Annotated in this window: 43 protein-coding genes and 1 riboswitch (1 of these 44 running past the window's edge); of the genes, 9 read left to right on the forward strand and 34 right to left on the reverse strand. The window is 38.7% G+C overall.

Annotated features, from left to right (window positions below):
• The 5 genes from DAHG_RS20000 to purD all read right to left on the reverse strand — a co-directional run.
• The coding region (locus DAHG_RS20000) for an Ig-like domain-containing protein (protein WP_034457441.1) at positions 1 to 13132 on the reverse strand (13132 nt) is incomplete at its 3' end.
• A gap of 105 nt (positions 13133 to 13237) precedes the next feature.
• On the reverse strand, positions 13238 to 13672 hold the full coding sequence (locus DAHG_RS20005; RefSeq protein ID WP_022939328.1) for a hypothetical protein: 435 nt from the start codon (positions 13670 to 13672) through the stop codon (positions 13238 to 13240).
• A gap of 348 nt (positions 13673 to 14020) precedes the next feature.
• Positions 14021 to 15691 (reverse strand): formate--tetrahydrofolate ligase, encoded by a 1671-nt coding sequence (locus DAHG_RS15855; RefSeq protein WP_022939329.1) that lies wholly within the window; start codon positions 15689 to 15691, stop codon positions 14021 to 14023.
• Between the two features lie 23 nt (positions 15692 to 15714).
• Entirely contained in the window at positions 15715 to 17010 is a 1296-nt protein-coding gene (gene purB, locus DAHG_RS15860; RefSeq protein ID WP_022939330.1) for an adenylosuccinate lyase, read from the reverse strand.
• Positions 17011 to 18249 carry a phosphoribosylamine--glycine ligase gene (purD, locus tag DAHG_RS15865; protein ID WP_022939331.1) on the reverse strand — a complete coding sequence of 413 codons (1239 nt, stop codon included), beginning with the start codon at positions 18247 to 18249 and terminating at the stop codon, positions 17011 to 17013.
• A gap of 335 nt (positions 18250 to 18584) precedes the next feature.
• Here purD and DAHG_RS15870 point away from each other — a divergent pair, with 335 nt between their 5' ends.
• Complete coding sequence (locus DAHG_RS15870) at positions 18585 to 18854, forward strand: DUF1905 domain-containing protein (RefSeq protein WP_022939332.1); 270 nt, start codon at positions 18585 to 18587, stop codon at positions 18852 to 18854.
• Positions 18855 to 18868: 14 nt separating this feature from the next.
• Here the strand turns inward: DAHG_RS15870 and DAHG_RS20010 are convergent, their stop codons facing one another.
• From DAHG_RS20010 to DAHG_RS15900, 6 genes are all read right to left on the reverse strand, one after another.
• Positions 18869 to 19414, reverse strand: a complete 546-nt coding sequence (locus DAHG_RS20010) for a GNAT family N-acetyltransferase (protein ID WP_022939333.1) — start codon at positions 19412 to 19414, stop codon at positions 18869 to 18871.
• A gap of 68 nt (positions 19415 to 19482) precedes the next feature.
• Positions 19483 to 20040 carry a hypothetical protein gene (locus DAHG_RS15880; RefSeq protein ID WP_022939334.1) on the reverse strand — a complete coding sequence of 186 codons (558 nt, stop codon included), beginning with the start codon at positions 20038 to 20040 and terminating at the stop codon, positions 19483 to 19485.
• Positions 20041 to 20093: 53 nt separating this feature from the next.
• Positions 20094 to 20780: a 2,3,4,5-tetrahydropyridine-2,6-dicarboxylate N-acetyltransferase gene (gene dapD, locus DAHG_RS15885; RefSeq protein WP_022939335.1), complete on the reverse strand. Its 687-nt coding sequence runs from the start codon at positions 20778 to 20780 to the stop codon at positions 20094 to 20096.
• Positions 20749 to 21498, reverse strand: coding sequence for a 4-hydroxy-tetrahydrodipicolinate reductase (gene dapB / locus DAHG_RS15890; protein WP_022939336.1), 750 nt, complete (start codon positions 21496 to 21498; stop codon positions 20749 to 20751). Before dapB ends, dapD begins: the two co-directional genes overlap by 32 nt.
• 44 nt (positions 21499 to 21542) lie before the next feature.
• Positions 21543 to 22349: a diaminopimelate epimerase gene (gene dapF, locus DAHG_RS15895; RefSeq protein WP_022939337.1), complete on the reverse strand. Its 807-nt coding sequence runs from the start codon at positions 22347 to 22349 to the stop codon at positions 21543 to 21545.
• 78 nt (positions 22350 to 22427) lie between these two features.
• Positions 22428 to 23168 (reverse strand): MerR family transcriptional regulator, encoded by a 741-nt coding sequence (locus DAHG_RS15900; protein WP_022939338.1) that lies wholly within the window; start codon positions 23166 to 23168, stop codon positions 22428 to 22430.
• A gap of 83 nt (positions 23169 to 23251) precedes the next feature.
• On the opposite strand from DAHG_RS15900, the gene DAHG_RS15905 reads away from it, so the two are divergent.
• On the forward strand, positions 23252 to 24544 hold the full coding sequence (locus tag DAHG_RS15905; protein WP_022939339.1) for an MATE family efflux transporter: 1293 nt from the start codon (positions 23252 to 23254) through the stop codon (positions 24542 to 24544).
• Here DAHG_RS15905 and DAHG_RS15910 read toward each other — a convergent pair.
• On the reverse strand, positions 24539 to 25696 hold the full coding sequence (locus DAHG_RS15910) for a pyridoxal phosphate-dependent aminotransferase (protein ID WP_022939340.1): 1158 nt from the start codon (positions 25694 to 25696) through the stop codon (positions 24539 to 24541). The genes DAHG_RS15905 and DAHG_RS15910 overlap by 6 nt on opposite strands.
• Before the next feature lie 102 nt (positions 25697 to 25798).
• On the opposite strand from DAHG_RS15910, the gene DAHG_RS15915 reads away from it, so the two are divergent.
• Positions 25799 to 26239 (forward strand): GNAT family N-acetyltransferase, encoded by a 441-nt coding sequence (locus tag DAHG_RS15915; protein WP_022939341.1) that lies wholly within the window; start codon positions 25799 to 25801, stop codon positions 26237 to 26239.
• Between the two features lies 1 nt (position 26240).
• Complete coding sequence (locus DAHG_RS15920; RefSeq protein WP_022939342.1) at positions 26241 to 26702, forward strand: GNAT family N-acetyltransferase; 462 nt, start codon at positions 26241 to 26243, stop codon at positions 26700 to 26702.
• A 35-nt stretch (positions 26703 to 26737) separates the two neighbouring features.
• Here DAHG_RS15920 and DAHG_RS15925 read toward each other — a convergent pair whose 3' ends face one another.
• The 18 genes from DAHG_RS15925 to DAHG_RS16010 form a co-directional block, all read right to left on the reverse strand.
• Positions 26738 to 28993 carry a M56 family metallopeptidase gene (locus DAHG_RS15925; RefSeq protein ID WP_022939343.1) on the reverse strand — a complete coding sequence of 752 codons (2256 nt, stop codon included), beginning with the start codon at positions 28991 to 28993 and terminating at the stop codon, positions 26738 to 26740.
• 2 nt (positions 28994 to 28995) lie between these two features.
• Positions 28996 to 29385: a BlaI/MecI/CopY family transcriptional regulator gene (locus tag DAHG_RS15930; protein ID WP_022939344.1), complete on the reverse strand. Its 390-nt coding sequence runs from the start codon at positions 29383 to 29385 to the stop codon at positions 28996 to 28998.
• A gap of 182 nt (positions 29386 to 29567) precedes the next feature.
• Positions 29568 to 30572: a type II toxin-antitoxin system antitoxin SocA domain-containing protein gene (locus DAHG_RS15935; RefSeq protein ID WP_235696048.1), complete on the reverse strand. Its 1005-nt coding sequence runs from the start codon at positions 30570 to 30572 to the stop codon at positions 29568 to 29570.
• Positions 30569 to 30973, reverse strand: coding sequence for a hypothetical protein (locus DAHG_RS15940; protein ID WP_022939346.1), 405 nt, complete (start codon positions 30971 to 30973; stop codon positions 30569 to 30571). Before DAHG_RS15940 ends, DAHG_RS15935 begins: the two co-directional genes overlap by 4 nt.
• A gap of 309 nt (positions 30974 to 31282) precedes the next feature.
• Positions 31283 to 32815 carry a bifunctional phosphoribosylaminoimidazolecarboxamide formyltransferase/IMP cyclohydrolase gene (gene purH / locus DAHG_RS15945; RefSeq protein WP_022939347.1) on the reverse strand — a complete coding sequence of 511 codons (1533 nt, stop codon included), beginning with the start codon at positions 32813 to 32815 and terminating at the stop codon, positions 31283 to 31285.
• 1 nt (position 32816) lies between these two features.
• Positions 32817 to 33404 (reverse strand): phosphoribosylglycinamide formyltransferase, encoded by a 588-nt coding sequence (gene purN / locus DAHG_RS15950; protein WP_022939348.1) that lies wholly within the window; start codon positions 33402 to 33404, stop codon positions 32817 to 32819.
• Positions 33398 to 34426: a phosphoribosylformylglycinamidine cyclo-ligase gene (gene purM / locus DAHG_RS15955; RefSeq protein ID WP_022939349.1), complete on the reverse strand. Its 1029-nt coding sequence runs from the start codon at positions 34424 to 34426 to the stop codon at positions 33398 to 33400. The genes purN and purM overlap by 7 nt, the downstream gene beginning before the upstream one ends.
• Positions 34427 to 35134 (reverse strand): phosphoribosylaminoimidazolesuccinocarboxamide synthase, encoded by a 708-nt coding sequence (purC, locus tag DAHG_RS15960; RefSeq protein ID WP_022939350.1) that lies wholly within the window; start codon positions 35132 to 35134, stop codon positions 34427 to 34429.
• Between the two features lie 11 nt (positions 35135 to 35145).
• Positions 35146 to 38853 carry a phosphoribosylformylglycinamidine synthase gene (locus tag DAHG_RS15965; RefSeq protein ID WP_022939351.1) on the reverse strand — a complete coding sequence of 1236 codons (3708 nt, stop codon included), beginning with the start codon at positions 38851 to 38853 and terminating at the stop codon, positions 35146 to 35148.
• A 12-nt stretch (positions 38854 to 38865) separates the two neighbouring features.
• The gene (gene purK / locus DAHG_RS15970) at positions 38866 to 39936 is read right to left on the reverse strand and encodes a 5-(carboxyamino)imidazole ribonucleotide synthase (RefSeq protein ID WP_022939352.1); all 1071 of its coding nucleotides are present in this window, start codon (positions 39934 to 39936) and stop codon (positions 38866 to 38868) included.
• Positions 39927 to 40418, reverse strand: coding sequence for a 5-(carboxyamino)imidazole ribonucleotide mutase (purE, locus tag DAHG_RS15975; RefSeq protein WP_022939353.1), 492 nt, complete (start codon positions 40416 to 40418; stop codon positions 39927 to 39929). Before purE ends, purK begins: the two co-directional genes overlap by 10 nt.
• A gap of 160 nt (positions 40419 to 40578) precedes the next feature.
• Positions 40579 to 40678: riboswitch (purine riboswitch) on the reverse strand.
• Between the two features lie 164 nt (positions 40679 to 40842).
• Positions 40843 to 41385 carry an SOS response-associated peptidase gene (locus DAHG_RS15980; protein WP_022939354.1) on the reverse strand — a complete coding sequence of 181 codons (543 nt, stop codon included), beginning with the start codon at positions 41383 to 41385 and terminating at the stop codon, positions 40843 to 40845.
• Between the two features lie 94 nt (positions 41386 to 41479).
• The gene (locus tag DAHG_RS15985) at positions 41480 to 42973 is read right to left on the reverse strand and encodes an IMP dehydrogenase (protein WP_022939355.1); all 1494 of its coding nucleotides are present in this window, start codon (positions 42971 to 42973) and stop codon (positions 41480 to 41482) included.
• A 109-nt stretch (positions 42974 to 43082) separates the two neighbouring features.
• Entirely contained in the window at positions 43083 to 44525 is a 1443-nt protein-coding gene (locus tag DAHG_RS15990; protein WP_022939356.1) for a S41 family peptidase, read from the reverse strand.
• 160 nt (positions 44526 to 44685) lie between these two features.
• A complete protein-coding gene (gene rbr / locus DAHG_RS15995; RefSeq protein WP_022939357.1) occupies positions 44686 to 45225 on the reverse strand; it encodes a rubrerythrin in 540 nt (179 codons plus the stop codon).
• A 16-nt stretch (positions 45226 to 45241) separates the two neighbouring features.
• On the reverse strand, positions 45242 to 45622 hold the full coding sequence (locus DAHG_RS16000) for a Fur family transcriptional regulator (RefSeq protein ID WP_022939358.1): 381 nt from the start codon (positions 45620 to 45622) through the stop codon (positions 45242 to 45244).
• A gap of 66 nt (positions 45623 to 45688) precedes the next feature.
• Positions 45689 to 46207 (reverse strand): RNA polymerase sigma factor, encoded by a 519-nt coding sequence (locus tag DAHG_RS20015; protein ID WP_022939359.1) that lies wholly within the window; start codon positions 46205 to 46207, stop codon positions 45689 to 45691.
• 146 nt (positions 46208 to 46353) lie between these two features.
• On the reverse strand, positions 46354 to 48360 hold the full coding sequence (locus tag DAHG_RS16010) for a cytidylate kinase family protein (protein ID WP_022939360.1): 2007 nt from the start codon (positions 48358 to 48360) through the stop codon (positions 46354 to 46356).
• A gap of 375 nt (positions 48361 to 48735) precedes the next feature.
• On the opposite strand from DAHG_RS16010, the gene DAHG_RS21595 reads away from it, so the two are divergent.
• Positions 48736 to 48882, forward strand: coding sequence for a hypothetical protein (locus DAHG_RS21595; protein WP_022939361.1), 147 nt, complete (start codon positions 48736 to 48738; stop codon positions 48880 to 48882).
• Positions 48883 to 48957: 75 nt separating this feature from the next.
• Positions 48958 to 49200 carry a hypothetical protein gene (locus tag DAHG_RS16020; RefSeq protein ID WP_022939362.1) on the forward strand — a complete coding sequence of 81 codons (243 nt, stop codon included), beginning with the start codon at positions 48958 to 48960 and terminating at the stop codon, positions 49198 to 49200.
• A 114-nt stretch (positions 49201 to 49314) separates the two neighbouring features.
• Here the strand turns inward: DAHG_RS16020 and DAHG_RS20025 are convergent, their stop codons facing one another.
• The 4 genes from DAHG_RS20025 to DAHG_RS16040 form a co-directional block, all read right to left on the reverse strand.
• Positions 49315 to 49632: a hypothetical protein gene (locus tag DAHG_RS20025; RefSeq protein ID WP_022939363.1), complete on the reverse strand. Its 318-nt coding sequence runs from the start codon at positions 49630 to 49632 to the stop codon at positions 49315 to 49317.
• A 122-nt stretch (positions 49633 to 49754) separates the two neighbouring features.
• A complete protein-coding gene (locus DAHG_RS16030; RefSeq protein ID WP_022939364.1) occupies positions 49755 to 51461 on the reverse strand; it encodes an FAD-binding protein in 1707 nt (568 codons plus the stop codon).
• Between the two features lie 310 nt (positions 51462 to 51771).
• A complete protein-coding gene (gene galT, locus DAHG_RS16035; protein ID WP_022939365.1) occupies positions 51772 to 53259 on the reverse strand; it encodes a UDP-glucose--hexose-1-phosphate uridylyltransferase in 1488 nt (495 codons plus the stop codon).
• 48 nt (positions 53260 to 53307) lie between these two features.
• Positions 53308 to 54174 carry a LysR family transcriptional regulator gene (locus tag DAHG_RS16040; protein ID WP_022939366.1) on the reverse strand — a complete coding sequence of 289 codons (867 nt, stop codon included), beginning with the start codon at positions 54172 to 54174 and terminating at the stop codon, positions 53308 to 53310.
• Positions 54175 to 54398: 224 nt separating this feature from the next.
• On the opposite strand from DAHG_RS16040, the gene DAHG_RS16045 reads away from it, so the two are divergent.
• The 3 genes in view from DAHG_RS16045 to DAHG_RS16055 are tightly spaced (each overlapping or abutting the next) and all read left to right on the forward strand, a layout consistent with a single transcriptional unit that may run on beyond the window.
• A complete protein-coding gene (locus DAHG_RS16045) occupies positions 54399 to 55358 on the forward strand; it encodes an ABC transporter ATP-binding protein (protein WP_022939367.1) in 960 nt (319 codons plus the stop codon).
• Entirely contained in the window at positions 55355 to 56392 is a 1038-nt protein-coding gene (locus DAHG_RS16050) for an ABC transporter substrate-binding protein (RefSeq protein WP_022939368.1), read from the forward strand. Before DAHG_RS16045 ends, DAHG_RS16050 begins: the two co-directional genes overlap by 4 nt.
• A protein-coding gene (locus DAHG_RS16055; RefSeq protein WP_022939369.1) for an ABC transporter permease crosses the window boundary here: on the forward strand, positions 56392 to 57671 show its 5' portion. Its footprint extends 373 nt past the window's final position; 1280 of the gene's 1653 nt are visible here — the first part of the coding sequence; its start codon is at positions 56392 to 56394; the stop codon falls past the right edge of the window. The genes DAHG_RS16050 and DAHG_RS16055 overlap by 1 nt, the downstream gene beginning before the upstream one ends.

Genomic DNA, 57671 nt, shown 5'->3' on the forward strand with positions numbered 1-57671 from the left:
CCGTCCGTGTGAACTGATCCGCATAGATGAACTGAACGCTCTGCATTTCATTCAGGTTCAGCTTCAATGAACCGCTGTGAGTCAGAGTATCCGGAGTCCATTCCAGAATGAATGGCTGATCATAATCGATCTGAACAAGGGCTGGAACGGTAAACACATAGCATTCCCGTTCGATATCCCATTGTCCTTCCAGACTGTTTTCTCCCTGTTTCAGTTTGATGCTTGTCAGCTCAGGGCCGGTATCTACCTTCACCGTGTAGCTTACAATATGACCATTTTTACCGGAAAGCATATACACAACCTGACCTGTACTAAAATCAACTTGCGTCTTCCCACTTATCTGTACCTGATTCTGTGCAGTTACTGCTATTTCATTACTAACTGTGAAAATAGGCGTTATCTTTGTTAAATTCACTGTCTCAGGCAACATAATTGAAATTTCATATGATTCATCATTAATGATGCCAAGATAATCATTATCACCATCTATAATTTTAAACTCAGTAATTCTGGCATCTTCTTCAGGAACACTTTCATTTAATGCCCAAACTGTATAAGTTGTAACATTTTCAACATTTTTTGAATCAATAATGCTGTATGTAAGTGAGTTTGTAAAGTTATTAACCGTTTCCTTACTTATTTGAATAACATCTCCGACTCTCACTTCCGCATCGTTTACTTCAGTTCCTTTCTGACTTAAACTGAATTCAGCTATCAGTGATGCTTTGCTAACAAAAGTTGGCAGTAAAACAGTTATCGTATGATTATCATTATCAATATTTCCTATATAAGTATTATTATTTTTATCTGTGAGTATAAACTTTTCCATTAATATTGGTGTAGGAATTTGCTTGCTGACATTGACCATAAAGACTTTATATTTACTTGGATCTGTTTCTGACATAACAGTAATCATTGCGATTCCTTCACTTATGCCGCTGACTTTACCAGTATTGTCAACAACTGCAACTTTCTCATTGCTTGAAGTAAACCTCAGTTTATCAGCCTCTATTGCTGATTGATCCAACGGGTCTGTTTCAAGCGTACAGTTAATTTGTGTTTCTTCACCAATTTCAATATTGCTCTTTACAATTTCTGCATCCAAAGTAATAACAGAAACATTGCGGATTTCAACATGAATGCTGTCTTCACCAATACCTTTTACTGCTTTTACATTTATTGCTGCATTGCCACTGCGTTTTGCAGTCAATACAACACCTGCTTCATGCTGTTGTATTGTAAGCAGATCGGATGGTACGCTTGTCCAGTTTAGATATGGATTACCGAGTCCGTTTACTTCAAGTTCAGTATTTAAAGTTGCTTGATCTTTACCTTCTATTAGATAAAGTATTATTGATTTATTATTATCTTCATCAACAAGTACTGAATCACCCTTAATATTAATTGCTGTAACTTCTTGGACAGCTTTTAATACTTTTACAAGACAAATGCTTTCAATCGTTTTTATACCATCTATGCCATCTCCGCTGATGTCAGCTTTTACTTTTAACGTAAAATCTTCATCGCTATCAATAACACCCGCTTTCAGTTGTATTTTTGACTGATCCACAGTATCAGTTGTAAACCTTAATTTATCTCCATCATAACTATTACCCTTTGAATCATACAAAGACCATGTATATTGCACATTTTGTCCTTCTGTAATCAATGGATGCAGCTGAACTTGCAAGTTTCCACTCATGCCGCTTTCCAATTGTATGTTTTCTTGGCTTAAATTAAGTTCATATTCCGGAATATTTAAAACATTAACTACAATTGTTTTAGTAACAGAACTTGAAGAATCTACAGGTCTTATAGTGATAACCGCTAAGCCCTGTGCTAATGCGCTTATTATTCCATCTTCATCAATAGTAGCCACTGCTTCATTATCACTTATCAAGCTTAAAGTTGGATTAGATGCTGCTGAATCTGCTGCTGCAACTATTTTCTTAGCTGAGCCAGCATATAACTCGAGTCTTGATCCTATATCATTACCCTCTTCATCTCTGACTGTAATATCAGTGACGGGTGTTTTTGCTTCTGCACTCACCTTAATATTAACAAAAGCATTCACACCATTAATGTTAAGAATTATCAGAGCTGTACCTGCTTTATCAAATGTATTGACTACCGCTTTTAATGGATCATTTTGATTTTGAGTAACAGTCGCAATTGTTTCATCAGTGCTTGACCAAGTAAAGGTTAAATCATTTATATCGCCAGTATAAACAGCTGTAGCATTCAGTACCTGACTTTTTCTAAAGCTTAGTTCTGTGGAAGATGGTGAAATTTCTAATGATTTAACAAGACCATTTGGTTCCTTTACTGTAACTGCAAACGTTGCTTTTACGGCTGAAGCTATATCTTGATCTAATTCATCATCATGAATAATAATTGTATGATTGCTGATCGCATGTAAATTTGCAGTGCCAGCTGATACTGCAGTAACTATACCCGTTACTTGATCTACCTTTAAAACTGCTTCATTATCACTTTGCCATCTTATTTCTGTATTTAATGGAGTAATTTCATTATGAGAAGTATCATAAAACTTAACCTTACCCAAAGCTATCTCACCCATAGTAAGAGTCTCTGGAATGTTGATTACTTCAATTTCAGTTACTGCCACTGGCTCAGGAACTTCTTGTATTGTCTCTAGCACAGAAATTGTTATTGTATCACTAATACCATTGGCTGCTATTACTTGAACTTCTGCTGTACCTACAGCTACAGCTGTAATTTTGCCTGTATCATCTATCTTTATAATATTATCACGGATAATTTCATTGCCATCACCGTCAGTTGTACTGATAATTTCTTGATTATTTGAATCAAACTCTCTGATCACCTGCCAAGTAAGTTTACCCGTCATTGCATCTAAAGGAGTAGGCATTACGCTTAATTGTATGCTGCTAGTTGTACTGCTGTTTTTTACTAAAACTTTCCCGCCTACAATCTTAAGTGAAGTTAATGTCCCTTTCTTCACAGTTACATTTAATTCATTACTTATAATTGAACTATCTGCCTTTGCCTTTGCCCTCAAACGGTAAGTTTCAGAATTACCGTTTAGCAATTTTTTTGCTTGTAAGGTATATCCTGAACTTGTTTTAACAATCTCGACACCATCACTCTCACTTAATTCCTTAAATTTTGTTAAAGACTGATCATATATTTCCCAGATCAATTCTGTGTTTGAAGTATTATCAGGAAGAACCTTTACTGGTAATAATGCACTGTATCCTTCTATTAATTCTATGGAGGATTGTGCAATTTGTACTGATTCAATTTTAATTTCTGAAATTAAAATTACACATTGTGCTTCTTTACCATTAATAGATGCTGTAACAATCACACTTTCACCTGGCACAACACCTGATACTGGCTTAATTCTGATTTTTGTCAAATCGCCGCCAATAGTTTCATAAGTCACAATTCCTGTTTTGCTAAGCTTCCACTGAACTTCTTTATTCTGAAGATCGCTTGGTAGAATACTGGCATTTAATTCAACACCTGTCGTGTCTTTAGAACCTAAAGTTATTACTTTTTTATCAAGTGTTATGTTCTGAGCGCTGGCATCCTTAGTCGATATAATAATTTCTGAAACTACATCGGAACCATCACATGCAGCAGCTGTTATTTTGACATTTCCGCCTTTTTTTATAACTTTGATTCTGCCGATGGAAGCTTCTTCTTCCATGATTCTGACACTATCTGGGTCTGAACTAGTCCAACGTAAGATTTTATTACTAGCATCTTTTCCATCAACCCCAATCACTTCTGCAGTTATCAATGCTTCGTTGCCAGGTTCCAATGAAGTTTCTGGACCATGTAATAAAATGCTTTCTACTAGTACTTCATCCAGGACTACCCTGATAACACATTCAGCATAAACACCGTTTTTCTCTGCTTTTAATATTGTGCTACCGCTTTTTAAAGCTGTTAATGTGACTTGATTACCATTTTCTTCTATTGATAAAATTGAAGAATTACTAAGCGTCCAAGTTGGATTCTCAAGCTGACTGCCTGCATTTCCGCTTGCTGTTACCTCTATCTGTTCACCCTTCACCAATAATACTTCACTTTGATCTAATATTATTTGTGTCAAATCTGCTGATGTAGAGGTAACGGTACATGTTTTCTTAATTCTTTCATCAGCAGTACTGATTGCTGTTATAACTGCTGTTCCTGCCTTTAAAGCAGTCATTAAACCTGCTTCATTAATTGCTATGATAGATGGATCACTGCTTTCCCACTTTATACGCTGATCAGTAGCTTTTAAACGGACCCCATTAATTGTTTCTCCCCAGACGACTGCACTCAGTTCTTTACTTTGGCCCGCTATTAAAGATGATGTTTCTGCTAAACTAATCAATTTCGGCTCAATGTAGGCTATTGTTCCTGAAAGCTGGGCAGTACAATGAATACCTTGCGCATTAACAGCCATAGATTCTGCGGTTATAATAATTTGTTTTCCTGCTGTAGCTTCATTTCCTACCTTAATGTATACCATTCCTTCAATATACTCATCATTGCTTATTGTCTGTCCTGAAGCATTTAGGAAAGTTACGCTTGTATCATTACTTGACCATTTAACCTTTTGTGAAACTCTGTCTGAAGGGTCTACAATCGCCTTAATTTGTGCATTATCCGTTCCTGGTTTTAAAATAAGTGCTGATTTACTAAAAGATATACTTTGAGCTGTTGGCTCTTCGATATGAATTTTTTGCTTATATTCAATATCTTTATTATTTTCACCTTTAATTTTAACTGTGAGAATAACATCACCTGAACTAAGTGCTTTGAAGCTTCCCGTGGCTGTAATTTCTGCATGTACATCTTCATCTTCAGCATCAGCATTATTTAACGACCATAGAAATTCGCTAGCTGAAACCGTAGCATTTCCCGGTTCATATATTGCTGATAATTGCAGCTGATCTTTAGCGGTGACAGCCATACCTTCAATGGCACTGCCATCTTCTTTTATACCCTTAAGGATTGCGCCAGCTGCTGTACGGATACCATTTATTTCTGTAACATAAATCTTTTTATCTGTAACCTGTACTTCAATGATTAAAGGATCTGCTTGATAGCCGCTTAGTTCATTTATTTCGGGTGTTACAGTAATAATTGTTTCACCAATTTTCCCCTTAAATGTCAGTTTGCCTGATGAATCAACTGTTGCTATACTTTCATCACTAGAAGTGAAGTGCAAACCACGATTCGTTGTTGATTCTGGTTCAAATCCAATATTCAATTGAAGACTAGACATTCCAACATTAACGCTAATTTGATTTCCTTCATTAGCGTATATCTTTTCTGGATATATTTCGATAATATCGATATCTGCCTCTGCTTTAATTGAACCATCTTCTTTACTAGTTGCAGTTACCTTAACTTTACCTGGTTTAAGTGCTGTTAAATAACCGTTTTCATCTATAACCGCTAATGGATCTGATACAGTATCCAGATTTTGAACCGACCAAACTACGCTAGGATTCGCAGCAGATAATGGTGTTGGTTCTGCCTTTAGTTTTAATGTTGTACCCTTGCCAAGTGAATAAAAATTATCTATTGGTAATGGTTTTCCTGTATCACGATCAATAATTTCTAAACTCTCAACTTTTGTCCATTCAATCATGATCCAAACGGTATCCATTATTTCATTGCCTAATGGTGAAGTAACTGTAATTTGTGCTGTATCACCTAATTTAGCCTGTTGACTTATCTTAACAATTGGCTTATTATCCAAATCCTTATCGATTATAAATATAGATGGCATAGAACTAGTATAAATAAGTTCAGCTTCTTCTTCACTAACTGAAGCCGGTTCTATTTTTGTATGAAGTTCAACAGATTTACCGATCTCACCGCTTAAGAAAGTTTTACCTTCAGGTAATATGATTTGCAGATTATCAATTGTGGCTTCTATGACATGAATTTCAAATTGTGTTTTAATTCCGCTGCCATCTAATGCCTCTGCTGTTACAACATAATAAACATCAAATGCTGTATCTACAATTGTTACCTTACCATTTTGATCAATAAGGGCTCCATTTGTTTCAACTAATTCATCATTCACTTTTTTCTGAATTGACCACCTTATATCCTTAATTGTCGCATCGTCATTCATCTTAGCTTCTAGTATTTGCTCAGTATGACTTAGATCCATAACATGGCTGCCTATTATCTTTAGTTCGGTAACCGGATTATTAACTATGAAATCGATACTTGCTACAACTTTAGATTCAGACTCAGCAGTAATTGTTGCCTGTCCATGCCTTAATGCATAAATTTCAATATGTTTGTTATTTTCTGAATCCTCAATAATACTCAAGACTTCAGGATTGCTGCTAATCCACGTTAGCTGTTCATCAATAGGCTGCATTTCTGCAGTTATTGTACGATTGTCATTAACGCATAATTCAGTATCCTTGTCTTCACCTTCAATCATTAAAATGATGCTTGTAGTTACTGCTTCTACCTTAACCTTGCACACAGCAATCTGACCGTCTTTGGACATAGCTTTTATGATAGTAGTGCCTGGTGTTTTACCCGTAATTTTCCCTGATTGATCGACTGCTGCGATAGTTGTATTTTCTGATTCCCAATATAAATCAGTACCCATACTTATTGGATTCACTCTTGCAGATAACGATGTCGTTTCTCCGCTCTTCATAGTTATTGAATTTTGATTCAGCGTCACTGTTGACGGATCACCTAACTCAGGATAAAGACCATTTAGACGCCATGTGCGATAAGTAATACCATCAAGTTCGGGGAGTTCTTTTATACCTTCATTTAATTGCCGTACAACTGATGAAGGATCAGATATTGGAGCTGTTGCTTGTGCAAAGTCTGCATGAATTTCATCCTTTCTATCTGTTGACTCTACCTCTGCCCCATTTATAGTTCCATTAAAAAATACATTTTCTTGTCTGAAAACACCTGGAGAAGTGTGTTCAACCACAGTCCAATAACTTCCATAGGTTGGATAAGTATAATCAAAGTGTGCAAATACATTTTTATTGAGAATATAGTCACTGCGGCTAGTAGCAATTCGTCCGATTATTGAACCAATATATGCCGAAATATTAGTTTGTATGGTGATATCTGTATAACAGTTAAATAAATTTTGTGATGTAGAATGGAAACTTTCATTAGCAATTAATCCACTAATCATTGCTGTTGCGGAACCACCTGCATTCACTACATTGATTTTGCCAGTTACCGATGAATTTACAATAAGTCGTAAAGCATCTGGTACATTTGAAGCTAAACCTGAAATTTGCTTTACTCCGCTGGAATGAGTGCGATAGTTAATTATCATATTATTGACGTCTACATTAATAATCGTTGATCCTTCATTCATTCCACATCCTGCAATTAATACTGCAGTTTGATTATTAACGGCTACTGAATCGTCGATATCTAATAATGGATTATTTATACTAATGTTGCGGAACTCAACCGCCTCACCTACTCCTGTTACTATTGCAATATTATTCGCTTTTGTCGTGCTTCCTCTAATTATTGGGGATTCAAAGGTTAAATCATGAATTACAGAATTTTTCATTCTACCAAATAATCCAACTAATCTATATTCAAGATTTGAAATCAAAAAGTTATTGATCGTTTTTCCATTACCATTGAAATTACCGCCAAAATAATAATCAGAATCATAAGCGATAGGTGTCCAATTTCGACCGCCAAAATCTAAATCATTATCTAAAATAACTTCAATACCATCATAGTGATTTAAATTTGCATTAACCTGATTAGCAATATAAGCAAGCTGAGATGGTCTTTGGATATGAATTACATTTTCAACAGGTGTTACCATTTCTACTGAGCCATCCCATGCGTCTGAGATATTTTTATCCTTTATTTGAATAATTACTTCATCATAAATTTCTGGATTAATTGATGATGATGCTCTGACTGTGACAGTACCGCTGTTATCTCCTGTTAATAAAGTACCTTTAGAAGATATTGAAGCATTTGTATTTTCATCATTAATTAAACTCCAATTCAGTAATGAAGCATCAGCATCACCCGGTTTTAGATAAGCATTTACTTTTTCTATACTGTTCACATAAACAGTATCCAAAGCTTCAAGCTGAATCTCACTAATATCTAAAGGTTTAGGTGTTACCATCAAAAGGCAGGTAGATTTAGGATATCGATTATCTGATGGTGTCATTGTTATCACGGCGGCAAATGTAGGCACCGCAGTGTCCTTAACTTTTACTAACCCGTTATTATCAACCGTGACATCAGGGTGACTGCTCGTGTATGTAACTTTGACATCCTGAGCTGTAAAAGGTACAATCACTTTTTCTAATTGCAATGTTTCACCTGGTACAACCACTTTAGAGGTTGGATTCACAGTAATACTTGTGATATTAGGACTAGCAAAACCTGGAGGTTCATTACCTGAGGTATACCATGAATTATAGTTGTATTTATTATCCATCTTAATGATATGTCCATTTAACAAATTAACAAGCGAATCTGTTATCTTATCTGAAGCAATTATTTTATCATCAGCTATTTCTATTGCACCCGTTAAATCTTCAACTGGGGTTAGCTTACCAAAATGTTCACTATGAATATAAACATTATCACACGTTACTCTTGATGTATTTCTTACAATCGGATCAAAAGTTAATGGTTCCGAAAAATCAGTATCAATATCGAAATACGAATTACTTATTTCTACTAGTGTTGAACCCATATTAGTATTAGAGTAAAAACCACCTGTAATAAAAGAAGCTGAACCTTTGCTGTTATCAATAGTGATTTTTCCGGTTAATGCAACATTATATGTAATACCGTCTGGCATTACAATATGCGGAGAAATACCAGAGATTTGTTTTATTCCCCGATTGTTTGTTACATATTTAAGATCAATATTTTTAGCATCTATATTTATTAGTGTAAAACCATAGCCAGCATGTCCAAAAAGGAATGCTGCAGTACTATTTCCTTCTCGATAATCATCAATCATTAACTTACCATTACTAATAACGACATCACTGACTGAAAAAGTATCGATTGATCCACATAATAAGCCCATGTATGTAGCTGAATTTAAAGTAAGCTGAATATCAATTACAGGATTGATAAATTTAAAGTTTTTTATCACAACTGGATTATCAGCCGATCCAAACGCATTACCAAATAAACCTAAATCTTGCTGTGCAAATATTTTGTCATTAATCAGCATATTACTTATTGTTTTTCCATTACCATTAAATGTGCCTCTAAATGGATTGTATTGATTACCAATTGGTATCCAATTGTGGCCGCCAAGATTTATATCATTCATCAATAGGATTTCTTTATTTTTAAAGCCTTGATATAAACCAGCATTTGTTTGATCAGCAACCCAAGCTAATTCGCTCGGCTTTGTAATATAATACCTTACTCCATCATTATCTGGTTCTTCAATACTGCCATCCCATATGTTTCCTGAATGAATAGTAATCAGCTTTTCTACAATGATGCCACCTGCTTCTGCACGAACAGTAATTGCTCCTGCCTTATAGGCAGTAAGCAGACCTGAAGAGCTTACTGAAGCAATCTCACTCACAGTTTTAACACTCCATCTTACATTTTGCTCTGCTGATGTTGGTAATACTACAGCTTTCAGCTGAACTGTATCGCCTGCTTTTATCAACCCAGAATCCTGGATAATAATTGATTCTGCAGCAGTTTCATCAGGAAGTACAATAATTTCAGCCTGATCACTTGAAATCATCTGATTATTTTCAAATGCCTGCATTTCAATAACGGCACCTTGATGGGCAATTGCATTTCCACTGATTGACACTAAACCGTTATCATTAACACTGATTGAATCGCTGCCACTGATTTTAGAAAACTTTATATCGATGTTTTTACCAGCTATAAAAGGTATTAACTGGGTTTCAAGCTGTGCTGTTTCATTCTTATGAAGCTGAAGATAAGTATCTTTCAACACTACTTTATATGTATCACTGTCAGAAAAATAAGGAGAACTGCCTTCCTGATTGCTCCATGATAATGCTGGATAATTAGATACTGATGGTTTACCTAAATTCAGTTGATTAACCAATGCATTTTCAATGCTGCAGTCCGCTCTAAATAATTCACTGTTTAATTTTGTTGTCTTGTTACCCAGCGTTGTATCATTGATTACAGTATCTTGTCCGCTTCCAAACGCACGCATGTTTTCTTTACTGATTCTGCCGTTTGCATCATTGAAAACAGCATCGAGATGCCAATATACATTCGTTATTTCTGTATAAAACACCGAAGAAGTGGAAGCATAACCTCCAATTGCACCTGGTGGATTACTATTAAATACATTAGTTAGTGAATTATCTGCATATACATTATTCAAAGCAATATAAGAATTGATAGATCCTATCAAACCACCTACATATATTGGTTTAGACGGATTTGTAATTTCTTTATTTTCAATTCTCATTGATGAATAAGAATTATAAATTTTAAATGCAGTTTCTGCTGTAGAAGGAAGTGAAGCATTATCTGATCCCACTATAATACCGACAAGTCCTCCTAAATTTACAGTTGAAGCATTATTGATTAATGTTACTGTTCCCTCCGTGTATGAGTTAATTATCATGCCATTATATGCAATAGCTTTACCGATTAATCCGCCTGCAGTTGAAGCCTTGGCTGATAAATTTTGCGTCGTACTATTAGCAATAATGGTATTGTATTGAGCATAGCCAATTAACCCGCCAGTTAGTCCTTCAGATACTATGGCAGCATTTTTTGAACTAGTATTGGTAATAATAGAATCCTGTGCTTGACCTGCCAATGCTCCAGCAAAACTATCAGAAGTACCATTGATGATTACTGAATTATTTAATGTTAGATTGCTGATGGATGCATTATTCAGCCAGCCAAACAAACCATATAGTGTACTATCATGATCACTATACTTGGAGCCATCAATGTAAAGATTACTAATTGTATTTCCTTGACCATCGAAGTTTCCTGCGAAATAAGTACCCGGCTGCGAGCCTATCGGTATCCAGCTTATGTTATTGTTGCCATTTAAATCAATATTTTTATCTAAAACAATTGATTGATTCTCAAAGGTATTGCCTTTGTTTGTACTATCAGCTATCCATTTCAATTCACTAGCTGTTCTAATATGATACACGCCAGATATTAATTCTGGCTGTTTGCTGGAGATTCCATCCCATACTGTATCTTCAATATTAATCAAATAATCATCACGGATCAAAGTACCTTCAGCAATAGCTACAACTTTAACTTTGCCATGTCCCTTGGCTAGAAGCAGGCCGGTCATCTCATTAATTTCAGCTATTTGATTTTCACTGACAAGCTCTTCTTTGCCATCAGGATTATTATCTATATACCATCTTATATTGGATCGATCAGCATAAGTTGGATGCGCAGTAACAGTTAAAAGTTTTGAATTACCTGTTAGCAATTCTCCTGGGTAATTGATTTTTATTTTATCTGCTGAATCATCACTAATAACTATAAGCTTTACTGTTTCACTAATTGAACCGCATGTAACAATTAACTGAGCTGTCGTTCCAACTGCTGCATGATTGCCATTTATAATACCATTATTTACTGTAATTCCTGTAGTATTATCACTGCCATCATCATTTTTAATAACCCATGAGATGCTGTCTGTTCGAAACGCATCATATGGGAACAGCGATGTCTTAATTTCGTTTTCTTTACTGCTATGCAAATAATATACATAACTTCCATCTTCTGCCTTATATACAGGATATAAATCTATTCCTGTAACCGGATCAATCGCAAAATCAGCAAAAGCTGATATATGATATTGCCAATCTTTCAAGATGTAATCAGGATACTTCTTACGATTTTCATTTAGATTATTTACCATCATTGTAGATTGCAAGTCACTCGTATTACTACCTGGTATATCAATATTCACATTACTTTTATCACCAAGACCTATAGCTTTTTGGTTTTCAATTGAGATCGTAGCATCGCCATTAACCCACCCATTATCGCTGCGCTGCCAAAAAACACTTAATCTTGAACCAATAGTAATCGATGAATCAGAATCTATTTGCCCAATCAAGCCGCCTAAATTAGACTTAGATGCAGCTGCTATGTCACCAATTGCATATACGTTATCCAAGGTTGAAGAAGGCAAATAAGTATCATTGGGCAATTTAACTGCTCGACCAATTAATAACCCTAAATTATATGTAAAATTTTCTTCATTGCTTTGTATATTTGTTTGACTATAGCAATTCAAAATTTTTGAATTATAAATGGAACCAGTTAAACCACCCGCTGCTGAATCAGCGTATTCAGTTGCCAAGCCATTATTCAATACAATAACTGCACCACTCACAAAACTATTAAGGATTGTTGAATCTGCAACTCGACCAAATATACCGCCAATCTGATCATAACCAGAAATTGTTCCTGATACTGAAATACTAGAAACAATTGTATTATCAGCTTGTGCAATTAAACCAGCTGTTGTTGAATTAGCTGAGCTGCTTATTGCTTTATTTGTTACTGATGCATTTTTAACACAAAGGTTTTCAATGCGGCTATTTTTTGAATATGCTGCTATAACTGCAGCAGATACAGCATCATCACTTACTTTTTTATCAATGAATATCTCTGGCTCAATAATTTTGAAATCCTTTATAATTGCTGAATCAATGTATCCAAATAATGAGGCTAATTGTGTATTGGCCTTTTTTCCACTGGACATTAAACCATGGATGTTCTTACCTGCACCATCAAATATACCTTTAAAAGGGATATCTGCAGTTCCTATGGGCATCCATTCCTGCCCATTTAAATTTATATCATCTTCCAGCAATATCGTTTTGCCTTCGAAACTGATACCCTCACGTGTCTGTTGAGCAACCCATGCAAGCTCCTCGCCAGTATAAATATGATATGTATTTCCATCATTTTTTGGCGGTGTTGCACTTATGGTTCCGCTCCACTTCTCTTCTGCGCTGGCTGTTACTTCCGTTGCCTTTACTTCCTGTATGCCTATTTCTGGTATATAAGCTGATAAGCTCACTGCCATACATAGAGCCATTCCATATTTAAGCGCTTTCATCATTCCCTTTAACATCTCTCTCTTCTCCTTTCTCGCCTTTTTCTTTCTTGTTTCTTTTGTGCCATATTTCCCTTCCTCTTTCCTCACAAAAAATCTGAACCGTCTAATGTTCAGCTATTTTTACTTATTACTTCGGCTTTGTCTTTCCTCAATCCTTCTGCGGGTTGACTCTGCCCATTCATAGCCATACATATAATCATCTTTGTATGGATAGGCTTCTGTGTTTCCTTTTATAAATTCATAATAATCACAGGTTATGCGATTGCGATTGATCTTCACTACCCCATAACCTACATCAAATAGATCATCAATTCCTTCTGCGTTAAAAGCGTCTCTTAACAGACGCAGCGTATACCTGAAGGATCGTTTAAGACTCACATCATTGATACGGTTCTTCCATAATGTAGTGATGATGTCCTTGTTGCTTACAAAGTCTCCTTCATTATCGATGAGATAGGCCAAGAGTTCTTTTGCTTTAAGGTTCTTAAAAAGCAAAGGCTGACCGTCGATAAAAACAGCGAAACGACCAAAGGTTTCGATATAAATAGATTTCATTTTACACCCCTTAATTCTCACCGTCTCAAAATGTATACTTTATAAGACAGCCAGAAAACGACCATAAAATGAGTAAAAAAGATGATAAAACGCAAAAATATGTTTACAAATGACAAAAAACGACCTATAATGAGCATAAACGCACTGTCTCATAAAGTATACTTTATGAGACAGTTCTCATATTGTTCCAATGTTTGCATGATCGAACATGCATTTATAAAAAATAAATGGTGTATCTATTTAATTAAGAATGATGAAAATTTAACCAAACACAATAAAAAAAGACTATCTCTCATTGTCTGATTACGACAACTAAAGATAGTCTCAATTTTTGTATCCTTCTATGAATTAGAACAAGCCAACAATATGGCCATCCTCATCAATATCCATATCCAATGCCGCTGGATGTTTTGGCAGACCCGGCATCGTCATCACATTACCGGTTAAAGCGACAATGAAGCCCGCTCCAATTGATGGACGCAGCTCGCGAACCGTGATTCTAAAGCCCTTAGGCGCTCCGTAAATCTTCGCGTTATCAGTCAGCGATGTCTGACATTTAGCCATACAAATTGGTGTTTTATTCCAACCCAGCTCATTATAAATTTTAATCTGTTCAGCCGCCTCTTCAGTAAAATCAACACCATCAGCACCATAAACACACTTTGCAATGCGTTCAATCTTCGCCTCAATGGATTCATTTACATCATACAGCGGTGCAAATTCATTTTCTTGTTCACAGATGCCCACAAGCTGTTGCGCCAGATCCAGTGCACCCTCGCCGCCTTTAGCCCAAACTTGAGATAATGACATAGGATGCCCCTGTTCGCGGCACCATGCCTGCAGTGCCTCAACTTCTGCCTGTGTATCTGTCGCAAATTCATTGATCGCAACAATATACGGAAGCTTAAACTGTTTCACTGTATCAATATGCTTCGCTAGATTCGCACAGCCATCAAGCATCGCCTGTACATTTTCTTCTTTCAAATTCTCAAATTCAATACCGCCATGCTGCTTCAATGCACGAATCGTTGCGACAATAACAACCGCGCTTGGTTTCAGATTACCAAACCTGCATTTGATATCCAAGAACTTCTCGGCCCCTAAATCAGCACCGAATCCTGCCTCTGTCACAACATAATCACCCAGCTTTAATGCCAGCTTTGTCGCTAAGATCGAATTGCAGCCATGAGCAATATTCGCAAAAGGACCGCCATGGACAATCGCCGGATTGTTTTCCAGCGTCTGCACCAGATTAGGCTTGATGGCATCCTTCATAATCATTGCCAGTGCGCCCTCAATCTTCAGATCCTTTACAAAAACCGGTTTCCCTTCTAAATTATATCCAATCAGCATATTAGACAGCCGCTCTTTTAAATCCATTAAAGAAGTAGACAGACATAAAACCGCCATTACTTCTGAAGCAACCGTAATATTGAAACCATCTTTGCGCTCAACACCGTTGGCCTTTGGTCCCAAGCCTACCTCGATTTGACGCAGCGTACGATCATTCATATCCAGACAGCGTTTCCATGTAATCCGCTCAATATCCAGATTCAGCTCATTCCCTTGATGGATATGATTATCAATACATGCACTGATCAGATTATTCGCCGTTGTGATTGCATGCATATCGCCGGTAAAATGAAGATTCAAATCCTCCATTGGCACTACCTGAGCATAACCGCCGCCGGCCGCACCGCCCTTTAAACCAAACACGGGTCCCAAAGAAGGTTCACGAAGAGCAATTACTGTTTTCTTACCTAACCGATTCAAGCCATCACCCAAGCCTACCGTTGTCGTTGACTTACCTTCGCCAGCCTTTGTCGGATTAATTGCCGTTACCAAAATCAGCTTTCCGTCTTTTTTATCCTGATTCTTTTTTAATAAATCAAGATTTAACTTTGCTTTATATTTACCATAATACTCCAGATCATCTTCCTCAATACCAATCTTCTCTGCAACCTTATCAATCTTCAGCAGCTTTGCTTCCTGAGCAATTTCCAAATCTGTCTTGTACATAGTTTCGCCTCTTTTTCTCTCTATTATAAAAGACCTACACGTTTAAAGATAACATCTACATTCTTCACATGATGAGCCGGATTGAAGCAGTCATCGATTTCTTCCTGACTCAGCACTGCTGTAACCTGTTCATTGTTTTCCATCAATTCTTTAAAGTTTACCTTTTCTTCCCATGCCTTCATCGCGTTTGGCTGCACCAAATCATAAGCCTGTTCCCTGGAGAAACCTTTTTCAATCATCTTAAGCATAAAGCGCTGTGAATAAATCACGCCATAAGTCTTATTGATATTCTCACGCATATTCTCTTCAAACACCGTCAAGTTCTCAAGGATTGAACCAAATCGGTTCAGCATATAATCTAACAGTTCTGTCGCATCAGGAGCGATAATTCTTTCCGCTGATGAATGTGAAATATCACGTTCATGCCATAATGGCACATCCTCATAAGCTGCCATCATATAACCGCGCATGACGCGTGAACAGCCGCACATATTTTCAGAACCGATAGGATTGCGTTTATGCGGCATCGCACTTGAACCTTTCTGTCCTTTATTGAAATGTTCCTCAGCCTCACGCACTTCTGTACGCTGAAGGTGACGGATCTCAGTCGCCATCTTTTCAATTGAACCAGCTATTAAAGCCAAGGTTGCAAAGTATTCCGCATGACGGTCACGCTGTAAAACCTGTGTTGAAATATTAGCTGAATGAATACCCAGCTTATCACATACATAATCCTGCACGAAAGGTGGAGTATTTGCGAAAGTACCAACCGCGCCGCTGATTTTGCCGGCTTCGACACCTGCTGCCGCATCCTCAAAGCGTTTCATATTTCTTTGCATCTCATCATACCATAACGCGAAAACTAAACCAAAAGTCGTAATCTCCGCATGAACACCATGGGTACGGCCAATCATCACCGTATCCTTATAACGGTATGCCTGTTTCTTTAAAATACTGATATAACGTTCTAAATCCTCACGCAAGATTGCATTTGCCTGTTTATATAAATATCCATAGGCTGTATCAACAACATCGGTGCTTGTTAAGCCGTAATGAACCCATTTTTTCTCATCACCCAATGACTCTGAAACACAACGGGTAAAGGCTACTACATCATGCTTTGTTTCCTGTTCAATTTCATAGATCCGATCAATATCAAACTTCGCATTTGCCCACAGCTTCTCAACATCCGCTTTAGGGATCTCACCTAGCTCAGACCATGCTTCACATGCCAGAATTTCAACCTTCAGCCATGCCGCGAATTTGCTTTCTTCACTCCAAATATCACGCATGTTTTTTCTTGAATAACGTTCGATCATTTAGTCCACCATATCTTTCTTTCCAATATCACTTCGATAGAACAAGCTATCACTCTTTATTTTCTTAATTTCAGTATAAGCCTTATCATATGCTTCCTCAAGGGTTGCCCCTTCCTCAGTAAGCAGCAGCACCCGGCCGCCAGCTGTCAGCAATTTACCATCCTTCATCTTAGTACCCATATGGAATACTAGGCCATCAACATCCTCAACACCTTCAATCAGTGCATCTTGCGTTGATGATGCCGGATAATTGGTACTGGCAAGCACTACACCAAGGCGAACCTTATCTGACCACTTAAGCGTCATTGTTTTACCAGCCATAACATTCAATATGACTTCCACAAAGTCACTTTCCAATCTTGGCAGGATGACTTCCGCCTCCGGATCACCAAAGCGTGCATTAAATTCTATTGTTTTGACGCCATCATCAGTCAGCATCAAGCCGCCATATAAGAAACCAGTGAATGGATGGCCTTCCTCAACCATCGCTTTAGCCATAGGTTTCATGACTTTTTCCATCGCTTCCTCAACAATATCAGGAGTAATCTTTTTCACTGGTGAATAAACACCCATACCGCCGGTATTCGGGCCTTTGTCGCCGTCATAGGCACATTTGTGATCCTGAGCGATTTCCATTGGAATTACGATATCATTGCATACAAAGCTCATTAGTGAGAATTCAAAGCCACGCAGACATTCTTCAATTACCACACGGTTATGTTCAATCGCAAACGCAATCTTTAATGCCTCAACAGCCTCTTCTAAGCTTTCCGCAACGGTTACACCCTTACCGGCTTTCAGGCCGTCTTCCTTGATTACAATCGGCGCGCCCTTTTCTTCAACATAAGCCAGCGCATCTTCATAATTATCAAAGGTCTGATAGGCAGCTGTCGGAATATGATATTTTTTCATGATTCGTTTAGCGAAATCCTTACTTGTTTCCACCTGTGCCGCATCCTTGCTCGGACCGAAAATCTTAAGTCCTTCAGCCTGAAAAGCATCTACAACACCCAGCGATAAGCTGCTTTCAGGGCCAACGATAGTCAGATCAATCTGTTTTTCTTTAGCGAATTCAGTTAAACCCTTTACATCATCATCACGAAGTTCAACGAGTTCAGCCAGCGGTTCCATGCCGACATTCCCCGGCGCCGCATAAATCTTATCTACCAGTCTGCTTTTTGAGCAGGCATAAACTAAAGCATGTTCACGTCCGCCTTTACCAAGTACCAGTACCTTCATAATGTCTCCTTCCACTGCTTAAAAAAACAAATGACTGTTTCCAAAAAAACAGCCTGTTTAAAGCAGGTTACCACATTTATTTTACTGTATTTAATACTTTTTTACAATGCTTATTATCAGCGTTATGTAAATAATTTTTGGCAAATTTGCAATTTAAAATCGATTTTTTAGTTTGAAACAGCTTTTTTTATCCAAATATCCTGAATAAAAAATGATCTTTGATCAAAAATCAGCATTTTTCAGTTTTCACATTTAAGTCTTTTCATCATCTTTGTGTGCGGATCTGTGCAAGAATTGGTTTATTGGGTTAAAATAGTAATCAGGAGGTACTGATGATGAATCCAAATATCTATGAGTTTGACGCAGTGATCCGCAAGGTTGACGGTATTGACGGCGCTTATATAGAGTTCCCATATGATGTAAAGGAAGAGTTCGGTAAAGGCCGTGTTAAGGTAAAAGCAGCCTTTGATGGTGAACTGTATCTTGGCAGTCTTGTCCGCATGAAAACACCAGGACACATTATTGGCTTAAGAAAAGATATTCGGGCTAAAATCAATAAACAAGCTGGTGATGTTGTGCATGTAGTGATTCAAGAACGTGAATAAGGATCGGTATCAAACTATACCGACCCTTTTTCTTTTTGCCAAATCTTTGGTATGACCGTACCGCAGCTGTATAGCATAAAAAATAATATGAATTGACGTTTATTAAACTCACCGCTTTGTATTAAAATTTCCTGTATCTGTCCTGATAGCTTCATCATATAACCGGTTTCCGCATAGCCATTGCGTAAGTAGAATTGTTTGCGTTTTTCTCTTTGCACACGATTAACCGCTAATTCATCACAAGGTTCAATAGAGACAAGGACTTTATTGGCTGCTGCCCGCTCTTGTATTTCTTTCAGTATCTGGCTGCCGTATCCTTTTGACCGCAGCTTTTCATCAACTGCCAAAAACATGATAAATGTTTGTTTTCGCAGGGATGCCATGTAGGCTATACCGCATAGTACATCTTCATCATAGTAAGCAAGAAATTCAGTATGCCACAGGCAAGACATGATCAGCATCAATGGAAACGGCATCCGTTCTGTCTTTGGAAAAGCAGCTTCATAGAGCTGTTTAATTTCATTTTTATGTTTGCTTTTGAAGACTTTTTCGACATTCATAAGGATTTTACCTTTCACCGGTTATTCACATGGATACTAAGTCGATTATAACACAGGATCAGTATCAATTAGTAAATTTCGTTATGCTCTTTAATTTGTTTATACAGGTTGCACGTTAATACGACACAGGAGAGTGAGAAAAAGACCTCAAGGGCGGTGCTGACAATGCCGACTAAAAGGAAAAACAAGCATGACATTGCCGTAATAAAGTGCAGACTATAAAGATAGATTCTATAATCGCTTCGATGCTGCCGATATGCCCTTCCTACAATGCGATATAGGATTAAAAGCAGTAAGAGTGACGCCAGAAAAGCGAAAACGATATGCAGTTTTGATTGAAATGGAAATTGTTCAGGCAGATAAGGGGTTGTGACAGCCATAAACAGCAGCAATATAGCAATTTTCAACAAGATGCTTTCCAGTCTGGCCTCTTGAAAACGCATCAGAATACGATTGATTAATACATAGAAGTAAATGCCTACCAATACTCCCCATAGTAAAAATGCCAGCTGATTGCTTGGCAGATTTCCATGGACAGAAAAATTTGAATCAAATAAATGACTGCCTTTGATGAAAAGCAGTGTATAAGCTGGAATTAATACATAAGTCATAAGATTAAGCAGCATAAAATCCCTCCGTTATTAGGGTTGCCAGCTATGCTGCTTTTATCAAATCTAAACTATCTCAGCGCGTCGATGATTTTGGTTTTATCGGCCTCTACTTCACATTTCATTTTAATCACTCTGGCCGGATTGCCGACTACAACACAGTTTGCTTCTACATCTTTTGTGACAATAGCACCGGCGCCCACAACAGCGCCCTTTTTGATGCGGATGCCTTCCAGAATTACCGCGTTGGCACCAATCAGTACATCATCTTCAATAATTACTGGGGCAGCATTAGGCGGTTCAATCACCCCGGCCAGTACCGCGCCGGCACCAATATGACAGCGTTTGCCAATCTGTACACAGCCGCCGATGATTGCCCCCATATCAATCATCGTTGCTTCTCCGACAGTTGCACCGATATTAAGAATCGCGCCCATCATGATGACAGCCTTTGACCCTATTGTCACATGTTCACGCACAATGGCTCCCGGTTCAATTCTCGCATCCAAATGTTTGATATCCAATAATCCAACAGCACTATTGCGGGCTGACGGTTCAATAACCAGCTCTTCAATTTCTGACTGATAGGCGTCTAAAACTGGTTTAATATCTTCATAATCACCAAATAGAATCTGATCCTGACTGCCAAACACATGACAATGCTTAAAGGGCAGCTGTGTCCGACATTTAAGATAGACCTTTACTGGTGTAGTTTTCTTACCTTTACTAATCGTATCGATGATTTCCGCTCGTTCCATTAACTTCCTCCCACATGCTTAATACATCCTCCATTGTATAATATCCTTTTTCTTTATCCGATAAAAAAGCCGCCGCCTTGATGGCGCCATGAATAAAGATCTGTTTAGTTACAGCTTTATGAGTAATTTCCAGACTTTCATCCTCACCTAGATACAAGATGGTATGTTCACCAGCTAGGTTACCGCCGCGGATCGCATGGATTCCAATCTCTTTACCGCGCTGACCGCATTCACCGCGCCGTCCGTATAGTTCATTATATTGGTGCATGTGATTCATTATCTGCGCCAGCTGTTTTGCTGTACCGCTAGGCGCGTCAACCTTTTGGTTATGATGCTTTTCAATAATTTCTATATCAAAATCCTCATTCAGAATCGGTGTTATCTGCTTCAGGGCCTGTTTCAAGACTGCAATCCCCAATGAGAAATTCGCTTCCTGGATAATGGGTATCTGCATAGCCGCGGCATGAATGGATAATTGCTGCTTCTGCGTATAATTGGTTGTACCTAATACGAGTTTGACATGGTGGTTTAATGCATATTCAAGTAATGCCTGCAGATTATCCGGATGTGAAAAATCGAAGATCAGTTCCGGCGGCTCACTAAGCGTTTGCAGCTCATAACCACGATGAACCGCGGCGATACTTTCATTATTTTGTTTTTCCAATGTCTGCTTCAGCAGACTACCCATCTTGCCAGTACCCACAATTCCTAACCGCATATGCCTACACCTCATCTCTATACAGTTTATGTCAGAGATCAGCATTAATATTCCTGCCAGTATCCTTGTGCAATTTTTACTGCCGGCCCCTTAAGCCGAATTGTATCACCCACATCAACAATCAGTTTCCCATAGGGTAAAAGGACAGCAACCGGACTTACGCATTTACCATCTCTTACCGCTATATAAGCTGAAGCACAGGCCCCAGTTCCGCAGGCCGCGGTAATGCCGACTCCCCGCTCATAAGTAATTAGTTCAATCGTATGCTCGTCCATCACCCTCACAAAATCAACATTTGTCCGATCTTTAAAAATCGGATGACTGCAAAGCTGGGCACCTAAACTGTCCATTGATGCAATACCTATGTCATCCATATATAAAACGGTGTGGACAGCACCGATGAATACTGAACTGAGAGACAGCAGCCGATCTGATACAAAAAGCTTCTGATGCATAAAAGTAGACTCCGTTGTATCGATAGCCATCGATGAAGCTTTACAGTCTGGTTTTCCCAGATCAATCGTGCATGAAAAGGGATCATGGCTAATATCCATAACCTTCATTTTACCTGCCTTTGTTTCGATACTGCTGATTTCACTTTCTGCCATTCCCTGATCAATACAATATTTAACAAAACAGCGCAGACCATTACCGCACATTGCCGCTTCGCTGCCATCACTATTAAATATACGCATCGTACATGGCTTGCGGGTTACTGCCAGCAAACCATCCGCCCCAATGCCTGTTGTTCGATGACATAGCTTTCGGGCAAGCCTTGATAAGTCCTGATGCCATTCCTCGATAATAATAAAATCATTGCCGCAGCCATGATATTTAGAAAATGCCAGCATTTCATCCCTCCAGAATCAGTATATGTCAGCAGGAATAGAATGTTAAAAAAGAAACAGTGCGGTCTGTTTCTTTATCTGCTAATCAATGATTTCCAGCCATGCCTCATAATAATCCGTGCGATCCTGATCAAAAGCGGTACCCATATATTTACCAATAATCATACCTGTTTTCAAATTACGCGCCGTGGCTGCTTCATAAAAAACAGAGGCAGTGTTGATTGAGGCATCATCAGAATTTAATTTTAATAATCCTTTCAGATAACGCTTCAGCGCTTTATCACCAGCTCTAAATAATTCATCCTGTTCATTATCCGTAAACATGCCATACAAACAAGCTCCCTGCGGCAGTAATAGAATAGCTGAACGGGATGGATCATAAATAAACAGCTCCATATCCTCCCTGCTTTCAAATGAGAATGAACGAATGGACGGTATTTTTGCTTCAACAAGCATAAAATCTTTCATCGCTTCTAATTGTTTCACATTTTCAAGCAAGGCTTTTTTATGCTGAATTGCACTCAGCGTTTCCTCTATCTCTTTAATTTGATTCAATAGCTTTGCTTCACTGTCAGCTAATAGCTTCAGCTGCTGATCCGCATTCATTTTAGGCAGTTCACGGATTGACTTTACGGGTATTGATAAACTGCGGTTTAATATTACATCACAAATATCCAGCATTGTTTTCCATGTAGGCATACGATAATTATTATCCGTACTGCGTTCAAAGCGGATTAAGCCTTCATTATCCCAATAGCGCAGCGCAGAAGGGGCGACATGAAATAAGTCAGCTAATTTTTTTAGTGTTTGTTGTTCATTCATAGGATCTCCAATCAAATCTTCTTGACATTAAAGTTACTTTAAGCTTTATGCTCTTATTGTACGCTATTTGGGAGGAGTTTACTATGCAAAAAAGATTTTTTAGTTATGTACTGCCAGCCATGCTTGCCTTTGCATTTACTGGCTTATATACAATTGTCGATGGTTTCTTTGTCGGCCAAAATATTGGTGATGTTGGTTTGGCAGGCATAAACATTGCCTTTCCTATTGTCGCATTGATTCAGGCTGTGGGCTGCGGTATCGGCATGGGCGGAGCCATTCAGATTTCCGTGAATAAAGGACGTGGTTCAAAAGATTTAGAAGATAAGACCTTCGGCAATACCTTAACTCTGCTTTTATTAGCGGCAGTGATTATGAGTCTGTTCGTTTATGTGCTGAATTATCATATTCTTGTGCTGTTAGGTGCTGAAGGGAAAGTATTGATCACTGCCTCAAAATATCTGAGCGTTATTGCTTTAGGTTCCATCTTTCAGCTATTTGCCTGCGGCTTCACACCGCTGCTGCGTAATTATGACCAATCAATTCTTGCGATGGCGGCCATGATTTGCGGCTTTGTTACGAATATCATTCTTGACTGGTTATTTGTCAGTGTTCTTAAATGGGGTGTCGGCGGTGCGGCATGGGCAACAATCATCGGACAGATTATGACGGTGATTCCTTGTCTTGGCTTTTTATTTAAGCGCTGCCGCAGCATATCAATCGCTGGCTTTAAGCTAAGCAAAAATGTTGTAAAGAATATAATCCGCATTGGTTTATCACCGTTTGGTCTTACGATGTCGCCCTATTTAGTGATGATTCTGATTAATAAATGGGCTGTTCTTTACGGCGGTGAAACTGCAGTCGCGGCTTATGCGGTTATTTCATATGTGACATCAATTATTTTCCTTTTACTGCAAGGTGTCAGTGACGGCAGTCAGCCGCTGATCAGCCTGTGTCTTGGCAGCGGTAATATTGAGGAAGCGCTTCAGATAAGAAAGCTCGCTTATGTGTTTTCATTAATTATCGCCTTGCTGACTGGGGCCGGTATCTTATTGCTGAGTCATTTCATTCCTGTATTATTTGGAGCCTCTGAAGCAGTCGCAGCAATGACTGAAAACAGCCTGCCGATCTTTGTTTCCGGATTTTTGTTTGTTGCTTTCTGCCGGGTAACGACGTCTTATTTCTATGCCACCCAGAAAAACACTTCCGCATATATCATGGTTTATGGTGAACCAATTCTGCTGGCAATCTTGCTGACTGCTGTTCTGCCTAATCTTTTGAAGCTGCAGGGTGTATGGCTTTCAGCGGTAACGGCGCAATTTATACTTGCCATTATCGGTTTAATACTGATTATGCGTGAGAAGAAGCTACAGCTATAATTGTCTGTCATTTTTTCTCAATTCATAAATGAAGGCTTCAATGCGGTTCAACCCTTCAATCAGCTGCCGGGTGCTGCCGCATGTAGAAATGCGGATATATCCTTCCGCATGAAAATAACTGCCCGGCACACAGGCTACCCGTGCTTCATGAAGCATCTGCTTACAGAATGAAACAGAGTCCATGCCGAATTCTTCTATATTGGGAAAGACATAAAAAGCGCCTGCCGGCTGGTTTATAGGAAGCCCCATCTCCCTCAGCCGCCCAACAGCTAGATCACGATGCTTTTTGTATACTGTCAGCATCTCTGTCGGGTCAATCTCCAATGCTTTTATGCCGGCTTTCTGAACAAAGGTATTAACACAGGAAAAACGATACTGGTGGATTTTCATAATTTCAGCCAGTATTTTTTTATCTGCCAGCAAGTATCCTAAGCGCCAGCCGGTCATTGCGTAGGGCTTGGAGAAACTTTTAACGGCCAAAAGCTGGGAGCGAAGATCCTGAAACTGCATAAAACTGTTATAGCTGTCATCATAAACAAGTCGATCATACACATCATCGCATAAGACAAAGATCTGTTTATCCTTCACAAAGTCATGAATCAGCGTTAAGGATGCTTGATCATAGATGCAGCCACTGGGATTATTTGGTGAATTTAAAAGGATTGCTTTTGTTTTATCACTGAACACACGCTCTAATTCTTCACGGGATATCTGAAATTCATGGTCTTGAGTATTTAAAGGGATAAAGCGTCCGCCTTCCAGCTTAATTATCGCTTCATACTGCGGATAAGCCGGGGTCGGAACAATAATTTCATCACCCGGATCAATCAATGCCGCCAAAGCGGTAGAAAGCGCATCAGCGGCACCCGCGCATACCATGATTTCATCAGCATCATATAAGAGATGATGGTTTTTCCATTCATAGACCGCTATTTTTCTGCGCAGATCTAAATCACCCATCGCCGCAGCATAATGTGTATGATTGTGATCCAATGCCTGTTTTAAAGCCTTTTTGATATCCTTAGGTGTATCAAATGCCGGTTCTCCCAAGGTTAGTGAAATACAATCCGGTACAGCGGCAGCTTCTTCATTAAATGCCCGTATGCCGCTGACTGGTATCTGATGTAATTGCTTTTTTAATTTATTTAACATTGTCGCACCTCTTAATTATTATCATTCATTTTATGCTCATCATCAGAAATTCATACTGTACCATTAGAAAAACTGATATAATAATGAAAAAGAGGGACAATTATGGAAATAACAGTACGCCAGGCAGTCATTGAAGACGCTTTAGCTATACAAAAATTAAACGCTGATTCTTTGCATTATGAATATCCTTTGGAATCTACATTGACAAAGTTAAGAGCCGCGTTAGAAAACGAACGAATGAGAGTATATGTGGCAGTTTATAAGAATGAAGTAATTGGCTATGTACATGCTCAGGATTATGATGTACTTTACGCAGGACACTGCAAGGATGTGCTTGGTCTAGCCACAGCAAAAAAATGCCAGCGAATGGGGGTCGGCACGATGCTGATGAATGCTGTTGAAGCATGGGCCAAAGAAACCGGTGCTGATTGCGTCCGTCTTGTTTCCGGGGCTGGAAGAACTGAAGCGCATCAATTTTACCGTGCTTGTGGTTATGATGGGGGCAAGCAGCAGATTAATTTTAAAAAACAATTGGGAGATTAAAATGATTATTAGAAAATATCAAGCTTGGGATTGCTTAGAAATCATTGAGCTGTTTAAAGACACTGTTTTAAATGTTAACTGTCAGGATTATAGTCCTGAGCAGCTTCAGGCATGGATTCGCAGCAGTGAGGATGTCGATGGCTGGAATAATGCTTTCCTTGAACATAGGACATTAGTCGCTTTAGAAGATAATAAAATCGTTGGTTTTGCGGACATGACCAATGATGGATTTTTAGATCGGCTCTATGTACATAAGGATTATCAGCATCAGCATATCGGAAAAGCGCTATGTGATGAACTTGAAGCATGGATCTGGCAGCAGGGCGGTGTTAATATCCGTACCCATGCGTCGATAACCGCAAAGCCCTTTTATGAAAAAAGAGGATATAGGGTAATTTGTGAACAATATGTGCAGCGGGAGAACTGCAAGTTAAAGAACTATATTATGGAAAAAACAAAATAAATGGATGCGGCGTGATTGGCTGCATCCATCTTTGTTTATTCTACTATGTATACTGACACATAGGAAGCCGAATCGCCATTATCCCAATTCAACTCCATCTCAACAAAATACTTGCCAGGTTCGTTTGGCAATTCTGCCTGATAATTTTTCGCAAACCCTTTATTCATGAATATAACATGTTCAGGTTCGTTTGGCTCTGCCTTCTTTTGATAGATTGTCAAAGGGATTTCGGTACGCAGCTTTTCATCACTTTTTTGTACATACAGCTTTAAATCTGCATCAATTTGTATATCAGCATACAGCGTTTCCTGATTAAAAACTGTACTTTCCATCAATTCCACAGCTTGTCTGCCGCCTGTTTCATCGACCATATTATCTTCACCAACGTGATAACTAAATGTTTTTATGTAAAGGTCCTGTCCATTTATCTTGATACTTGGGCCATTGATGCCATTTTTAAATTCTGAACTAGAAGGCCGCCAATAAGTTTCTACAACATATTCAATGCATGATATAGCAGAAGCATAATTATATGCGTACTCTTGCCCATCAAAAAGCATTGTATATTTAGCATAATTGTCAGGGATATAGATTGCTTGACTGCCATTCTTCAGATTAATTCTAGCCTCAATATACTCCTGATTCTCTGAATGGATATAATTATTATCATCTGTCTGATCATAAAGATAAATACTCATAATCTGATGCATGTATTTTTGAATACTCTCTTGATTATGAAGAGCTGCCGTAAGATTTGTCTGATTATCTTTATGTGTAATGTCGATATAGTCAATATCCGTAACTTTAAATGGCAGTACATCTTTTAATTGAAAATGCTGCGCAGTGAGTATTTCATACTTATCATTCTTTAGAATTTCATCAATCGCCAATGGATTTTGGATATACATAACTTGCTCGTTGACTTTTACACATGGGGTATCTGTTAAGTCAAAAACAATCCGTTGATCATCTAGCAAAATTTCTACAGTAACTGGGTTAGGCAAGCCTTTGATTGCCTGATGATTCTCTCCACTCAGTTTTAAATCCATAATCAATTTAAGCCATTTCTCTGCATCGTCTTTAAAATATATATCCTCATCAATTCTCTGAACGAATAGCACAGCTTCTTGGTATTCTTGATTTTGAATAATTTTTATAAATTCATCATAATCTATGTCTTGATAATCTTCTAAAGAGCGAAATGGTTTATTCACATGTGTACCCAATTTATTCATATCAAACTCTTGTGCTTTAGCTTCAGGCATTTCTTTATTGCAGGCAACCAAGCTGCCAATTGTCATAGCAAAAATCACAAACAGGCATAATGACAGCTTGCCCTTTTTCTTATCACGCATATCAAGGTTGTTTACAAATCTCTGTTTAATATGCTTTTTTGATGAAAATGCTGTCGTAAGCGGCTTCGCTGTAAATCGTTTATCAATCGCATTTAAGATTGTTTTATTATACGATTTACGATATTCAAAATTATGATTCTTAACTACATCCGCATCGCAGGCAAGTTCAAGATCCTGTGCTAATGCGTGGTTTAACCAATGAACCATGGGATTAAGCCAATGCATAGCTGCTGCCAGCATACCAATCATTTTGATCCAGATATCTTTGTTACGATAATGAATACATTCATGACGGCAAATGAAATGATACTCTTCTAAAGTGTAATTACAATCTGGGAAAATGAGTATTGGTTTTATCAAGCCTGTCATCATCGGTACGGTAACGTATTTCGATTGATAAACATAAACCCTATTTTTAATACCCAACCGATGACCTTCTTCATTCGCAATCGATAGGATAGAACTATTTACCACTGTGGCCCAACGTTTCAATTGTATTCTGAAACAGATATAAGTAAGCAACTGTTTGAAGAGTAACAGAATAAATCCTATAAACCATACAATAGCGATGCTATGGTTTAAATTGAATCGCTTTACATTTTCCTGCTTTACTGGTACATAATCATTTTCTTTTTTAATGGATGCTGGCGCTGAATTGTATGAATTACCAATGGGGATTTCGTTCGAGGTCATGATTTGAATATCACCCGTCTTTATCATTGCGGCATTCATATCAGGAGCACTTATTTGTACGATGGGCTGTACAAGTTCAAAATTGATAGGAAGTATCAATCTTACTGCCAGGATCAGCCAGACCCATACTTTCCACTTTGCAATGAAAACATTGTTAAAGAAACGAGATAGCAACAGCACCAACATGATAACAAGCGATGTGGATATGCTTATTTCGATAATTCTAAGAAATAGAGTCTCCATAATCAATCCTCCTCGTGAAGATTGTTTAAATAGTCCCTGAGGTCATTAATATCCTGTTTACTAATCGCTTCATCATTAACCAAAGATGAAACTAGAGATGTCAGTGAATTTCCATAAAACTTTTCAAGCACTGACTTACTTTCAAGACTTGAGTATTCTGCTTCGCTAATCAGAACCGAATAAAGGTTGGCTTTCGCTGATTTATCAATTTCAACAAAGCCTTTTTCGCTTAATCTTGTCAGCAAGGTCAATACTGATGTGATAGCCAACTGCTTCTGCTGGCTTTCTTTTAATTGATTCATCACATAGGCAGCTGTAACCGGTTTGTCAGTCTTCCATAACACCAACATAATATTCAATTCTGCTGATGGTAGGCGTTTAATTGTAGTCATAATATCACCTCTTTCTTCTACACATGTAGAACTTTATACTTATATTCTACATATGTAGAAGATTATATGCAAGATAAATTTACAATAAATATGAAAAAGGAAGAACAATTCTTGTTCTCCCTGCTTTTTACAATTAGAAATTATGTTTATATAATCATCAATAATTTAGATTAAATTCATACTTATGAAAGAACATCTAAAATATATCTTCTTAAGCCAGCTTCACATGAAAAATCATAGTTTGCATTCTTTTCAATATAGTATGTCCGTATACTCTCTATAGAAATAAGCTCGTTAGACGGAATATTGTCTGCATAACCCATTCTAGCAAGCTGCCAAGGCATTTCACTATGTGTGATTCTCTCTAACACCTTTCCACTATATTCACCAAATGTATTAACAACCAAATCTATGACTCTTCGCTCATTTTCAGTAAGCTCCTCTTCGGCACCATTTAATATTGCAAATCTCGCATCTTCAATAGGATTATATTTGAAATCTCTGAACATTTCATATACTTCTGGATATACTGGCCCATGTATCCATGCCTGACAATTTTCATAAAACATAGGTCTTTCAATTACTGCATAAGAAACACCCTGAACAAAATAAAGCATTTTCTGCAGCATTAGCGGTGTAACTTCTTCTAGTCTTACAAACAAATATGATATAACCCGCAGCATTTTATTCGATACTGAAAATAGATTCTCAAGCTGTGCCGCTGCCTCCATTGACTTACTATATGCTGCTGATGCTATTTTACTCTTATTCTCCTGAAGCTTCTCTCTCATATAGGTTGGAGAAGACAGAGCCATTCTTATAATATCTGAATATTCTTTCGATGGTATCTGGCCAGAAAGATACCTTGTTATCGTCACTTCCCCAAAGCCAAGGGCAAGTGATAAGGGGCCTTTGCCAATTTTATAAATTTTCATGAGCTTCTCAATATCATCTATAGATACAAGTCCTTCATAAGCTCTGTACTGTGCATCTACCTCATGAATGTTTTTATCAATTAATCCCGGAATGCTTATTTCTTCTCCACATTCATTACATATAGCAACTGTGATGCTAAAATTGTATTCTTTACCTTTTATGCTTTTTTTGATATTACGTTTCTGTAAAATATATTCAGTATTTTTGCGGCACATTGTACAAAAGTCAGTTCTTTCTTTTTTTACCATCATGATTCCTCCTCAGTCTTTTGAAAATAGTATTTAATCGGATATTGCTGTTCATGCAGTGAAACGATAATTACATAGCAGTTATTCATCTTGTTAAATTTTATATATAAAGAAACTGTTTTGCTGATACTGCCCATTCTTTCCAAAAGTATTACATCCTTACCGAAAACATACAGCATCTCATGCTCATATCCTATGTGCTCATTTTGCAGCACTTCTGAAAAATCATTCGCAGTCAAATCAAGTAATATATCTTTCGCCTTTGCTTCGTCTATAATATAGTCCAAAAATAAATTGATGTTATTCTGCTTATTGGAATTACGTTCAATTCTATACTTGTTATTTAGAATCGCTTCTTTTACTTCAGCTAAGTAAATGCAAATATCTGCTTTTGTGATATTCAATATTTGTATATCCTCCCGTCAAGCAATGATCACTTTTTACATTTTATTCATCATCATTATACTGTATGATAGCTTTTTGTCAATATCCTATCATAAACTCAAAAAAAACATATTCATTATAAGAATGTCATCTCTAGAAATCACTTCCAAAAGGTGTTTAGATAATCTGCAGTTCTTGTACCTGCTAAATAATATATATGAATTAAATGCTCTTATAACTAATATTTTTTCTAATTAATACAATATTTTGAAGTTAACTGAATATAAATGAGCACTAAAAAAGGCAGAGTTCACTCTGCCTCAATCTCACTAATGTTTAAAATGTCTGATACCGGTATAAACCATCGCGATGCCATGCTTATTGCATTCATCCACTGACAGCTGATCCTTAATTGAACCGCCCGGCTGAATAATAGCCGTTATCCCAGCTTTAGCCGCTTCTTCAACGGTATCCGGCATCGGGAAGTAAGCATCTGAACCCATTACTGAACCCTTAGCCTTTTCACCGGCTTGCTCAATGGCGATTTTAGCCGCGCCGACACGATTCATCTGACCCGCGCCAACACCAACTGTCATATTATCCTTAACTAAAACAATCGCATTTGATTTCACATGCTTTACTGTCTTCCATGCAAACATCAGCTGTTCCAATTCCTGAGCAGTTGGTTTACGTTCAGTAACGCATGTTAAGTCATTGACTGTAACCAGCTTCAAATCAGCATCCTGAACCAACAATCCATCATTTACATTGGTTACTTTCAGCTTCGCATTAACATCAAGATCAGTATCCAATGTCATTAAACGAATGTTCTTCTTCTGTGACAGAATCGCAAATGCCTCATCCGTGAAGCCCGGCGCAATAATGATTTCAAGGAAAATCTTACTTAGCTTTTCAGCTGTTGGTGTATCCACAACCTGATTGGTTGCTACAATACCGCCGAAAATACTTGTAGAATCAGCTTCATATGCCTTATCCCATGCTTCTTCAAGATTCTTGCCAACACCGATACCGCATGGATTCATATGCTTTAAACCTACAACGCAAGGCTGACCAGCGAAATCTTTCAGAATTTCAATAGCCGCATTGCCGTCCTGAATATTATTGTAGGACAGTTCCTTACCATGCAGCTGCTTCGCATTTGCCAGTGAATACTTCGGATCAGCACTCTTATAGAAAGCCGCTTCCTGATGAGGGTTTTCACCATAGCGCAGATCCTGTACTTTCTCATAAGTCATCGTGAAATTCTCAGGGAATTTTTCACCTGTCTTTTCAGTTAGATATTGAGCAATAATCGTATCATAGGCTGCTGTATGACGGAATACCTTAGCCGCCAGTTTTTCTCTGGTTGCCAGTTCAGTATCGCCGTTATTCTTTAATTCATCAAGCACCAGCTCATAATCCTTAGGATCACAAACAACGGTTAAATAACGATAGTTTTTTGATGCTGAACGCAGCATACTCGGACCGCCGATATCAATATTCTCGATAATTTCATCATGAGTAACACCGGCTTTTTTTAATGTTTGTTTAAAAGGATAAAGATTAACACAAACAAGATCGATGTATTCAATCTGATGCTCCTTCAGCTGTGCTACATGACTTGGATTGTCTCTTACACACAACAGTGCACCATGCACATTAGGATGCAAAGTCTTTACACGGCCATCCATGATTTCTGGGAAACCGGTAATTTCAGAAATATTAATTGTCTTGATGCCTTCAGCTTCTAAAGTCTTGGCTGTACCGCCAGTAGAGATGATCTCATAACCCAATTCAACAAGTCCCTGTACAAAAGGTACCAGGTTTGTTTTATCTGAAACACTTACTAAAGCTCGTTTCATGTTAACACTCTCCTTTTTCTATTTTTTCACATAACTGATTCAATACTTCAGGATACATCTTATACTCAAGAGCATGCACATGCTCCTCTAAAATCTCAAGTGTCCATTCAGGATCAATACTGATCTTTTCCTGATGAATAATCGGCCCTGTATCGATGCCCTCATCCAAATAATGCAGTGTAACGCCAGTTTCACTCACCTTTGCATTGTAAGCATCAAGGATACTTTGTTTTCCCGGGAAATATGGCAGATACGCCGGGTGCAGATTGACGATACGCTTTGGATACGCGGCAAGCAATACCGGCGACACTATGCGCATATAACCAGCAAGCGCAATCAGTTCAACCTCTCTCTTACGCAAATATTGAAGAATTTCCTCTTCATACTCCGCTTTGGAAGGGAATGCCTTTGGATTTACATAGACCCATGGAATCTCTAAACGCTTTGCTCTCTCGATGGCCTTTGCGTGTTCCTTATCCACTACCAGCAATGCTACAGCAGCATTCTTGATTGTGCCGTCATTGATACGATTTACGATGTTCTCGAAATTTGTACCGGAACCGGAAGCAAAGACTGCCAGTTTTACCATTTTAGCTTAACCTCGCCGCTGTCGGTAATCTTACCGATAACATAGCTTTCTTCACCGATTTCACTTAACAGCTGCTGAAGCTTCGCAGCATCATCAGCATCAACCGCGCAGACAAAACCAATTCCCATATTGAATACATTATACATTTCTTCTTTATCGATATTGCCCAGCTTCTGCAGCAATTCAAAGATTGGTTTTTTAGGGAAAGCATTCACATCAATCTCAATACCCTGTCCGTCATGCAGCATCCGCGGCAGATTTTCATAGAAGCCGCCGCCAGTTACATGACTCATGCCGTGCAGATCTACCTTGCCAAATAAATGCTTGATGGCCTTCACATAGATTTTAGTCGGTGTCAGGATTTCTTCACCTAATGTTTTACCTAATTCAGGCATATATTCATCTAATTTTAATTGATGATCCTTAAACAGAATCTTACGAATCAATGAGAAACCATTTGAATGGCAGCCGCTGGATGGCAGACCCACTAAAACATCACCGACCTTAACCTTTGAACCATCAATCAAATTCGCCTTATCAACGGCACCGACACAGAAGCCGGCAATATCATAATGATGCTCATCATACATATCCGGCATTTCAGCTGTTTCCCCGCCAATTAAAGCACATTCAGATAATACGCAGCCGTCAGCAACCCCCTTGACCAGCTGTTCAATTTTCTCCGGATAGTTTTTACCTACCGCTAAATAATCAAGGAAGAAAATCGGTGATGCCCCCTGCACCAATACATCATTGACACACATTGCCACAGCATCGATACCAATCGTATCATGCTTATCCATTTCAAAAGCCACCATCAGCTTCGTACCGACACCATCTGTTCCTGATACCAGCACTGGTTCTTTCATATTCAGCATGCTTAAATCAAACATACCGCCAAAAGCGCCGATAGAATCAATCGCACCCTTAACCTTTGTTCTCGCTACATGACTTTTAATTCTTCTTACTGACTCATAACCGGCTTCAAGATTCACGCCAGCTTCTTCATAGTGCTTGCTCATTTATGCTTCCTCTTTCGTTAAACGTTTGCAGATTTCAATATAAGCCTCTTCTACATTACCCATTTCCCGTCTGAAACGGTCTTTATCAAGCTTTTCATTCGTATCCTTATCCCATAAGCGGCAGCTGTCCGGTGAAATTTCATCTGCCAGCATGATATTGCCATCCGCATCTTTACCAAATTCAATCTTGAAATCAATCAAACGAACTCCCACACTGTCAAACAGCTTGATCAACAGCTGATTAATCTGAGCGGTAAGCTCCCAAACCCGATTTAATTCTTCACGTGTCGCAATACCCATAGCAATTGCATGTGTATCGTTAATCAAAGGATCATTTAATTCATCACATTTATAACAGATTTCAAAGATAGGTTCCTTACATGGCACACCTTCTTCAATCCCTAACCGCTTAGAAGCCGAGCCTGCAAAGACATTGCGGACAATAACTTCCAAAGGTAAGATTTCAACCTTCCTGCACAGCTGATCACGTTCATTCAGCGTTTTAATTAAATGTGTTTCAATACCGTTATCTTTTAAGTAACCAAAAATCATAGTAGAAATTTTATTATTTAAAATTCCTTTGTTATGAATCTGATCTTTTTTCAGGCCATTAAATGCTGTGGCATCATCCTTGTAATGCATGAGAATTTCATTAGGATTCTCTGTTTCATAAATCTGTTTAGCCTTGCCTTCATATAATAGTTTCATGTTTTTCTCCCTTATTTCTTGAAATAGTTTACACCATTTGTAAATATATCCTGATGTTTATTACCGCTGATATTCTGGAACAAGCCTTCCTCATAACGCTCACTGTGTCCCATCTTGCCGAAGATTTTACCATCAGCACTGGTAATTCCCTCAATAGCAAAGCTTGAGCCATTGATGTTATACAATCCATTCATCGTTGTCTGTCCATCAAGATCAGTGTATTGCGTTGCGACTTGACCATTGGCAAATAATTCTTCTGCTAATTCATCACTGACTACAAATTTCCCTTCGCCATGAGAGAAGGCAATGGAATGCAGTTCATTTACCTTAAAGCTTGACAGCCATGGTGATTGATTGGATGTAACCTTTGTGCAGGCGATTTTTGAGACATGTCGGTTAATATTATTTCTGAACAATGTCGGTGAAGCAACATTCAGCTTCGTTATATCACCATAAGGCAGATAACCGGATTTAATCAATGCCTGGAAACCATTGCAGATACCTAAAATTAAGCCATCACGCGCAAGCAAATCATCGATTGCTTTTCTGATTTTTTCATTACTTAATACATTGGCAATAAACTTACCGGAGCCATCTGGTTCATCACCGCTTGAGAAACCGCCGCCAAGGGCAAGAATCTGTGCGTTTGATAGTTTATCGCTTAATTCATTTAAGCTTTCTTCAATTGCCTGTACATTCATATTCTTAAATACTACGATTTCTACTTCAGCGCCAGCTCTTTCAAAGGCTTGTTTCGTATCATATTCACAATTTGATCCAGGGAATACCGGAATAATGACTTTGACATGATCCGTTGGATTCGCACATTTTTTGATTTCCTTTGCTTCATAGACTGGCGTATTAAACCTTGTTTTATCTTCATCAACAATAATTGGATATAATTTTTTATAACGGCTTTCCCATGCTTCGATTGCTTCTTCAATCGTCAATGACGCTTCGTTGATCTGCAGCGTTGGCTGTTCTGTTACTGTACCTAAATAAATGAAATTTTCTTCATGAATTTCAGCCGATGTTTCAATCAGCATGCCGCCGATATTTAAGTCAAACAAGGCTTCATCACTCTTAACACAGATGCCCAGCTTGTTGCCGAAGCTCATTTTGCATAAAGCTTCCGCGATACCGCCAACCTTGATTGTACATGCAGCGGATACTTGATGTTCACTGATCAGATCATAAACTTTTGTGAAGTTCTTCTTCAAGGCTTCATAATTGGCACTGCCGTTTTCATTCATTGGATGCTTAACAAAATAAATCTTGCTGCCAGCCTGTTTAAATTCAGTAGAAACGATATGATCCGCTTTTTCAGCAGCTACCGCAAAAGTGATTAAAGTCGGCGGAACATGAATTTGATTAAAGGTTCCGCTCATAGAATCTTTACCGCCGATAGCTGGTGTTTCAAAGGCCATCTGGGCTTCGATTAAGCCAAGTAAAGCCTGCATCGGTTTACCCCATTTTTCAGGTACTTGATTTAATCTTTCAAAATATTCCTGACAAGATAAGCGGGCCTTGCGATAATCACCGCCCAATGCGGTAAGCTTTGCTAATGCCTCTACTACGCTGTAACTGCCAGTAAGATATGGGGAATAGTCCGCCAATTCTGAATTAAAGCCATAGGTCATCATCGATACTGTATTGGTAAAGCCAAGTACCGGTAATTTTTGTACAGAGCCTTCGGTTTCTCCTAATTGATACTTACCGCCATAAGGCATCAGTACCGTTGATTTGCCAATCGTTGAGTCAAACATTTCAACTAAACCTTTTTGACTTGCGACATTAGGCTGTTTCAAATTATTTAAAATAGCGTCCTTTAAATCGCCGTACGCTGCCTGATGGAATGGATCTTTATTTTCATCACCCGCTTTAATTACAACGGATTGATGTTGACGGACACCATTTGTATCAAGGAAAGCACGGGCAATATCGACAATGACTTCACCTTGAAAGCTCATTACCAGCCGAGGTTCTTCAGTGACTTCCGCTACCTCATATGCTTTCAGGTTTTCCTGATAAGCAAGCTCCTTAAATCTTTCTACATCTTTTGGCTCAACCAGCACTGCCATTCTTTCCTGTGATTCAGAAATAGCCAGCTCTGTGCCGCTTAAGCCTGCATATTTAACTTCAACCTTATCCAGATCGATTTTTAAACCATCGGCAATTTCACCAACCGCTACGCTGACACCGCCGGCACCGAAGTCATTGGCTTTTTTAATCAAACGTGTTACTTCAGGATTTCTGAATAATCGCTGCAGTTTGCGTTCAATCGGTGCATTCCCCTTTTGTACCTCACTGGAACATTTAGTCAATGAAGTATCATTATGCTCCTTACTGGAACCAGTCGCACCGCCGACACCATCACGGCCAGTCGCGCCGCCAATCAATAAAATGACATCACCGGCAGCTGGCTTCTCACGCTTAACCCATGATTTTGGAGCCGCCCCGACAACAGCGCCTACTTCCATTCGTTTAGCGGTATAACCATCGTGATAGATTTCTTTTACATAAGTTGTAGCCAAACCAATCTGATTGCCATAGCTTGAATAACCTTGGGCAGCACCTTTAGAAATTCTGGACTGCGGAAGTTTATTTGGCAATGCGTCTTTTAAATCCGCTGTAATATCACCGGCTCCGGTAACCCGCATCGCCTGATACACATAGCTTCTGCCTGACAATGGGTCACGGATGGCACCGCCGATACATGTACTGGCACCGCCGAAAGGTTCAATTTCAGTTGGGTGATTGTGGGTTTCATTCTTAAACATCAGCAGCCATGTTTCTTCCTTGCCATTGACATCAACTGGAATTTCAATGGAACAAGCATTAATTTCATCACTGATTTCCAAGTCTTCCAGCTTGCCAGCCTTACGCAGCGCTTTACCGGCAACCGTAGCCATATCCATCAACGTCATCGGTTTGCGGTTGCCATGAACCTTTTCACGCAGCGCGCAGTATGTATCATAAGCCTGCTGGATCTGTTCCTGATAATGACCAGCATCGATCTTTACATTTTCAAGACATGTTTCAAAGGTTGTATGACGGCAGTGATCTGACCAATATGTATCTAATACTTTAATTTCCGTTTCACTTGGATCACGCTTTTCTTCATCACGGAAATAATCGCGGATAAATGCAAGATCAGCTTCACTCATTGCCAGACCTTCACTCTCTCTAAAAGCAGCAATCTGCTCATCGTTATATTTCGTAAAGCCAACAATGGTTAACACCGGCTCAATTTCCACATCTTCTTCATAGGCCAATACGGATAAATCTTTTTCCCGCATTTCTACCGGATTGATCAGATAATGCTTTACCGCATCGATTTCATCTTCACTTACATTACCATTAAGTACAATCAAGCGGCCGCTTTTCACAACGACATCCTGTTTATTATTCAGCAGCATCAAGCATTGCTCGGCAGAATCCGCACGCTGATCATACTGTCCTGGCAGACATTCATAAGCAACAATTTGTTTTTTCTCTAAATCAAGCGTATCTCTTACTTCATCGGTTACGGTTTCTGACAATACCTTTGTTTTCAAAAGCTTTAAATCCTCTTCATCAGCATTGAATACATCATAGATATTGTAATATTCAATCCCTGTCAGACCAGTTAATGATAAGTTAGTTTTTAATTCACGATACAGTGATTCTGATTCAATCTGAAACTGCTGTTTTTTGTTGACAAACACTCGATAGTTCATAGTTCCCTCTTTCTACCTGATAAAGGCTTCCGCTTCTTTTACCAATGCTTCTAAATCATCACCGCAGAATGTGACATGCCCCATTTTACGGTTATTTTTAACTTCCTTTTTACCATACATATAGACCTTCGCATAAGGTGGACACTGCTTGCTGGCTGCCGCTGATACATGCTGTCCCAAGATATTAACCATCACCGCCGGACTTTTGATTTTTGGCTGCGGCAGTGTTTCATTGAAAAGAGCCGCGATTGCCAGATCATACTGGCTTTTATCATAAGCATCCATTGTTAAGTGACCGCTGTTATGCGGACGCGGTGCAATCTCATTGATATAGATTTCACCATCTTTACCAACAAACATTTCAAGTACGAGAATGCCTGTAAAGCCAAAGCCTGACATTACCTGCAATGCTGTATCCTTTGCCCTGCATTTAATTTCCTCACTCACTCTGGCTGGTGAAATTGATAAGTGCAGGATACCATTTTCATGAATATTCTCAATCGGTTCAAATACGGCCATAGAGCCATTCATACTGCGTACAACTATGACCGATACCTCACACGCAAAATCAACAAGGCCTTCAACGATATATTGCACATTGCCCTTTTCCTGCATAAACTTTTCTAAATCCGCATCAGTCCTGATCAGCCATTGACCTTTGCCGTCATAGCCGCCTTCACATGTTTTTATAATATAAGGCATAGGAATTGAAATCGTTTCACTTAATTCTTCATAGGGTGCTGTTTTAGCACCGGTTTTACGGATGGCATCTTTTTCACGCAGCCGATTCTGTGAAATATGCAATGGATCATATCCCTGCGGAACATTACCGCCATAGCTTTTCACAAGTTCCACTGCTTCCGCCTTGATGTTTTCAAATTCATATGTAATCACATCACTGTTTTCAGCCATTTCCTTCAGACAGGCAGGATCTTCATACGGGCCAACTATCATGCGGTCGCTGTTGCGGGAAGCCGATACCGGATCTGATGGATCAAGGACAATCGTCGAATGATGAGCCATATGTGCAGCATCAACCAGATACATACCCAGCTGACCGCCGCCGATAATACCTACTCGCATATTTCAATCTGCGCATCATCAAGCACAGTCTGCGTTTGTTTTTGTTTATAAGCTTTCAGTTTTTCACGAACGTTTAAGTCTTGCAGCGCCAAAATTTCAGCGGCAAGAATACCAGCGTTCTTTGCGCCTGATGTACCGATTGCCGTTGTCGCCACCGGAATGCCGCCCGGCATTTGAACAATGGAAAGCAAAGAATCTAATCCGCTTAACGCCCTTGACTGAACGGGTACACCGATTACCGGAATTGTCGTCATCGCCGCTACCATACCCGGCAGATGCGCCGCACCTCCTGCACCGGCAATAATTACCTGAATTCCTCTTGCCTCTGCTTCATCTGCGAACTGCACCATAGCATGCGGTGTACGATGCGCGGAAACCACTCTTGCTTCATACCCAATGCCAAACTCCTTCAGCATGTTCATTGCTTCCTGCATCGTCGCAAGATCTGAACGTGAACCCATAATCACACTAACTTTTACCATTCCCTGTTCCTCCTTCAAAAGAAAAAGACATATTGGTTGCACTAAAAACAATATGTCTGGATATCCATAAGTATATGAATAGGATTTCTCGAATTGATGACCATCATTGATCCTCCTAGTGTTTTAAAATAAAAAAACTGTTTTTCCACAAGTAAAAAACAGCATCGCTATTTTCACTTGTAGTCTGCTGATTAGGTCAGCAGGTAGAGACTTGTCAGCCAAATTCTGACGGTTATACAAGATCTATTCGAATTACAGTATCATTCTACAAGAGTTAACTGTTTATTTCAATATAAAAAACGACTTTTTACTAAAATTCAGCAATTTTTTTAATAATTTACCTCATAAAAAATAAATTTTATGCAATCAGTATTAAAATTTATTCGAATATCTAAAAAAATTCTTATCACATCTGCCAATATGCTTAATTCACTGCATTAAATACCAGGTTTTTATTATCGACATTGAAATCAACCCGATGATTTAGAAAATTCCTTACTTCATCATGTTGAATTAGAATCGGGGTGCGATCATGAATGAATTTCATTTTATCCTGTGATTCACCGGTTACAATGACAAATTCATGCTGATCATTATAAATACCCGCCATATAGATCCAAGGCTCAGCTTCCTTTTGAATATAAATTTTATGCTTTTGCTTGCCTTCCTTGACCCATTCATAGAAACCATTGGCTAGGACAATACAACGATTGTTTAAATAAGGTTTAAATGTCCACTTATTTTCAATTCCTTCACTGCGGGCATTGATGCTTTTATATTTCGTGTTAAATCCCCATTTCATCACATCAACGTCCATCCTGCCATGCTCAGCTTTCAGAACAACAACATTCTGACTTGGGAAAACTTCTCCCTGCGCAAATTCAAAGAGATTTTTATCATACAGCTTCTTTTGGATTGCCTGTGATTCATCTGAATCATCAAAACTCATAAAAAAACGTCCGCACATTGTTATCACCACCTTTAGTTTAACATATCCTTATTATCTTATGCCAATAATCAGAAAATAAAAAACCCCTATATTATGTTATAGGGGATAGTAATTATTGATTGTCTTTTAATACAACGTCGTGTGCTGAGCCTTCCTGAATAGAAGTTGCTGATACGAGTGTTAATCTTGCATTTTCATAGAAATGCTTGATAGTTGTCGAACCGCAGTTGCACATGGTTGACTTAATTTTATGTAAAGTGATGCCAACACCATCTTCCAGACTGCCGGCATATGGCACATAAGAATCAACACCTTCCTCAAATGTTAACTCCTTCTTGCCGCCAAGGTCATAACGTGCCCAGTTTCTTGCACGGTTACTGCCTTCGCCCCAGTATTCTTTCATATAACCTTTGCTGGTCTTAACCTTTGCCGTAGGTGATTCATCGAAACGTGCAAAGTAACGGCCCAGCATTACGAAGTCGGCGCCCATTGCCAACGCTAAAGTAATATGATAATCATGTACGATACCGCCGTCTGAACAGATTGGCACATAGATGCCTGTCTCTTCAAAATATTCATCACGGGCAGCAGCCACATCAAGTACCGCGCTTGCCTGACCGCGGCCGATACCTTTTGCTTCACGAGTGATACAAATTGAACCGCCGCCGATACCAACTTTAATAAAATCAGCACCCGCATTAGCAAGATAACGGAAACCTTCACGATCGACAACATTGCCGGCGCCAATCTTCACTGAATCACCATATGTATCACGAACCCATTTAATTGTGTCATACTGCCATTCAGAGAAACCTTCACTTGAATCGATACAAACCGCATCAACGCCTGCCTCTACTAATGCCGGTACACGCTCAGCATAGTCACGTGAATTAATACCAGCACCTACCATATAACGCTTTTCACTATCTAATAAAGCACGAGAATTCTCTTTATCCTCAGCATAGTCTTTTCTGAATACCAGATACTGCAGGTTGCCTTCCTTATCAATGATTGGTAAACTGTTCAGCTTATGCTCCCAGATTATATCATTCGCAGCCTTGAGTGTCGTACCCTCTTTGCCAACGATCAGTCTTTCGTAAGGTGTCATGAATTCAGCTACTTTTTTAGTTAATTCATCACGGGATGTACGGTAATCTCTTGCTGTAACGATACCTAATAGTTTTCCATTCGGCGTACCGTCAGCCGTAACCGCCATCGTAGAGTGACCTGTACGATTCAATAAATTCAGAACATCTTCCAGTGTGTTGTCAGGTGTTAAATTTGAATCACTGATAACAAATCCAGCTTTATATTTCTTTACCTTACGTACCATTTCAGCCTGTTCCTCAATCGTTTGAGAACCATAAATAAATGACATACCACCGTTTTTAGCCAGCGCCACTGCCATTTTATCATCAGATACAGACTGCATAATTGCAGAAATCATTGGAATATTCAATGAAATTGCTGGTTCCTCACCTTTCTTAAAGCGTACCAGCGGCGTTTTCAAATCAACATTCGCAACAATACAATCCTTTGTAGTCAAATTTGGAATCAACAAATATTCACCAAAAGTTCTTGATGGTTCCTGAATAATCTTAGCCATAGCATTCCCTCTCTTTCTTTCGCAAGACTTTCCTGAGTCTTAATATTTTAGTTAGATTACCACAAAAATCTACAAAAATCAATTGATTATGAAAAATTTTCATCATTACTTAATCCGTCTGCTGGTTGTTCTTAATAAACTTCAATATAATTTCTTCCAAATGAATGCTGTTAATCCATAAATCAGGCTGAAAGCCTTCAAATTCCTGATAATACTCAGGATCATACTCACTCCATGAATTTCCAAAAGCAACCTTGATTTTAGAGTTAGGCAGTACCAGTACATTGCCATTATCAGACTGCAGACATCCGGCAGACGATGTACCGACAAAGATTACATTTTCTACATTATGCAGGGCATCAATCATATACTCTGCCGCGGATGCCGAATAGCCATTCATTAATACAAACAGTACCCGATCATTGGCAACCGTCTCATTATGACAATTATTCTTCTGATAAATACCCTTACCAATTGGGGTAGCATTAAAATAATCAATGATCTCACTCATTTTCTGCGAATCATCAGCCAATAGATGATCATTTATCTCTAAGTCACCATCATAAATCATAATGCCGGAGCTATTCAAACCAACCCGCTGACCAACGTATCTTTCAATCCATTTTAATGGCAATAAGCCATTGCCGCCATTATTATTTCTTATGTCTAAAATTGCCGCGTCGCTCTTGCTTAACAGTTCAGCGCTGTTAAGGAACTGATCCGCCAATTTCCTATTCTCACCATATTCAGTAAACATTTCTCCAATCTGGACAATCGGAACACCTTCCAGAACACTCTCTGTATATGCCGGTGTATTTTTCAGATAAACATAATCAACCGAAATTGGCTCTTGTTCACCAGTATCATACGTCAATACATAAGAGGGCTGCGGATATTGCTTCAGCAATAAACCAAAATGCCAGCATACCTGTCCTTCATCATCCAAAGACAGATAGAAATAATTCTCTGCCGCCTGATCCTGATCAACCGCTGTAACCTGCCTGCCCTTCGCATCATAGATTTTATTATCTTTTTTATAAAATGACAGCTCCTCATTTGAGAAATACTTACTGGCCGCATTGGAACGTTTGTTGCCGATCGTAAAATGATTATCCTTTACAAAGTTAGTTGCTGTCAGCATGATCAATACAAGCTTATTTATTTCAATCAAGCCAGTTTCATTCAAATAAGACAGACACTCTGCCTTTGCCTGTTCAAACCGCTCATCACCGCCAAAGTGCAGATATCCGCCATAGAACTGTCGCAGCATCTGAAAGTAAAACTCTATATCCTCTCGGGCAGCCTCCATTGTTATCGCTGTCCTGGGAATTTCACCATTATAAAAATACGATAAATATTCATCGTAGCTTACATACTCGCCTCTATCGAATGTTTGGTATTGCTGAAAGTCTACCGTAGGCTTATTCAACCCCTCATGATCGTTGTTGAACTGTGATAAATACATATTAAAATCATCTGACCATTGCTTATTTTCAGTTGAGCACCCCGCAGCCATAAGGACAATCAATACCCCAATGATGAATTTCCTCATATGTCCCCCTCTGTGACTATTATTTATATAATAAACTTCATTCCATACTTCTTCAACTAATTATCGAAAAAACAACAATTTACTACAAAAAGAAAACAATGATCCTAAGCTTTCAGACAACCAACCAAAAAAAAGAGGCTTTTTCAGCCTCAAATTAATCCTAGTAGTTGTGAGCTTCTTCAGCAAATACAGCTTTAGGGTTTCCGCAAACTGGGCAAACACCAGGTGCATCAGTACCTTCATGACGGTAACCACAGATACCGCATACCCATACAACTTTATCTTCTTTCTTGAATACTTTGTCGTTTTCAACATTAGATAATAAAGCAAGGTATCTTTCTTCATGATGTTTTTCAATCTTTCCAACAGCTTCAAATAAGAATGCTAATTTCTGGAAGCCTTCTTCTTTTGCTTCTTTAGCGAAAGTTGCATACATGTCAGTCCACTCATAGTTTTCACCAGCAGCTGCATCCTTCAGATTTACATCAGTATCAGCAATCTTATCTTCATGTAATGCTTTGAACCATAATTTAGCATGTTCCTGTTCATTGCGAGCAGTTTCTAAGAATAATTCAGCAATTTGATTAAAGCCTTGTTCTTTTGCTTTTTCAGCATAGTAAGTATACTTGTTTCTTGCCTGTGATTCACCTGCGAATGCAGCCATTAAATTTTGTTCAGTTTTTGATCCTTTTAATTCCATGATTTTGTTCTCCTTTTCAGTTTTTAATTTTACAGTTTTGACATATACCCGTAAAAGTAATGTCATGTGCTTCCGCATCAAAGCCGCAGTTATCTGCGATCTGATTCACTTCTTCCATATATCCGACCGGCAAATCGATTAATTGATTGCACTTGCGGCAGAAGAAGTGGTAATGCTTCTTGCACGTTTTATCGTATACATAGCCATAAGAAGGGTGCGCAATTTTTCGGATTTCATTCATATCCGCCAATATATTTAAGTTACGATACACAGTCGCCAAAGAAATTGGATGGATTTCATTTAGGTCCTGATAAATTTGCTCAGCACTTACATGACCCTGGATGTTTTTCATGTAACTAAGAACAAGATCCCGCTGTTTTGAACTTTTATATTGCATTGTCTCACTCCTTTCTTAAGAACTATTCTTAGTATAATTCTTAAGTTTGAATTTGTCAACACCTAATTAAGAACAATTCTTAATTTTTATAAAAAAGATGTGCACAAAGTACACATCTTCATGATTGTTTCGTAGGGAAGCAGCCTGTTCATGGGTAATCACCTCCAATTCATGCCGGAGCTGCTGTAAGGCAAGTCGGATATGCCGCCCTGCGGTATTGCGTGTCTGCTCGTATTGTTTGCCGATTTCCCTTTGTGTACAATTCTGGAAATAGTAAAGGAAAATTTCTTCCTGTTTCTGTGGTGGCAACATGGACAGGGCAGCGACAAGGGTTGGGTCACTTAATAATATACTCTGCCCGCAAGTTGTAAAGGGATAGTCCTTGTCCATTGGCGGCTGTGTAAAGTATTCATCTGTGGTGCTGAATGGCATAAACTTTTCCTCGGACAGATATTCAAGGGAGATTTCCCGTTTCCACTTGGCAAACAGCATACGGGCAGCGTCTATGGAAGCGTGACGAATAACTATCCGGCAATAGGCGTTGTGAGTGTATTGGATATGCTCTTTGTATTCGTTGTCGGTCATGGAAAATCCCCCTTTCTTTGATAATAATGAGGGGCGGCAGCACTCCTTGCTGTCGCCCCTTGATTACCCACCAGCAAGAACAGGCGAGGCTGTCAACGGCGGGCGCAGCCCGTTTATTTTACCGTTGACTGGCTCGCCTGGCTTTGCTATTTGCGCTTATTATGAAAACAGTTAAGGAAACTGCAAATTGCTGCTGCACACTGTTCAACACCGATTGAACTGTCAATCAGCAAATCATAATTGTGGGCTTCTCCCCAACGCATATCTGAAATGCTATGATAGTAAGCGGCTCTTGCTTCATCTGAACGGCGAATATTTTTGATGGCTTCCGCTTTGGTATCTCCGTACACTTCCATAACCTTGCCAACACGATATTCTTCTGGCGCATAGATGAAAATTCTTATTACATTTTCATATTCACGCAGAACGTAATCAGCGGCACGCCCCACAATTACACAAGAGCCTTGATCTGCGATTTTGCGTATAATCTGCTCCTGTGCGGTAATCGCCTGTTGAACAACACTTGTACTTAGGTACAAGTCATGTAAAAGTTGAGGGGAGTTTGCGTTGATGTCTGAAATAAATTCCCTATGCAGACCGCTTTCCTCGGCTGCTAATGCTGCCACTTCCTTGTAGTAAAACGGGATATTCAATTTCTCTGCAACCGCTTTGCCAACCTGTTTTCCAGCAGAGCCATGTTCTCTCGCAATCGTGATAAGTACACCCTTTTTAGAGGGTTTCAGCGCCAAGTTTGTAGGTTCGACAATTTCAGTTTCTTTTCCCAGTGAACGCATAAAACTTACCGTCATAGAAACGGCAACAATCATAGCGATAAAATCCGCTGCGGGGGCAGCAAACAGAACACCCTCAACACCAAAAAACCGGGGCAGGATCAGCACCAAAGGTACAAAGCAAATAATATCTCTGGTGACAGACGAAATGACTGCATGAACCGGCTTTCCTACCGCCTGAAAGAAAATCGAAGTCATTTTAATCGTGCAGGTAAAGGTTACTAATGACAGGAAAATGCGGAATGTGAGTTCTGCAAAATGCCAATAGTCTGCCGGATTTGGAATATTTGTAGGCTGTCCGAACATACCGACAATCAAATTAGGTGCAAATTCAAACAACAAAGTAGACACAAGCCCAATCACTATTGTTGCAGTTAAAGCATAGCGATAGGTCAATTTGACACGCTCATAATTTTTTGCACCATAGTTATAGCTGATAATCGGCTGACAGCCCAAAATAATACCGACAACAATGTTGATGACTACGGTAAACACCTTGCTCTCAATACCGATAATCGCAATGGGAATATCAATGCCGTACTGAGAAAGTGCGCCGTATTTTGCCAACATCATGTTGCAGACCAATGAAATAATCACTATTGTCATCTGGGTAATAAAAGAAGATACGCCCAGTTTCAGTGCCGTAGAGAACACGCCAAAATTAGGGATAAAATGCTTCCATGTTAAGCGGAATGTCTTTGTGTGAAAGAAATAAATAACACTAATCACAAAAGACACTGTTTGACCGATTACAGTTGCAAGGGCCGCACCTTTCATTCCCCAGTGAAGCCCAAAGATAAATACAGGGTCAAGAATAATGTTCACAATCGCACCTGTGAGCATAGACGCCATAGAACTTGCCGGACTGCCGTCTGCACGAATAACAGCGTTCATCATGTTCATCAGCATGAAAATCGGAAAGAACAGCAGAATGATATTAAAATATTCAATCGCCATACCGATACTGTTTTCAGACGCTCCGAACAACGTCAAAATCTGTGTTTTGAACGGAAAGAAAATTGCTACAAGAACAATACTTGTCAACAGGGTAATTGTAATGCCGCTTCCGATACAAACGGGAGCATTTTTCGTGTCATTTTTACCCTGACAGATATTCAAGTATGCAGCACAACCATCTCCGAAGCACCACGCAAAAGCCTGTGCAATAATGAAAATTGGAAATACAACGCCGGTTGCGGCATTGCCTAATGCACTTAATTCACTATTGCCAATAAATATCTGGTCTACGATGTTGTAGAGTGCGCTGACCAGCAGAGATAAGATACAGGGGATTGAAAATTTAAGCATGAGCTTAGGTATTTTTTCCTCCCCCAGATAGTTAATTTGTTGATTGGATTGCATTTGGGTAACCTCCATTTAATGTGATTTTATTGGAGTCTTTATCAGAGAAAAGCTACCTAAAAACTACGCACAAGCAACAATAGGCACACCTTGAAAATGCCTATGAGGGGCAAAAAAAGCAGCGTAGAATCCACCAAAGATTCTACGCTGCTCGCTGCTTGGCTAAATTATTTTATCAGATAAAATCCTCAAAAGTCAACTCCAAAAATAAAGTTCTAAGAAAATGACAATCGTATAGCTGCACTGTATTTGTCATTTTGCACAAAAGGAATGTTTTTAATTTTTAGAGAAAATCGCTTTTGAAAAATTATATCTAATTTTGTTATAATTATTATCAGCAAGTAACCATATCTGCAAATACAGGAGGAAAATATAATGAAACGAATTAAAGCAGCGTGTTTGCTGCAAACTATCCACTTCCAGTTAAAAGATGAACTCGGTCATGCCGTTGCGGTAAAAGCCATAAAAGACGAACTGGAACACTACAAAATACAGCTTGAACGTAAGAACACAAAATATTGATGTGCACTTGCGGAACGGTCATGGAATTTGTTGATTTGTTTCTGCCAGATACGGGTCTAGAAGGGAGTGTTTAAAATGGTTAAGAAACAGAAGCAAAAATTTGATGAGATGGATCTGATAGCTAAAGATGAATTTACTTTATGTAAATGCTTGAATTGTGGTTATGAGCAGGAAGTTCCCTCATGGTTGATTGATGAAATTAATGATATTAACAAAGAATGTAATCTTGATGATCACTTTGTAGATGGCTGTTCTCGCTGCAATAAAGATACAATGGTAACGATGAAATATTATCAATCCGTAAAGGAACACAAGTAATGTTTCGATTATCTATTTTTTAATTGTGCTATTTTAAATATTCTCATTTTGTATATTTTTTATTTAATTACAACATAAAATGAAATTTCCTATATAATTAAAAAAGCAGGCTGACTATTTCAGGCTGCTTTGTTCATTGTTTAATTCTGATTCAGGATTTAACTGCTCCTTTTTTAATAATAAATGCTTTAATTTTTCATTCATTTCACCTAACACATAGATTATGACTGAAAATAAAAACGGACTTGCGCATTGTTCATAATAATATGAAATGACATCCCGCATGTTTTCACTGATAACAAAGCTTTGTTCAGTAACTAATGACGAGATATAAGTCATTGCGCCATAGAGCCGATAAATGGTAAAGAGTAATAGAAGTATGGATAAGCCATACATAAAGATCGTAATTCCTGATAATTTTCCTTTGTTCATATGTTCTCCTTCATCTGATTGGCCTATTATATCATTTTCAGCGTGTCAGAATGTGATGAACAAATGAAAGATTATAAGTAAAAACAAGGATACAGCTGTACGTAACTGTATCCTAATGTTTCTTATTTATTTAAAATATATTCTGCGGCTTTTTCACCAGAAATTCTGCCAAATACAACAGATGAACTGTAAGCACCGGTAGTTGCGGTAACTTCACCAGCTGCATATAAGCCTTCAACCGGAGTGTCATCGTTATTTAATACCTGGGCATTTTCATTTGCGACAACGCCGCCCTTTGTCATATGAATTGCTGATTCAACCTGTACACCATAATATGGGCCAGTTTCACTGAATGCTTCAGTAAATGGTTTTTCTCTGAATGGATCAGCAGCTTCACCGCTTACGCCTTTGTTATAGGCATCTTTAGCAGCTACAAGATTTTCTGCAGGAATTCCCAGTTTTTCAGCTAATTCTTCTAACGTATCTGCTTTCACATGATAGCCTAAGTTATTATGCTTCTCTAAGCGATATGAAGTATCATATAATCTTTGATCATAAATATAATAAGCTTTACCATCAGGCTGAGCAAGAATAGTGTGAGCCATTTCCAAGCCTGATTTGCTTTCATCAATGAAGCGGTTGCCATCTTTATTAACAAGCATGAAACCATCACCAGCACCTGTCAGGTCACGGCGATTGGCAATGATCATCTTAAAGATACTTAAAGTATCCATGTTATCCATTTTCAGATCATATTTTTCAAATACCGGTACAAAATCACCTGTAGCTCCCATCTGATTAGAAGTATTAACATCTTCTGAACCAGGTGCATATTTAGCTAATAATTCTTTATTGAATGAGAAACCGCCAGTTGAAACGATAACTGCTTCAGCCATAATATCATAGCTTTCATTCTGATTATTAGTAACCTTTACACCGACAGCCTTGCCGTCTTCCATGATTAAGTCATAACCCTTAGTACCAGTGCGGATATCTACATTCAGTTCTTTAGCGCGTTTTTCTAAGCCTTCCTGAATATGTTCACCCGCGTAAGCGTCAGCCTCTGCCATGTGGTTTGTACCGCCATTGCTTTGGTTTAATTCAATGCCCATGCCACGCAGCCAAGCATCCAGTGTATACTCGCCTTCAGCCCATGCTTCAATACGTTCAGGTGAATCCGTTGATGTTTTCTTATCTTCTATAAATTGTTCCTTTGTATATTCAATACCTGCTTTTTTCTGTGCCTCTGAATTAATCAGGTCAAAGAAGTTCATATCAAATTTACCGTTACCACTCAGGATATCCAGTTTTTCAATCAGAATGACATTTTCCAAGCCAGCTTCTTTCGCAGAGATTGCCGCAGATAAACCAGCCGGACCGCCGCCGACAATAACTAGCTGAGTTTGAACTGCTTCTAATTCTTTAGCTGGTTTCTCTTCACCCTTTGTAGTGAAAGTGATTTCACCAAAATCAACACCGCCCTGCTTAGCAGCTTCTGCTACTGCAGCCTTAACCGCATAAGATGAGAAGGTTGCTGCACTGACACTGTCTACAATTGGTGACTGTGCTTCTAAAATGCGTTCTTTGATAACTGGTAATGCACGGCTGAATACCGGTGATGATTCCTTATGGTCAATAACACGGATATCCTTGATTTCACTGCCAAGCATATCAACTTCAACCGTAAGCTCTCCGCCATAGCCGCTGCCTTTACCTGTGTAGGTGGCTAATTCTTGTTCTGTTTTGCCCCCATCAGTCGGTTCGTTTTTTGTTGTGCAGCCAGTCAATACCATGGCTCCAACACACAATAAACAAATCAATTTTTTCATACTATTTTCTCCTTGCAGCAGTTGTCATGTCTTTATTTGGACAGCTACAACTGTTCCTCAAAAACTGTCCAAGACAACAATTCATTTATAAAACATAATATTATACAGACATTACCCTTTGTCTTAAATACTGAAATGAATTGTCCATAACATTATATGATAATCAATTCACAAAATCAATCCTATATGAACAAATAAATACAACATTTTTTTGTACTGATAGTTTTATCACACATTTGTATAATTTGCCGCTTATCAACTTGCAGCTCATTTGGCTTTTCTATTCAGCTAAACAAAATAAAAAAGCTGACTAGCAGCTTCCTATAAATCGATTAAAGGCCTCAACACCTTGTTTATCTTCTTTAAATACACCAGCATCCTGAAGTACCCGCTTGAATACTTGGCCTACCGCATTTTGAATGACAGCTTCAACATTTTCCTCATTGATATCAGCTTCATTTTCTAATATCTGCTTTACAAATTCACTGTGTTTCTGCAAAGCCTCTTCTTTTAATTCAGAATCACGGCGCAGCAGATAAGGCTTCAATGCATTCATCTCATCCTTTAAACGTGCCGGCAGCACAGCTAATCCCATGACTTCTATCAAGCCGATATTTTCCTTTTTAATATTGTGAACATCGGCATGCGGATGGAAAATACCTAATGGATGTTCCTCTGAGGTACGATTATTGCGCAGTACCAAATCCAGTTCATAATAATTTTTATTAAATCTGGCAATCGGAGTAATCGTATTATGCGGCTCACCATTTGTTTCCGCAAGTATATCTGCACTTTCATCACTATAACCGCGCCATACTTCAAGTATATGGTTCGCACATTCTATAATTTTTTCTTTATTGCGAGTTTTTAGACGCAATACCGATAAAGGCCATTTCAAACGGCTGATAACCACATCTTCATAACCAGCCAGCGTATAATTCTCCAACACTTCCGCGGTCTCCATCGCAAACTGATAACGGCCGCCCTGATAATGATCGTGACTTAAGATTGAACCGCCGACAATCGGCAGATCGGCATTGCTGCCGACAAAATAATGCGGCAGTACCTCGATGAATCCCAGCAGATTCTCAAAGGTTTTCTTGCGGATTGACATTGGTGTATGATTAGCATTTAATACAATGCAATGTTCATTATAATAAGTATAAGGAGAATACTGAAGGAACCAATTTTCACCCGAAAAGCTCATTGGTATTAAACGATGTGTATTTCTTGCCGGATGGTTCATATTACCATAAAAGCCTTCATTTTCACGGCATAATAAACATTTAGGATAAGCCGTAGACTTAACCAGCTTAGCCTTCGCAATTTCCTTAGGATCTTTTTCCGGCTTACTGAGATTGATTGTAATATCCAAATTACCATATTCAGTGGCTGTTTTCCAGCATATATTCTTATCTGTGCGATCCTTGCGGATATAATTACTGGCAATACTTAATTGATAAAAATAATCCGTTGCCTGCTTTGGACTGTTCTCATAATAATTATTATAAGTCTGAATCACTTCACTTGGCCGCGGCATCAGACAGTTCATTATTTTAGTATCAAGCAAGTCACGCTCAGTAACCGTATTCTCTATCAATCCACGGGATACGGCATCATCAAGCAAGCTCTCTAAAATCGGTGTTGCGGTAGGCAATGCTTCTTCAATAGCTACATACTCAAATTCACTTAGACCCAGAACCCCTAATAATTGATTAGCGGCATATACTTTATCTTCTTCATGAATCAAACCTTGCTGAAGCGCAAAATTCAAGAGTCGATTAATTTCATTATTCATCAGGTTACCCCCTTTGTACTTTCTTATTTTAGCACAACTGACAGCCGCCTAACAGATAGAAATTTCATTTTGCGTGATCTGTCTGATTAATGTTTTGATAATTGGCAGCATATAGCGTTCTTTGTTATAAACTAAATAGATACTTCGCTGTTTAACTTCATCTAATTCTTTAAAGTACAGACTGCCTGTTTGGATTTCATTTAGAATCGTTATTTTAGGCAATACAGCGATGCCTAATCCCTTCTTTACTAAGGTTTTAATTACCTCACTGCTGTTTACTTCAATAATTTTATATGGCTCAAAGCCGCTGGATTTCAGCCATGATCTAGTAAATTCATAGGTACTGGATTGCTGATCATGCATGAAAAAACATTGTGCATTAATCTGCTTCAAACATTCCTGACTGCCTGCCAATACCATCAGATCCTGACGCAGCGCAATTGACTGCAGATGCTCATTGTCAGGTTCATGGTTCATGGAAACAAAGCCTAAATCAATTTCTAGCTGTTCTAGCATTGTTAAAATAGTTGCAGCCGGATGAATTGACACACTTAATGGATTCTGCGGATATTCATGAACTAATTCACCGATGATTTCTGATAAATAATATTTACCTGGAATCAAGGAAGCCCCGATTTTCAAAGGCCGGCTTTTGAAATTATAGCTTTCCAGTACATTTCTTGCATCTTGGGATAGCCTTATAATTCGTTTTGCATAATGAAGTAATATTTCACCATTCTCACTCAATATGATTTTACCGCTGGCATGGATAAATAATTTCATGCCATATTCTTTTTCCATATTTTTCATATGAAAAGAAATCGTCGGCTGAGTCAGTTTGAGTATTCTGGCTGTCTCTGTAATATTTTTTGTTTCATTGATAGAAATTAATATTTCAGCTTGTTTCTCATTCATTAATGTTCTCCCGCTTATTGATTTTTTCTTTCAGTATAGTTTAATCAATTGAATAATTCATGAATTATCTGTTAATATTCTGTAAATTTCAAGCATTAACAGCATTATAGATTTTATCTATGGATTTGAATAATGAATTTATTTTTATTAACAATCTTTTAACGAACCATTAACAGAAAGAAAAAGACTCAGTATTATAATGCTTTTGTAATGGAGGAACACCCATGGAAATCAGAATCAGTAATCTATCTAAAAGCTTTGGCAGTAAACAGGTGCTGAAGAATTTGTCACTTACGATCAAGGATCAGCAGTTCACAACTATTCTCGGTCCTTCCGGATGCGGTAAAACCACCTTGCTGAGAATTCTTGCCGGACTTGAAAAGCCTGATGCCGGTGAAATTTATTTCGATGAACAGTGTGTTTATTCTTCGATCCGCAAGCTTTGGGTACCAGCTGAAAAAAGGCATTTGGGATTTGTCTTTCAGGATTTTGCATTATGGCCGCATATGAGTGTTTTTGAGAATGTTGCCTTCGGTTTAAGAGCACAGCATAAGACGCAAAACCTTTCTGAAGATGTTTTATCAGCTTTAAAAACCGTGCAGCTGGAAGGCTATGAGCAACGTTATCCACATGAATTATCCGGCGGTCAGCAACAGCGTGTAGCCTTTGCAAGAGCAATGGTTATCAATCCTGACTGCATTCTTTTTGATGAACCGCTGAGTGCTTTAGATGCTCTGTTACGTGAAAGCATGCGGTTTGAAATCCGCAGAATTGTCAGTGAGCGTAAGATTACATCAATTTTTGTAACTCATGATCAGTTGGAAGCCATGAGTATGAGCGATGAAATTATTGTTATGAATGACGGTGAAATTGCACAGCAGGATACACCGGAAAATCTTTACAATCATCCTCAGAATCACTTTGTTGCCAATTTCATTGGGAAATCAAATTGGCTTAGTAATACGGACATGATACGGCCTGAAAAACTGAGTATTGATGCGGGGGGAAGGCTTGAAATGAAGGTTGCTGCCTGTCAGTTCATGGGCAGCAGCTATGAGGTTCTGCTTGAACATGGTGATCAGCCTTGGATCTTACTGTCTGATTATAAAATGAACATTAATGAGATGATTCGGCTGAACTTAAATGAAAATGCTATTATTCAACTTAGAGGAGAAGAACAATGAAAAAAATCACACGAATTGCAGCTGCCTTTTTAATGGCAGCAAGCTTAACTGCCTGCAGTAAGCCAAATGAAGAAACGGCATTGCAAGACCCAATCAATCAGCAGGAAGAACCACAAAAATTAGAGGGAAAAGTTGTTGTGTACTGTCCTAGTCCAGCTGGCATGGCAGATAAGATTGCGGAAGCCTTTACCGCTAAAACAGGTGTTGATGTTGAAATGTTTCAGGGTACAACCGGCGAAATTTTGGCTCGTTTAGAAGCTGAACAAGCAAATCCGATTGCTGATGTAGTAATCATGGCTTCATGGGCTGACGGCTTAAGCATGAAAAAAGATGAATTGCTGCTTAGTTACACACCTGCAAATGCTGATAAAATGGTTCAGAATTGGATTGATGAGGATGCGATGCTTTATGGAACCAGCGCCTCTGCAGTTGGGGTAATTTATAATACTACCATTGTTTCTGAATTAAATGCAGATTGGCATGAATTAGCTCAAAACTCTGAATATAAAAATGAATTAGCAATTCCTGATCCAGTAAAATCAGGCTCGGTAAAAGATTTCTTATCTGGTTATGTTTATAAATATGGTGATGAAGCATGGCAGAACCTTGAGGGTATGGCTGATAACGGCATGATGATTCCAGGTGCAAATAAAGCTGCTTTAGAAGCCGTAACAACCGGTGAGAAAGGCATCTTAGTTGCTGGGGTAGATTATAATGCATATAGCTCTATGGCTAAAGGTGAACCATTAAACATTTATTATCCAGCAAGCGGTACAGTCATCAATCCCCGTCCGGCGATGATTCTTAAATCAAGTAAAAATGTAGACAATGCGAAAGCTTTTATGGATTTCCTGTTATCTGATGAAGGTCAGCAATTGGTAGTAGATGCTTATCTGCTGCCAGGCCGAGAAGATATCACTACGGATAAACGGACAAATGTTTCAGAAATACCGGTATTTGATCTTGACTGGGAATGGATGATGGACAACTCTGAAGATATCGCCCAGCAATTAATTGATCTCTGCAGTAAGTAATGAAAAGCTTTATCAGAGAATCTAAGCTGCAGCTTTTGCTGCTGATAGCTTTGACTATTCTCATTCTTTGTCCTTTATTGATGATTTTTACCAAAGCGGTCTTTGTCAATGGCCGCTTTGACTTTACCTATGCATTTGAAATCATCTTTAAAAATGAGAATATTCAAACTGTCTTCAACTCACTTTCACTGGCTTTCTGGGTTGTCATTGTTTCATCTTTGATTTCCCTGCCGCTGGCTTTTTTACTTTCTAAAACAGATCTTGGACGGCATCATTGGCTGGATCTAATACTAATGATTCCCTTTATGACACCTCCTTATATCAGTTCAATGGGCTGGATTTTATTTATGCAGAAAAATGGTTTGCTTCAGCAGCTTCTGCCTTCCCTTTCATGGCTGACTGACGCATTTTTCAGTTTCGGCGGTTTAGTGTTGGTTATGAGCCTGCATGTTTTCCCATTTATGCTGTCATTATTAAAAAATGCCATGCTGAATGTACCGGCATCTTTAGATGAAGCAGCCGCTCTCTTTGGCTTAGGCTTTATGGATCGAATTCGTAAGGTTCTGCTGCCCTTAGTTTCCGGTAATTTCGCGATTGGTGCGCTGCTTGTTTTTGTAAAAACGCTCTCTGAATATGGAACACCCGCTACCTTGGGTCAGCGAATCGGGTTCACTGTGTTTACTACTGATATCCACCGTTATTCAACAACCTCTCCAATTGATTTTGGACGTTCCGCCTCACTTTCTGTAATCTTAATTCTGATTTGTCTGCTGCTATGGCGTTCACAGAATAAGATAACAGAAAAGAAAACATACCGGCTCGTTTCTGGCAAGGGCAGCCGAACGGCCATGATAACTCTTAAAGGTAAACAAAAAATCAGCGCATGGCTGTTTATTGGTTTTATTTTATTACTGGCACTTGGCATTCCTTATTTTTCTGTAATTTCCACATCATTCATTAAATTGCGTGGTTATGGTTTAGCCTTAGATAATTTTACTTTCAGTCATTATCTCTCCTTGTTTACCGAGAATACAAAAGCCTTGAAAGCAATTCAGACAACCTTTATGCTTGCATTTAGTTCAGCAATGATTGCATCATTGTTTGGCACTGCCGCGGTTTTAATCATCAGGAAAAAGAATCGCTTAAGCAAAGTTTTAGAAGCTGTCAGCTTGCTGCCTGAAATGCTGCCCAGCATTGTCTTAGTCATCGGCATTATGTTATTTTATAATCAGATTTATACTTGGGTGCCCATTTATAATACTTTGGGAATGATGATCAT

The organism is Dielma fastidiosa (assembly GCF_000313565.1).
Lineage (GTDB): Bacteria > Bacillota_I > Bacilli_A > Erysipelotrichales > Erysipelotrichaceae > Dielma > Dielma fastidiosa.

Coding starts and splice junctions, on each gene's coding strand:
- DAHG_RS20005 (WP_022939328.1), bottom strand. CDS start 13,672: ATGAAATCTATTTATATCGAAACCTTTGGTCGTTTCGCTGTTTTTATC.
- DAHG_RS15855 (WP_022939329.1), bottom strand. CDS start 15,691: ATGTACAAGACAGATTTGGAAATTGCTCAGGAAGCAAAGCTGCTGAAG.
- purB (WP_022939330.1), bottom strand. CDS start 17,010: ATGATCGAACGTTATTCAAGAAAAAACATGCGTGATATTTGGAGTGAA.
- purD (WP_022939331.1), bottom strand. CDS start 18,249: ATGAAGGTACTGGTACTTGGTAAAGGCGGACGTGAACATGCTTTAGTT.
- DAHG_RS15870 (WP_022939332.1), top strand. CDS start 18,585: ATGAATCCAAATATCTATGAGTTTGACGCAGTGATCCGCAAGGTTGAC.
- DAHG_RS20010 (WP_022939333.1), bottom strand. CDS start 19,414: ATGAATGTCGAAAAAGTCTTCAAAAGCAAACATAAAAATGAAATTAAA.
- DAHG_RS15880 (WP_022939334.1), bottom strand. CDS start 20,040: ATGCTGCTTAATCTTATGACTTATGTATTAATTCCAGCTTATACACTG.
- dapD (WP_022939335.1), bottom strand. CDS start 20,780: ATGGAACGAGCGGAAATCATCGATACGATTAGTAAAGGTAAGAAAACT.
- dapB (WP_022939336.1), bottom strand. CDS start 21,498: ATGCGGTTAGGAATTGTGGGTACTGGCAAGATGGGTAGTCTGCTGAAG.
- dapF (WP_022939337.1), bottom strand. CDS start 22,349: ATGCTGGCATTTTCTAAATATCATGGCTGCGGCAATGATTTTATTATT.
- DAHG_RS15900 (WP_022939338.1), bottom strand. CDS start 23,168: ATGAATGAACAACAAACACTAAAAAAATTAGCTGACTTATTTCATGTC.
- DAHG_RS15905 (WP_022939339.1), top strand. CDS start 23,252: ATGCAAAAAAGATTTTTTAGTTATGTACTGCCAGCCATGCTTGCCTTT.
- DAHG_RS15910 (WP_022939340.1), bottom strand. CDS start 25,696: ATGTTAAATAAATTAAAAAAGCAATTACATCAGATACCAGTCAGCGGC.
- DAHG_RS15915 (WP_022939341.1), top strand. CDS start 25,799: ATGGAAATAACAGTACGCCAGGCAGTCATTGAAGACGCTTTAGCTATA.
- DAHG_RS15920 (WP_022939342.1), top strand. CDS start 26,241: ATGATTATTAGAAAATATCAAGCTTGGGATTGCTTAGAAATCATTGAG.
- DAHG_RS15925 (WP_022939343.1), bottom strand. CDS start 28,993: ATGGAGACTCTATTTCTTAGAATTATCGAAATAAGCATATCCACATCG.
- DAHG_RS15930 (WP_022939344.1), bottom strand. CDS start 29,385: ATGACTACAATTAAACGCCTACCATCAGCAGAATTGAATATTATGTTG.
- DAHG_RS15935 (WP_235696048.1), bottom strand. CDS start 30,572: ATGATGGTAAAAAAAGAAAGAACTGACTTTTGTACAATGTGCCGCAAA.
- purH (WP_022939347.1), bottom strand. CDS start 32,815: ATGAAACGAGCTTTAGTAAGTGTTTCAGATAAAACAAACCTGGTACCT.
- purN (WP_022939348.1), bottom strand. CDS start 33,404: ATGGTAAAACTGGCAGTCTTTGCTTCCGGTTCCGGTACAAATTTCGAG.
- purM (WP_022939349.1), bottom strand. CDS start 34,426: ATGAGCAAGCACTATGAAGAAGCTGGCGTGAATCTTGAAGCCGGTTAT.
- purC (WP_022939350.1), bottom strand. CDS start 35,134: ATGAAACTATTATATGAAGGCAAGGCTAAACAGATTTATGAAACAGAG.
- DAHG_RS15965 (WP_022939351.1), bottom strand. CDS start 38,853: ATGAACTATCGAGTGTTTGTCAACAAAAAACAGCAGTTTCAGATTGAA.
- purK (WP_022939352.1), bottom strand. CDS start 39,936: ATGCGAGTAGGTATTATCGGCGGCGGTCAGCTGGGTATGTATCTGGTT.
- purE (WP_022939353.1), bottom strand. CDS start 40,418: ATGGTAAAAGTTAGTGTGATTATGGGTTCACGTTCAGATCTTGCGACG.
- DAHG_RS15980 (WP_022939354.1), bottom strand. CDS start 41,385: ATGTGCGGACGTTTTTTTATGAGTTTTGATGATTCAGATGAATCACAG.
- DAHG_RS15985 (WP_022939355.1), bottom strand. CDS start 42,973: ATGGCTAAGATTATTCAGGAACCATCAAGAACTTTTGGTGAATATTTG.
- DAHG_RS15990 (WP_022939356.1), bottom strand. CDS start 44,525: ATGAGGAAATTCATCATTGGGGTATTGATTGTCCTTATGGCTGCGGGG.
- rbr (WP_022939357.1), bottom strand. CDS start 45,225: ATGGAATTAAAAGGATCAAAAACTGAACAAAATTTAATGGCTGCATTC.
- DAHG_RS16000 (WP_022939358.1), bottom strand. CDS start 45,622: ATGCAATATAAAAGTTCAAAACAGCGGGATCTTGTTCTTAGTTACATG.
- DAHG_RS20015 (WP_022939359.1), bottom strand. CDS start 46,207: ATGACCGACAACGAATACAAAGAGCATATCCAATACACTCACAACGCC.
- DAHG_RS16010 (WP_022939360.1), bottom strand. CDS start 48,360: ATGCAATCCAATCAACAAATTAACTATCTGGGGGAGGAAAAAATACCT.
- DAHG_RS21595 (WP_022939361.1), top strand. CDS start 48,736: ATGAAACGAATTAAAGCAGCGTGTTTGCTGCAAACTATCCACTTCCAG.
- DAHG_RS16020 (WP_022939362.1), top strand. CDS start 48,958: ATGGTTAAGAAACAGAAGCAAAAATTTGATGAGATGGATCTGATAGCT.
- DAHG_RS20025 (WP_022939363.1), bottom strand. CDS start 49,632: ATGAACAAAGGAAAATTATCAGGAATTACGATCTTTATGTATGGCTTA.
- DAHG_RS16030 (WP_022939364.1), bottom strand. CDS start 51,461: ATGAAAAAATTGATTTGTTTATTGTGTGTTGGAGCCATGGTATTGACT.
- galT (WP_022939365.1), bottom strand. CDS start 53,259: ATGAATAATGAAATTAATCGACTCTTGAATTTTGCGCTTCAGCAAGGT.
- DAHG_RS16040 (WP_022939366.1), bottom strand. CDS start 54,174: ATGAATGAGAAACAAGCTGAAATATTAATTTCTATCAATGAAACAAAA.
- DAHG_RS16045 (WP_022939367.1), top strand. CDS start 54,399: ATGGAAATCAGAATCAGTAATCTATCTAAAAGCTTTGGCAGTAAACAG.
- DAHG_RS16050 (WP_022939368.1), top strand. CDS start 55,355: ATGAAAAAAATCACACGAATTGCAGCTGCCTTTTTAATGGCAGCAAGC.